Raw genomic sequence first — 55,487 nt, forward strand, 5'->3', positions numbered from 1 at the left:
GGCCCAGACCCTGCTGACCGACACCGACCTCAGCATCGCCCAGATCGGCAGGTCGGCCGGCTATGCGGACGCGTTCGGCTTCAGCGCCGCGTTCAAACGCCACAAGGGCCTGAGCCCCAGCTCGTTCCGCGCCATGACCGCCTGAGGGCCGGCGGCTGTCGGCTGACGACTGACGGCTGACGGCTGACGGCTGACGGCTGACGGCTGACGGCTTGAGAGTCTGTGGCTGAACCGCGCACATCCTGACGTGGTGCCGGGGCCGTCGCCGCCGCCCGGCACCACGCAGGACGCGGATCAGCGCAGGCCGGCGAAGAGGTCGTTCTCGGGGACGGGGGCGCCGGTGGCGTCCTGGACCCGCAGGAAGGTCTCCATGCCCATCAGCTCTCCGAACCTCTCCTTGCCCATCTTGAGGAAGAAGATGTTCTCGCCCTGACTGGCATGGGCGGCCAGCGAATCAAACTTCTGACCGCTGTACGCGGTGGTGTCCACCCAGGTGGTGATCTGGTCGTCGGGGAGTCCGAGCTCGGCCAGCGCGGCGAGCTCGTCAGGGTCCGGCTCCGGCACGGCTTCCCCCGGGACGGCGTCCCCCGGCAGGTCCTCCTGGAACTCCCGCATGATCTCCCCGAACCGCTGGATCCCCGAGTGGGGCATCGTCGTCCAGTAGACCTTCGGCGTCAGCTCGGTCATCTCCACCGCCGCCATCGTGATGCGGTGGGCCTGGATGTGGTCGGGGTGACCGTAGAAGCCGTTCTCGTCGTAGGTGACGACCACATCGGGCCGGTAGTGCCGCATGAGTTCGGCGAGCCGGGTGGCGCCCTCCTCCACGGGGGTCTTCCAGAACGACCCGGGGGCGTCGTTGCTCGGCCAGCCCATCATTCCGGAGTCGGCGTAATCGAGCGTCTCCAGATCGCTGATCTTCAGGACGTCGGCACTCGCCTCCAGCTCCTTGCGGCGCATCCCTGCGACGGCCTGCGGGTCGTGCCCGGGATCGCCGGGCTTGACGCCCCCTGGCCCGTCACCGCAACCGCCGTCGGTACACGTCACCAGAACCGTGCGGATGCCTTCCGCCGCGTACCGCGCGAGGACTCCTCCGGTGCTGGTGGCCTCGTCGTCGGGGTGGGCGTGCACTGCCATGAGCGTCAACGGCCGGTCAATCACGAAAGAGTCCTTCGGTAGAGGTACGTCCGGGCCGAGTGCGCGCCCCGCTTGAGCGGGGCCGGCCCCCAACGGATACCAACCGTGACGGTGGGACCGGTGTTCCCGGGCGCGTTCCCGGACCCTAGCTGACCTTGTACATCGGGTTCGGCAGCTTGAAGGTGCGGTCCGCGTAACCGCCGGTGAAGTCGGAATCCTGGTCACCGATGCTGGCGACCAGGTCGAAGCCCCGGGACTCGATGTACTTGCGGGTGGCGGTCTTGTACTGGGCGCCGTCGCACGTCCACGCGTCACCCGCGCCGCACGCCTCCTTGAGGTACGCGGGCGGGTTCGCCTTGTCCTTGAGGAAGAGGTGGGTGCGGTCGAGCGGGGTCCGCACGCCGACCTTGGCGAGGTTCTTCGCGAACGGGGCGCGCACGTCCTCGGCGGAGCCGGTGAGGAAGAAGACCTCGACACCCTTGCTCCTGGCGTAGTTGACGAGCTCGGGCATGCCGTGGACGGGACCGCGGTCGGCCTTGCTCACGTAGTCCGTGAAGGACTTGGTGCCGTACGTGAAGTTCGTCGCCTTCTCGTAGTCGTACGTCAGGAGCATGGTGTCGTCGACGTCGAGCACCACGGCGGGCTTCTTGCCGTGCCGCGTGCCCTTCCTGCCCGCTTCGGCGAGGTGCTTCCTGGCGGCCTTCTCGACCCGCTGCACGTCGTGCGCGTACGGGCTGTCCGCCGCTGCGGACCAGGTGCCGTCGGCGTTCTTCGTCCCGCCGTAGTAACGGTCGATCTGGGTGACGAGGTCGGCGATGTTCTGCGGCTCGTGCGCGCCGGGGCGGCTCTTCGCGGCGGCCGCGGGCTGCTGCGGCGCGTCCTCGGCACTCGCCACGCCCGTACCGTAGACGGCCCCTCCCGCCAGGGCGACGGTGGCTGCGAGGCTGGCGATACGGGTGTTCCAACGCATCATTGCGCGATCTCCGATGATCAGGGGGCGGTGCCAAAACGGCGGCGGTCGTTGCAGGTCGCGCCCTGTCTACGCGCATCACATCGGCGACCTCAAGGTTCTTTGCCCAGCCATTGCCCTACCTTTCCCTCGCCCACGCGATTCCGGCACGCAACGCGTGCAGCGGGCAAGGCCGTTCCGGTCCCACCGCCGTCGCTCGACAAGGGTTCGTACGGCGTACGGATACCGTCATCGGCATGACTGACAACTCACTGCGCACAGTTTCCCTGACGCGCTCCGGCCCCGGCACGTTCACCGCCACCAACGCCCGTGGCGGCACCCTCGACTTCGGTACCGGCCAGAACTCCGACTTCACGCCCGTCGAGCTCTTCCTCGCGGCGATCGGCGGCTGCACGGCGGTCGACGTGGAGGCCGCCACGGGCCGGCACACCGAGGCGACCGCCTTCTCCGTCACCACCTCAGGCGACAAGGTCGAGGACGAGAGCGGCAACCGGATGTCCGATCTCCGGGTCACCTTCTCCGTCACGTTCCCCGAGGGCCCCTCAGGGGATCGCGCGCGGGCGATCCTTCCCCGCGCGGTGAAGAGTTCGCACGACCGGCTCTGCACGGTCAGCCGCACCGTCGAGGCGGGTGAGCCGGTCAGCACGACCGTCTCCGATGCCGCCGAGTCCGCCGGCCCGGCCGACGCCTGACGTCTCGGGGCCCGTGCCTGAGAGCCGGTGTCTCAGGCTCCGGGGGCGAGCGGCCGGCCACCCACCGGCCGCTCGCCGGGAACGGTCCGCTCCTGATGCCGCCGGCAGTCTTGACAACTCCATTGGTCTGGACCAACCATGACGGCCACCCGTACCTCCAAATCCCCCCGCTCTGGAGGCAGTTGTGGACCGTCCCCGCCCGCCCCGCACCCCCAGAATCCGACGATTCGCCACCTCCGTCGGTCTCGCCCTCACCGCTCTCGCGCTCGCCGCGTCCAGCCTCACCACCGCCTCCCCGGCAGCCGCCGCCGACACCGAACTCGCCCGCAACGGCGGCTTCGAGGCCGGGCTCACCGGCTGGAGCTGCACCGCGGGAGCCGTGGTCACCACTCCCGTCCGCAGTGGCGCCTCCGCCCTGAAGGCCACCCCGGCCGGCAGCGACCACGCCAAGTGCACGCAGACCGTTACGGTCAGGCCCGACTCGACGTACACACTGAGCGGTTGGGTGCGAGGTTCGTACGTCTACCTCGGTGCGAGCGGCACGGGCACCACCGATGTGTCGACCTGGACCCAGTCCGCCGACGCCTTCAAGCAGCTGAGCACCACCTTCAGGACCGGTGCGAACACCACCCAGGTGTCGATCTACACCCACGGCTGGTACGGCACCCCCGCCTACTACGCCGACGACCTGAGCCTGCTGGGCCCGGGCGACACCACCCAGCCCCAGCCGCCCGCCCCGCCGGCCGGCCTCAAGGCGGGCACCGTCACCTCGACCAGCGCCGCGCTCAGCTGGTCGGCTTCCACCGGCGCCACCTCGTACGCCGTCTACCGCAACGGCAGCAGGGCCACCACGGTCACCGGCACCTCGGCCACCCTCACCGGGCTCGCCCCGGCCACGGCGTACAGCGTCCAGGTGACGGCCCTGAACGCGGACGGCGAATCGGCGAAGTCGACGGCGCTCACCGTGACCACTCCCCCGGGCGGTGGCAATCCCGACCCCGGCGGGGACCTCCCCCCGCACGCCCTGATCGGCTATCTGCACTCCAGCTTCGCGAACGGCTCCGGCTACACCAGGATGGCCGACGTCCCCGCCTCGTGGGACGTCATCAACCTCGCCTTCGGCGAACCCACCTCGGTGACCAGCGGCGACATCCGGTTCAAGCTCTGCCCGGCCGCCGAGTGCCCGAACGTCGAGTCGGAGGCCGAATTCAAGGCGGCCGTCAAGGCCAAGCAGGCCCAGGGCAAGAAGGTACTCATCTCCATCGGCGGCCAGAACGGGCAGGTCAGGCTCACCACGGCCGCCGCCCGGGACGCGTTCGTCGCCTCCGTCTCGAAGGTCATCGACGAGTACGGTCTGAACGGCCTCGACATCGACTTCGAGGGCCACTCGCTCTCGCTGGACACCCCCGACACCGACTTCAAGAACCCGACGACCCCGGTCGTCGTCAACCTGATCTCGGCGGTCAGGACGCTGAAGGCGAAGTACGGCAGCGGCTTCGTCCTGACCATGGCGCCGGAGACCTTCTTCGTGCAGCTGGGCTACCAGTTCTACGGCGTGGGCAAGTGGGGCGGCCAGGACCCGCGCGCGGGCGCCTACCTTCCGGTCATCCACGCGCTGCGGGACGACCTGACCCTGCTGCACGTCCAGGACTACAACTCCGGGCCGATCATGGGGCTCGACAACCAGTACCACTCGATGGGCGGCGCCGACTTCCACATCGCGATGACCGACATGCTGCTCACCGGCTTCCCGGTGGCGGGCGACGCGAACAACGTCTTCCCGCCGCTGCGTCCGGAGCAGGTGGCCATCGGAATGCCCGCCTCCACCCAGGCCGGCAACGGGTGGGTGTCCTCCGCCGAGGTCAACAAGGCGCTGGACTGCCTGACCAGGAAGACCAACTGCGGCAGCTACCAGACCCACGGCACCTGGCCGGCCCTGCGCGGCCTGATGACCTGGTCGATCAACTGGGACCGCTTCAACAACCAGGAGTTCAGCCGGAACTTCGACAGCTATTTCGGGAGCTGACGACGATCTTCGGGACCCGCGCACATCTGTCGCTGACCAGCGGGAAGAATGCACTCCCGTGACTACTTCAGCCATACCCGCACTTACACCGATCTACGACCTTCTCGTCCAGGAGCTGGGCGACGCCCTGACAGAGAGCCGCATCGCCGCCCAGCAGACCCAGGACGAGGCCCAGCAGGCCCTGGACTGGAGCGGTCTGCGCCCCGCCACCGCACAGCGGCAGGAGCGCGCGTTCTCCGCCTTCGGCCACGCACGGAGCAGCGAGCACGCGCAGAACGGGGGGCAGCAGAACGGGGGGCACGCACCGAGCGGGCAGAGCCCGGCCCTGCCCGCTCGGCGAACCGCACAGTAAGCGGCTCGGCACCTCTTCCGGTCGGGCCGCCCTGCGAGGGCGCCCCGACCGGAAGGGTGCCCCGACCGGAAGGGTGCCCCGACCGGAAGGGTGCCCCAACGGGAAGGCGCCCCACCCGGAAAGGCGCCCCGCCGGGGAAAGGCGTCCCGTCCGGTCTTTCGTACCCTGGCAGTATGCGTATGCGCCCCACCTTGAACTGGGTTCCCGACGGTGACCTGCCACCCGGCACCGCGGACTGGGAGCCGGTCGCCGAAGCGCTGGGCCGCGGCGGCGTCCTGGTGCTCAGCGGAGCGGGCATGTCCACGGAGTCCGGCATCCCCGACTACCGGGGAGAGGGCGGGAGCCTGAGCCGGCACACCCCGATGACCTATCAGGAGTTCACCGCCGATCCGCAGGCCCGGCGCCGGTACTGGGCGCGCAGCCATCTGGGCTGGCGCGTCTTCGGCCGGGCCCGCCCCAACGCCGGTCACCGGGCGGTGGCCGCCTTCGCACGCCACGGCCTGGCCCCCGGCCTGATCACGCAGAACGTCGACGGGCTGCACCAGGCCGCCGGCAGCGTGGATGTGGTGGAACTGCACGGCAGCCTGGACCGGGTCGTCTGTCTGTCCTGCGGGACCGTCGGCGCGCGCCGCGAACTCGCCGTCCGCCTGACGCAGGCCAACCCCGGCTTCGCTCCGGTGGCCGCCGGAATCAACCCGGACGGCGACGCCGACCTCACCGACCAGCAGGTAGGGGACTTCCGCGTGGTGCCCTGCACGGTGTGCGGCGGAGTCCTCAAACCGGACGTCGTGTTCTTCGGCGAGGCCGTGCCGCCGCAGCGGGTCGAGCAGTGCCGGGCCCTGGTCCGGGAGGCGACCTCACTCCTGGTTCTCGGCTCTTCGCTGACGGTGATGTCCGGGCTTCGGTTCGTACGCGAGGCCGCTCGCGCGCAGAAGCCCGTACTCATCGTCAACAGGGACCCCACGCGCGGCGACCGGCTGGCCCTGACCCGGGTGGCGCTGCCGCTCGGGCAGGTCCTCACCGACGTGGCCGAGCGGCTCGGCGTACGCGTCGAGGGCCCACCGGCGGCCTGAGAGTCCGTACGGGACAGGGACAGGGACAGGGACAGGCAAGGGCCGGCGGGCCGGTTGTGCGCGAGTCGTCAGGCGACCGCGCCGAGGAGGGCGCTGCCCGCGCCCTCGTTGTTCTCGTCCAGCAGGAAGTCGCTCCATCCCGCCACGTACTCCTCCCGCGTGATGTGACCGTCGGCGTTGAGGTCGAGGCCCCTCGCCGAGGCCCGGGCCACCTCGTGCTCCAGGCCCCAGGCGATCAGGAACTCCGTCATCTGGTCCACCGTCGCCACACCGTCGTCGTCGGCGTCGATCGCCGCGAACTCGGCGTGGAGACCGTCGCGCAGATTGCGCTCCAGGAGGGTCGGGTCTCCGAACGCCCCCGACATCGCGCGGTGGAACTCGTCGCGGCTGATCTGCCCGTCGCCGTTGGCGTCGGCGTGCTCCAGGAGAAGGGCCCAGCAGCGCTGCCGTTCCAGCACCAGCATCGCCCCCTTGGGCGACGTCTCGCCGACGCCGGTGGCGCGCGCGATCGACCGGGCGAGCGTGATGAAGTCCTGCTCCTCCAGCACCCCGTTGACGTCCACGTCAAGCATGTCGAACATGCGGTCGTACTTGAGTCCGATCACGTCACTGGTCATGAAAAGGCCTTCCCGAGGAATACGAACTGACCCCAGCAGCATGGGCGGCTCGCGCGGCCCGGCGGGCGTCCGGACACGAACGGGGCAGTGGATGGCACACGTTGGCGGTACACCCGCGTTGTCCCCTTGACCGGGCGGTACGGACGCTACGGCCGCCGCCACATGTCCGACAGGCGCACTCCGTGGAGCGTGCGCAGCCGTCGCAGTTCCCAGCCGGTCAGCATCAGCAGGGTCACCGGGCCGGTCAGTCCGAGCAGCAGGCGGACCGGCATCGAGACCTGGTCGTACATGGGGTCGCCGATCGACGGCAGGACGACGGCCAGGACGGTGAAGAAGGGGACGACCGCCGGCAGGGCGTCGTTGATGTCGGCGGTGCGTCCGCCGTTGAGGATGAGCAGGAGCCCCCCGAACACACTGAAGGCGAGCAGCCACCAGCCAGGGACGGTGCTCCAGGACAACGGCGGCAGCCCGTGGGAGAGGCTGAGGGGGGAGAAGACGGACGCGGTCATCGTCACGACGAAAGCGAGTAGCGGGCCGCGCCACTTGGCGGCGGCGGCCCGTTTGCCGCCCCTCGGGGTCAGCGCGATCACGCACCAGGCGATGTAGAAGTTCATCTGTACGGCGCTGAGGCCGTAACCGAAGCTGTGGATGAACTGGTCGGGGATCTCGTGCAGGGGCATCAGACCGAGCCCCAGCCAGCCGCCGACGGTCAGGGCGAGCCCGAGCACCAGCCGCCACAGACGGGCCCTCCTGATGACGGGGTCCACCACCCGTCCCTGGCGGGTCGGCGTGCATATCCGGTACGCGGCGATCACCGGCACCAGCCAGCCCAGCCACCACAGGGCCCCGCGCCGGGTGCGGGGAACAGTGCGCAGCAGGGGTGGCGGGCCCGGAGGGCGCGGTGTACCCGGCGGCGGTGGCGGGTCCGTGCGGGGGGCTCTGGTGGGTGGAAACGGCACGGCTGTCCGGCCCCCGTCCTCGTACCTCTGGCTCACTGCTCCGCCAACTGCCCCCGATCGGCGGCAAGTTGAGGCCATCATGGGCGAACGGACGGAGATCGGCAAGAGTTCCTGACGTCGCGAGTTCCTGGAGCCGAGAGCTACTGGAGCCGAGAGCTACTGGAGCCGCGGGCTGCTGAAGCCGCGAGCTCGCCCTACGGCAGGATCGAGTCCACGTATCCCCCGTCCACCCGCAGAGCTCCGCCCGTCGTCGCCGAGGCCAGCGGTGAGGCGAGGTAGAGAACCATGTGGGCGATCTCCTCCGGTTCGATGAGGCGCTGGAGGAGCGACTGCGGGCGGTGCTCACGCATGAAGGTGCGCTGGGCCTCCTCCCAGGGCAGGTCCTCGTCGACGAGTTCGTACACGAAGTCCTCCACTCCCTCGGTGTGGGTGGGGCCCGCGAGGACGGTGTTCACCGTGACGCCGGTGCCTGCCGCCTCCTTGGCGAATCCCCGGCCGACAGCGAGGAGGGCCGTCTTGGAAACCCCGTAGTGGATCATCTCGACGGGGGTCACCACGGCGGAGTCGCTGGCGATGTACTGCACCCGGCCCCAGCCACGCTCCTGCATTCCGGGCAAAAATCGCCTGGTCAGGCGGATGGCGGCCAGGACGTTGATCTCGAAGTAGCGGCGCCACTCCTCGTCGGTGATCTCCAGGGCGGGCCGGGCGCCGAAGATGCCGAGGTTGTTGATGAGGACGTCGGGTGCGGGGAGTACGCCGGCGATCCTCTCGACGCCTTCGGGGGTGGTGACGTCGGCGGGGGCGGCCACCAGCTCGGCGCCGGGCACGCGCTCGGCGATCTTCCCGATGGCCTCTTCCACGCGGGCGCCGTCGCGCCCGTTGACGGCGACGCGTGCGCCTGCCTGCGCCAGGCAGGTGGCGATCGCCAGGCCGATGCCCTGGGTGGATCCGGTCACCAGCGCCGTGCGTCCATCGAGATCGAGTTTCACTCGCGGTCTCCTGTCATCTCATTCGGGCGATGTGGGTGGGGGTGGTGGTGGTGAGCAATGCGGGCAGTCGGCTGCCGGTACCCGCGTACGGTTCGGGCCTCGCGTCCTGATGGCTCGTCAGATCATTGCCCCGAACCCCGGCCGGGGTCCAAAGTCCCGCCCATTCCACCCGAAAGGCAGGGGGGCACGGCCGTCCGGCGTCCCTACCGTGGAACCATGACGAACTCTCCCGAACCTCGCATCCTCGACCTCGACCGTGCCCAGCTCTCCGCGCTGCGCGGCCGGACCCTCACCCGGTCCGTGGCCGCCGCCGAGGGGCGGACGATGGTCGCCGAGGTCTTCGCCGAGCGGGCCGCGCTCTCCCCGCACCCCGACGGCCGGGGCGTGCACAACGCCGAGCTGGTGGCAGCCTTCGGTGCGGACATCGTCGTACTGAACCTCATCGAGCGGGCCTGGGACGGCGAGCGCCTGACCCTGCCGGGGCTCGGCAGCTTCAGCACCTTCACCGAGCTGGCCCAGGTCATCGGCCGCCCCATCGGCGTCAACCTGGAACCGGGGGACGTGCCCGAGATCCGCCGGGCCAAGCCCGAGTACGCCAAGCGCCTGGTCGACATGGGGGCGGCCATGCTGTGCATCACGGCGAACCCGGGCACCGGCGGCTCGTACGAGGCGATGGCCAGGGTCACCGAGGAGCTGCGCGCGGGCCTCGGTGACGACGCGGCCCTGTGGTCGGGGAAGATGCACCACGCCGGGCACCCCGAGCGGGTCACCACCTCACGGCTCACCGCCCTGGTGGACGCGGGCGCCGACGGCGTCGTCATGCCGCTGCCCGGCACCCTGCCCGGGGTCACCCGGGAGCTGGCGGCCGAGGCGGTGGCCGCGGTGCAGGACGCCGGGGCGATCGTGATGGGCGCCATCGGCACCAGCCAGGAGGGGAGCCACGCCAATGTCGTGCCGCAGCTCGCCCTCAACGCCAAGGAGGCCGGGTTCGACGCCCATCACTTCGGCGACTCCTACATCCCCGGGATGTGCGACCCCGAGGTCATGTACGCGTACTCCGTCGCCGTCCGCGGCCGCCGCCACACCTGGAACCGGATGGCCCTCTCGGGCCGCCACGCACGCTGACCTGCGGGGCCCGCAGAACCCCGGGAACCCACCAGCCCTACGAGCCCCACCAGACCTACGGGGTGTAGACGGCCGCGCTCCCGTACAGCTCCTTGGTGAAGCCGGACACATAGCCGCGCCGGTCGGCACCGTCCAGGTTGTAGGTCAGGTACACGCCGTACTTCTCGCTGACGGTACGCCTGGCCAGGGAGGCCGCGGTGCTCGCGGAGGTCGCCGTGATGTCGACGGCCGCGGGTGAGAGGCCCGACTTGGGCAGGCCGATGCCGGGTACCTGCCAGGTTCCGTACCAGGGGTTCCAGGCGTAGTTGAACTTCGAGGTGATGTTCACGCCGCCGTAGGAGAGCCTCGATGCGGCCGGGCCGATGTTGTACAGGGAGATCAGCTTGCCCGGCATGCTGGCGCGCAGCGCGGAGACCAGGTGCACGAAGGAGGAGGCGTTGGGCTGACCGGTGCCGTTCTTCCCGTACTCCGCGTACTCGTCGTCGAAGTCGATGCCGTCGAGCCCGTACTTGCCGACGGCGTCGGAGAGCTGTTTGGCGAAGCCGGAGGCCGCCGACTGGGACGGGAAGTTGGCGAAGCCCGCGCCCTCGTGGTTGCCGAGCACCGACAGCACGACCTTGATGCCCTTGGCCTGGAGCGGCCGGATCTGGGTCTGGGCGTTGTCCAGCACGCGCTGCACGTTCTCGTTGAAGTGCAGGTAGGCCGACTTCTTGGTGGTGTCGTAGTTGATGTTGGCCGCGAAGATCACGGCGACGTCGAAGACATTGCCGCCGCCGTTGGCGAGGGTGTACTTGCCGACGTTGAGCATGCTGTTGCTGTTCACTTCGACGTAGGCCACGGAGATCGGCCCCTGCTTGGCGGCCTTCTGCCCGGCGGCCCCCGCCGTGGGGGCCGCTGCCGCCGTCGCGGGGGTGGCCGCCGTCGCGGCAGCCAGGGGCAGCACCGCCAGCAGGGCGAGCGCGGCCGCCCGTATCCCCGTGCGGCTTCGGCTTCGGCTTCGGCTTCGGCCTGGAGTCGTCAGCATCGTTGGTCGGTTTCCCTTCGGGAGGTCCACTTCCTGAGACATGACGTGTACCTGCCCCTCCCAGCGGTGCGGGGAACCGGCCCCTCGTGCAGGCCCTGCGAAGGCTTTTCTCAGGCCCGGATGCCGCTCGCCACCAGGGCGTCCTTGACCTCCCGTACGACGCGGGCCGCGTCCTGGGGGTTGTTCACCACGTCCGTGCAGCTCATGTCGATGACGAGGACCTCGCTGGCCGAGTAGTGCGTGTGCACCCAGTCGTCGTAGCCGGCCCACAGCGTCCGGTAGTACGCGACGAGGCTCTCGTCCTGCTCGAAATCACGGCCGCGCAGTCCGATGCGGTGCAGCACCGTTTCGAAGTCCGCCTTGAGGTAGACCATGAGGTCGGGCGCCTTGCGGTACGGCAGGCCGTCGATCTCCCGCATCATCTCGTTGAGCAGCCCCTCGTACACCCGCATTTCCAGGGAGCTGATCCGGCCCAGGTCGTGATTGACCTTGGCGAAGTACCAGTCCTCGTAGATGGACCGGTCGAGGACGTTGTCGCCCCTCTTGTACGCCTCCTTGATGGAGGCGAACCGGGTCTGCAGGAAATAGAGCTGGAGGAGGAAGGGGTAGCGCTTCGCCTGGATCTCCTCGGGGCTCGCCGTGTAGAAGAGCGGCAGGATCGGGTTGTCGTCCACGCTTTCGTAGAAGACGTCGCTGCCGAGCTCCTTGGCGATCAGTTCGGCGACACTCGTCTTGCCGATTCCGATCATGCCTCCGACGCAGATCACTGACATTCCTCGCTTCTCCCCGGGCTTCTTCCCCCCAGCCGGACGGGGCCGGCGGGTGACCGCCTCAGCGACCGGCCGGACAGGCCGCTACCTCGCTGCTGCGCACGGCGGCGACCACCGCCGCGCGACCGCCCTGAAGCATAGATGACGCCCCCTGCCACCCCGGCAGGGCACCGGCACCGCCCCCCGCCCTGCTTCACGTCACGCAAGCACCTCGGGTACGCCTGCGGTGCAACCAGCTTGCGGCCAGGGTGAGTTGAGAGCGGAACTCGTGCGACCTCACCGCCCCCCAGGGCCCGGAGTATCGTTTCGCCGTTCGAGCCGGGCAATCGGGTGATTCTGTGAAGATCACTGCTTTTGGGCTGCTTAATATCTCGTTCCGTGACAGACGGGAAGGGTCGGCGGAGTCCGGCCGACCATACGACCGATGTTGTCGTCCTCGGAGCCGGCCCCGCCGGTCTGGTGCTCGCCAACATCCTGCTGGACCGGGGCATCGACTGCGTCGTCCTGGAGCGTGCCGGGCGCGCGCACGTGGAGACGCGGGCGCGGGCCGGGTTCCTGGCCGCCGGGACCGTACGGATCCTGGAGGCGCACGGCCTCGCCGACGGGCTGCACCGGAACGGCAAGCTCCACAGCACCTGTGAGTTCCGCACCGAGGACGGCCGGTTCCAGCTGGACTACAGCGCGCTCGGCCAGGGGGAACAGCACACCGTCTACCCCCAGCAGGACCTGGTGAGTGACCTGCTGAACCGATTCCTGGCGCGCGGCGGACAGGTCCGCTTCGCCACCGAGGCCGTGTCCGTGCAGGATGCCGACGGTGAGAGGCCCCGGGTGTCCGTACGGGAGACCGACGGGCGGCCGGTTCTGTGGCAGGGGCGGTACGTCGCCGGGTGCGACGGACGGCACGGGGCGGCCCGGCGTTCGCTGCCCGACGGGGTGGTCCGCCGTCACCGCGATCACGGAGTGACCTGGCTCGGGCTGCTGGCCGAGGCGCCGCCCAGCCTGGACGCCGTCGGGTACGCGGTGCACGCGCGCGGGTTCGCCGGGCACATGGCCCGCACCAGCGAGATCACCCGGTACTACCTGCAGTGCGAGCGGGGCACTCCGGCCGGCGCCTGGTCCGAGGAGCGGATCTGGGACGAGCTGGATCTGCGGATGCGGGCGAAGGAGTTCGGGCCGCTGCTCCGCGGACGTATCGTGCACCGCTCGGTCGTCGCCCTGGAGTCCGACGTGCTCGAACCGCTGCGCCACGGTGCGCTGTTCCTCGTCGGCGACTCGGCCGGCCTGATCAGCCCGTCCGCCGCCAAGGGCGCCAACCTGGCCGTGCTCGAAGCGGATCTCCTGGCCCGCGCGCTGATCGACGATCTCACCGCCGGGCATCGCGAGGGGCTCGACACCTACTCGGCGCGGTCCCTGGCGCACATCTGGCGTGCCCAGGAGTTCTCGCACTGGATGATCGGGCTGCTCCACGGCCCGTCCGGCGCGGACGGCGAGTCACTGTTCCACAACTCCCTGCGCCGCGCCCGCCTGGCCTCGCTGCGCACCTCGCGCAGCCATCAGGACTGGTTCGCCGACCACTACGTCGGCGTGTAGGGCGGCGTACACCACTCGGGCCCCCCTCCCCTCCTCGCACCCCTCCCGCTACACCTCCGAACTCCGGAATGAGGCTCCTCCCGCAATGAACACGACACTGTCGGGCGATACGTCCCGCCTGCGCGCGACGGTCGACTTCGTCAGGGAACAGGACACCGCCACCCTGCTCCCCCTGCTGCTCCCCGGGCTCGACGGCCCGGAGCTGCGGGCACTGGCCGAGCGCTGTGCCTTCTCGCATGCGGCGCTGCTCGTCTTCCCGCCCGACGGGGCGGCGCTGGGCGCTTCGCTCGCGGAGTGCGGGCTCGTCACGGACGTACCGCCGCAACCGAGTGTGGTGGTGCGCGAGCGTCTCGCCGTACGGCACCAGCGGGCGGCGGCGGAGCTGGATGTCGGCATTCTGCGCCCCGCGGTGGAGTGCCTGGACGGGGAGCGGCGCACGGTCGAGGTGTTCGCACTGACCGTGCCGACGGGGTCGGACCTGGAGGCGGTCGCCACGCACGAGCGCAAGTGGCAGCACGAAGCGCATGTGGCCTTCGAGGTGGACACACCGGATCCGCTGGTACTGCGCGGTCTGTGCGCGACCTTCGGACAGTTCGGCGCGGTCCCCGACGGGGGCGGCTACAACCCGCACGAGAACGGCACGGTCTTCTACTTCACCGCGCCCACCGAGGCCAAGACCGCCTACCGGCGGGTCGAGCTGTACGTCCCCGGGGACCACCGCGACGTACTCGACACCCATCTCGACGAACTCCGCAGGCAACAGCCGGCCGAAATTCTGCTGCGGCTGATGACCGGAGCCTGGACCACTCAGGCGCTGGCCGTGTTCGCGCGGCTGGGGGTGGCCGAGGCCATGGACACCGAACGGGCCTTCAGCACAGAGGAGTTGGCGGCGAAACTTGACGTCGTCGCACCGAATCTGGCCACCTTGCTGCGCTATGCCGCCATGCTCGGTGTGGTGAGCGAGGGCTACGACGGGTTCCGGCTCACGGAGAGGGGCGGGCTGCTGCGCGCGGAGGCCGAGGGGTCGATGCGGGCCCTGGCGCTGATGTACGGAGGGCCGTTCTACGAGTCCTTCGCCGGGCTCGATCACACCGTACGCACCGGAGAGGTCGCCTTCGAGCGGCGCTTCGGCGAGAACCACTTCGATCACTTCGCCCGCGACCCCGAACTCGCCGCGCTCTTCGACCGGTCGATGGCCGCCGGCTCACGGATGTTCGACCCGCTGCCCGCCCACCCGGTCCTCGCCACCGCGGCGAAGGGGGCCACGGTGGTCGACATCGCGGGCGGCAACGGCGAGTTGCTCGGCCGGATCCTTTCCGCGCACCCACGCCTGAACGGGATCCTGCTGGAACGCCCGCACACCGTGGAGACCGCACGCAACCTGCTCGGCGCGGCCGGCCATGCCACGCGGTGCGACTTCTCCGCGGGCGACTTCGCGGACGTACCGGCAGGCGGGGACGTCTACGTCCTGTCACGCGTGCTGCACGACTGGGATGACGAGCGCTGCCGCGAGATCCTCCGGCACTGCGCCCGCGCGATGCCGGACACCGCCGACCTGCTCGTCGTCGAACGCGTGCTGCCCGCCGACGGGTCCCCGTCCCTGGCCACCGCCTGGGACCTGCACATGATGTGCAACGTAGGCGGCCGCGAACGCACCGCCGACCACTACTCCCGCCTCTTCGCGGACGCGGGCCTCACCCTGGTCGGCGTGGCACCGCTGCCGCTCGACGGCAATGTGCTGCATGTCAGGCCGGCTCGGACATCGTGGTGAAGGGGTAGCGGAGTGGCGGAGCAACCACCCATCCGCCCATCCGCCCATCCGGCCATCCGGCCATCCGGCCATCCGGCCAATGATCCCCCCGTAAAGGGGTATTCGGGGGGACATGACCGTCTACGGGTTTCATGCCTCGCACGAACAGGTCGCTCCCGCCGTTCTGTTGGCGGCAGCCGTACAGGCCGAGCAGGTGGGGTTCACGGCCGCGATGTGCTCGGACCACTTCTCGCCGTGGAGTGCGCGGCAGGGGGAGTCGGGGTTCGCGTGGTCGTGGCTGGGGGCTGCGCTGCAGGCCACCGAGGCCATTCCGTTCGGGGTGGTGAACGCTCCGGGGCAGCGCTACCACCCGGCGATCGTGGCGCAGGCGATCGGCAGTCTGGCCTCGATGTATCCGGGGCGCTTCTGGGCGGCGCTCGGCAGCGGGGAGGCGTCCAACGAGCACATCACGGGGGCGGCTTGGCCGCGCAAGGACGTGCGGAACGCGCGGCTGCGGGAGTGCGTCGACGTCATCCGGGCCCTGCTGCGGGGTGAGGAGGTGAGCCACGACGGGCTGGTCACCGTGGACCGGGCCAGGCTGTGGACCCGGCCCGACACGGTGCCTCCACTGGTCGGCGCCGCGTGCAGCGAGGCCACCGCGCGCTGGTGCGCGGACTGGGCGGACGGGCTCATCACGGTGAACGCCCCCGTCGATCAGCTGCGCCGGATCGTCGACGCGTACCGGTCGGCGGGCGGAACGGGACCGCTCCACCTCCAGGTCCATGTGAGCTGGGCGCACGACCAGGACACCGCGCTCGCGATCGCCCACGACCAGTGGCGCTCCAACATCCATGGCCCGCCGGCGAGTTGGGACATCGACTCCGCCGAGGTCTTCGACACGGTCAGCGAGCACGTCACCCCCGAACAGGTGGCCCGCTCCGTCAACGTCTCCGACGATCTCGCCCAGCACGCGGCCTGGCTCCAGGAGTACGCCGAACTCGGCTTCGACGCGGTCATGGTGCACCACGTGGGCCGCGAACAGGGCGCCTTCCTCGACGCGTTCGGCAGCAAGGTGCTGCCGCAGCTGGAGGTCACCCGTGCCCCCTCGTACGCGGTGGGTGGTTCCCGGTGAGGCTGACCCGTACGTCCGACCTGTGGTGGAAGAACGCCGTCGTGTACTGCCTGGATGTGGAGACGTACCAGGACGGCGACGGGGACGGCACCGGCGACTTCGCCGGTCTCACCCAGCGCATCGACCACCTGGTACGCCTCGGCGTCACCTGTGTGTGGCTGATGCCCTTCTATCCGACCCGTGAGCGGGACGACGGGTACGACATCACCGACTTCTACGGCGTCGACCCACGCCTGGGCACGCTGGGCGACTTCACGGAGTTCGTCCGTACCGCACACGACCGGGGCATCCGGGTCATCGCCGACCTGGTGGTCAACCACACCTCGGAGCACCACCCCTGGTTCCAGGACGCCCGCTCGGCACGGGACTCCGCGCACCGCGACTGGTACGTGTGGGCGGACGAGCCGCCGAAGGACGGTCCCGAGGGCGTGGTCTTCCCCGACGCCGAGGACAGTCTCTGGGAGTACGACGATGCCACCGGCCAGTACTACCTGCACCGCTTCTACAAGCAGCAGCCCGACCTGAACATCGCCAACCCCCGGGTCCGCGACGAGATAGCCCGGATCATGGGATTCTGGACCCAGCTCGGCCTGTCCGGCTTCCGGGTGGACGCGGTGCCCTTCCTCCTGGAGACCGACGGCCAGCAGGACGCCGGTGAACTGCCGGACCCGCACGAGTACTTGGCCGACCTGCGGGCCTTCCTCGGCCGCCGGAGCGGGGAGGCGGTCCTGCTCGGCGAGGTCAACCTGCCGTACGACGACACGGCGCTGTTCTTCGGCGAGCCCAGCTCCGGCCGGGGTGACGAGCTGACCATGTGCTTCGACTTCATCGGCATGCAGCAGATGTACCTCTCGCTCGCCCGGGGCGAGGCCGCTCCGCTGGCCCGCAGTCTGCGCGCGCGTCCGGCGGCGCCGCGCGACGCGCACTGGGCGACCTTCGTGCGCAACCACGACGAGCTCACCCTCGACAAGCTCTCCGACGCCGAACGGGCGGAGGTCTTCGCCGCGTTCGGCCCCGAGAAGGAGATGCAGTTGTACGACCGTGGGCTGCGCCGGCGGCTGCCGCCGATGGTGGGAGGCGACCGACGCCGCCTGGAACTCGCGTACAGCCTGCTGTTCACCCTGCCCGGCACCCCCGTGCTGTTCTACGGGGAGGAGATCGCGATGGGCGAGAACCTGGCGGCGGAGGGCCGTCAGGCGGTACGTACCCCCATGCAGTGGACGGCGGACGAGCACGGCGGGTTCTCCACGGCGGACCCGGCGGCGTTTCCCAACCCGGTCGTGGACGGTGCGTACGGTCCGGGCGAGGTCAATGTGCACGACCAGTCCCGCGACCCGGACTCCTTCCTCGCCCGCATGCGGCTGCTGATCGAGCGCTACCGGGAGTCCCCGGAGCTGGCCTGGGGCGAGTTCGAGCTGCTGGAGAGCGGAGATCCGGCGGTCCTGGCCCATCTCGGTTCACTGCCCGAGGGAGCGGTACTCGCGGTGCACAACTTCTCCGGCGACAAGGCCTCGGGGACGCTGACCCCGCCCGGCCTCGGCCCGGACGCCGAACTGACCGACGTCTTCACCGGGACCGCTGTCCGGTCCGGGGCCGACGGACGGCTGCGGATCGAGCTGGAACCGTACGGATACCGCTGGCTGCGGGTGGTGACGGAGCGGGACGATCCGGACCGGGCGGCGGCGTGAGGAGCGTCATCGAGAGCGGAGGGCTGAGGGCGGCGGCTTGAGGAGTCCGCCGCCCCGCGCCGGCGCCTCAGTTGTGCCGGATCAGGGACTCCACCAGGCCTGCCCTGGTCTGCGGGAAGTCCAGCGGGACGATGCCCAGCCCCCGCCACCCCGCTGCTCCCGGGCTGTCGAGCAGGGCGTGCGCCTTCGGGTTGAGGCGGTCGGAGTTCCAGCGTGGCGGCAGGCCGGCGGCGGTGCTCACGAAGTTGATGTACTGCTTGCCGGGCTGGGCGGCGGCCTTCCTGAACTGGGCTTCGATCTTCGGGTACTTGGCGAACGGTTCCGCCTGGTAGTCGTCCTGGATGTCGAAGACCGAGGAGTCGCCCCAGCGGAGCCCGCCCGGCAGCCCGCCGTTGTCCGCGAGCAGGACGACCCGGCCGCGCGCCTGCCCCAGCGAGGGCGGCGCGCCTGCGATCAGGAACAGCAAGCGCCATCCCCTGCGGTCGAGGTAGTCCGTGAACAGCGCACCGAACTGCGCGTCGGCGACCTCCGAGTACTCCTGCTTCACCCGCATCAGCACCGTCTCCGAGGGGTGCGCGGCGAGGAAGTCGCGGCAGGCGGTGAGTACGTCGTCGAAGTTGAGACGCTGGTAGAACGCGCCGTGGTGGATGGCGAACGAGCCTTCGAAGGCCCGGCACCGGATGTCCAGGAAGCGGATTCCGGAGGTCAACTGCTGGGCGACGGTGGTGTTCTGGCACTCCACCCACAGCCCGCCGTAGCGGGCGCCCGAGTCGTGGGTGCCGGGCACGGTGAGGGTGCGCAGCGGCCGGGCGGAGTCGAGGCCGGCCATCCAGTCCTGGGTTCCGAGGGCGCGGGTGGTGCCGGTGCGCACGCCCGCGTGCGCCGGCGCGGAACCGGCGTGGGCCAGCAGTCCGGCGGTGGACAGGGCCGCCGTGCCCTTGAGGAACCCTCGTCGGTCCATGCGCAACTCGTCTCCCTGGCGTCGCTCGGTCCACAGGCGCGCATCGAAGCACATCCGGGGAGCGTCAACCAGGGGGCGGAGGGTGGAGGTTGTGGACGGAGGCCGAGCAGCGTCAGTACGCGCCGTCCCCGTCGTCCTCCTGCCTGTTGCGCCGCTGCCGCTTGCCGACCACCGCTGTCGCGGCTGCCGCGCTGGCCACGAAGGCGACGGCCACCGTCCACGGACCGTCGAAGCGGTGGCAGGTCGCGTGGTCGAGCGAGAGGCGGCCGGGTCCGGTGAGTCCGATCGCCGCCGCGGTGAAGCCGAGGAAGGCGGGGTACTCGTAGCCGCCGGCCTGGGCGAAGAACCCGCCGGGCGCGTGCACCGCGACCGCTCCGGCCATGGCCCCCGCAGCGGCGGCGCCCGCCGCCGGAGTCGCGAAGCCGAGCGCGAGCAGTGCACCGCCGCCCACCTCACCGAGTCCGGCGGCCATCGCGCTCTGCCTGCCCGGGGTGAATCCCATCGACTCCATCGCCGCACCGGTCCCCTTGATCCCGCCGCCGCCGAACCAGCCGAAGAGCTTCTGCGAGCCGTGCGCGGCGAGCACCGCTCCGGTGCCCACGCGCAGCACGAGCAGACCGAGATCGCGGCGGTTGGTCAGGCAGGGGGTCATGGTCTCTCCCGGGGTGGAGTACGGACACGGGTACCGCCAGGGGTACGGACGCGGGTGCCCGTACGCGTACGGGCAGCGTGTCCACTCTGTGCCGGGTGGCGCGTCCATGGGGTGCGGTACTACGCCGGACGGTGCACCGCATGGCGTACGGGCGGCCCCCGCGCCAGACTGGAGGGCATGTCGACGGAGCCGGGCAGGCGCAGCGCCGGACTGCTCCTCTACCGGGTCACCGGTGCCGGGGAGCAGCGGGACGTGGAGGTGCTGATCGGGCACATGGGCGGCCCGCTCTGGGCGCGCCGGGAGAAGGCCGCCTGGTCGGTGCCGAAGGGCGAGTACGGGCCCGAGGAGGAGGCCGCGGCGGCGGCCCGGCGGGAGTTTCAGGAGGAACTCGGTCTGCCGGTGCCGGACGGGGGCTGGCTTCCCCTGGGCGAGATCCGGCAGAACAACGGCAAGACGGTCGTCGCCTGGGGGCTGGAGGCGGAGCTCGACCCGGCGGCCGCGGTGCCGGGGACGTTCGTCATGGAGTGGCCGCGCGGCTCCGGCGTACAGCAGGAGTTCCCGGAGATGGACCGGTTCGCCTGGTGCACGCCGGAGCAGGCGGCCGAGCGGCTCGTGGCGGGGCAGTCGCTCTTCGTGGACCGGCTGCTCGCGCGGGTGCGCGGGGCGGCGGGCCCGTAGGAGCGGTAGGAGCCGTGGAGGGACTCTGCGCTATGCGGGGGCGCCGGCCGCGACGGTCGAGCCGCCGGGCTCCGGGCCCTGGTCCGCGTCCTCGTCCGGCCCCGCGTCCGAGTCCGGCCCCGCGTCCGGATCCGGGTCGCTGAGCTGCTCTCGTACGTAGTTCCAGATCACCGAGACCAGCGCGGCGGCCGGCACCGCGAGCAGGCTGCCGACGACTCCGGCCAGGCTGCCGCCGAGTACCACCACCATGAGCACCACGCTCGCGTGCAGGCCGAGTCCGCGGCTCTGGATCATGGGCTGGAACACATTGCCCTCCAGCTGCTGGACCACGACGATGATCGCCAGGACGATCAGCGCGTCCGTCAGGCCGTTCGACACCAGGGCGATGAGCACCGCCACGAAGCCCGCGAAGAAGGCGCCGACGATCGGCACGAACGCCGACACGAAGGTCAGCACGGCCAGCGGCAGCACCAGCGGTACGCCCAGGATCCACAGGCCGATGCCGATGAAGACGGCGTCGAGCAGTCCGACCAGCGCCTGGGAGCGGACGAATGTGCCGAGCGTGCTCCAGCAGCGCTTCGCCACCACCGGTACGTCGGTGGCGAAGCGGCCCGGCAGCTGGCGCACGAGCCACGGCAGGAAGCGCGAGCCGTCCTTGAGGAAGAAGAACATCAGGAAGAGCGCGAGCACGGCGGTGACCAGGGTGTTGAGTACCGTGCTCACTCCCGTGCCGAAGGCGGTGACCACGCTCCCCGCACTGTTCTGGATGCGCTCGATGGCCGAGTCCAGGGCGCCGGTGATCTGATCGTCCCCGATGTTGAGCGGCGGCCCCGAGGCCCACTCGCGTACCTGCTGGATGCCCGCGACCACCCCGTCGCTCAGCTGACCCGACTGGGATGCCACCGGCACCGCGATCAGCGCCGCGATGCCCGCGAGGAGCAGCAGGAAGACCACCGTCACCAGTGAGGCGGCCAGGGCGGGGCGCCAGCCGCGACGGCGCAGGAACCTCACCGGCGGCCACGTCAGCGTCGTCAGGAACAGGCCCACGACGACCGGCCAGACCACGGACCACATCTGGCCCACCAGCCAGAGGATCACCGCGGCCATCAGCAGCATCAGCAGCAGGTCGATGGAAATGCGTGCGGTGCGCCGGACGGCGGCAGCGGTTTTCACGGAACTCAACATGTCGGACATTTTCCATGACCTGTCCATGGCGGTCGAAGCAGGGTTGATCCGGGGGTCAAGTGGCCTGGAGACAAGGGACCTTGGGCCCGTTTCGGGTGTCGGATTCCTCGTCCGGCGTCCGGGGCGGCAGCTCGGCGCGGCGACGGGTCGGCGAAGATGTGGGGGTCCCGTTCTTCCGCCACGTACAAGGAGCGTCCGCGCCGATGCACACCTCCGGTTCCGGCTCCCGGTCGAAGGCCCCGACGATCGCCGATGTCGCGCGGGCCGCCGGGGTGTCCCGGACCACGGTCTCGCACGCGCTCAACGGCATCGGGAAGGTCGACCCGCGGACCAGGGAGCGCATCAAGCAGACCGCCGCGGAGCTCGGCTACCGGCCCAATCTGCGTGCCCAGCGGTTGCGTCGGGGGGAGGCGAAGGCGATCGCGCTGGCGTCCTCGATGCCGTTCGCGGTGGCGGGCGGCCCGTCGCGGCTCGGGTTCTACATGGAGGTCGCCGCCGCCGCCGCGGAGAGTGCGCTGCTGCACGACTACGCGCTGGTCCTGGTGCCTCCCGTGCAGTCGGCGTCCGCGCTGTACTCGGTCGACATCGACGGGGCCATCGTGGTGGAGCCGGACGTGAATGACGCGGCGGCCGCGCAGTTGAAGGAGCGGAACCTGCCGTACGTGGCGCTGGGCCGGCCGGTGTCGGCGGACGGCGACGTGCCGTATGTGGACCTGCGGGGCGGGCTGGTCACCGAACTGCTGCTGACGCATCTGTACGAGCAGGGGGCGCGGCGGCCCGCGCTGCTGGTGGGTTCCGGTTCGCGGCACTCGTCGGTCGACGCGCTCGCCGCGTACGAACGGGTCGCCGGGCGGTACGGATGGGCGCCCGTGGTGGCGAGCGCTCCGGAGGAGGGGGGCGAGCAGGCCGGTTACGAGAGTGGCGCCGCCCTGCTGGCCGCGCACCCCGGACTCGACGCGATCTGCGCCATGGTGGACGCCTTCGCGGTGGGCGCGGTCCGGGCCGTACGGGACAGCGGGCGATCCGTACCGGACGACGTCATGGTGGCCACCCGCTACGACGGTCTGCGCGCGCGCACCTGTGAGCCGCCGCTGACCGCCGTCGATCTGCATCTGGACCGTGCGGCATCCGATGCGGTCGCGCTGCTGCTCGGCCGGCTGCGCGGCGAGGACGCCGCCGCCACGGTGGCGACGGCGCCCGCACCGCGCGTCGTCGCGCGCAGGTCGACGATGCGGTGACCCCGTACGGGCAGACCTGAGTCAGCGGCGGCCCGGCGTGCGGACGAGCAGGATCACAGGGTCACCGGGTCACCGGGTCACCGGGTCACAGCCCGATGATCAGCACCAGTCCGGAGACCAGCGCGAAGACCAGCACGCACAGCCGCATCCGGCGTGCGTCGAGCCGGTGGTGGACCAGCCTGCTCAGCCAGGCGCCCACCGCGATCACCGGTATCAGCGCCGCTGCCAGGCCGAGGTCCCCGGGGCGCCCCTCCCCCGTCGCGAACAGCAGGATCAGGGAGGCCACTTCGCCGACCAGGAAGCAGGCGGCGACGGTCGAGCGCAGCTCGGCGGGCGGGCGGTGCTGGTAGACGAGTGCGAGCGGCGGGCCTCCGACGCCGGTCGCGGTCTCGGTGAGTCCGGTGACCGCGCCGGCCCCCACGTACGCCAGTCTGCCCGGTGTGAAGGCGGGCGCGGCGAGGCTCACGACAGCGGCGAGCACGGTGGCGATTCCCACGAACAGGCCGATGCTGCGGTCCGGGATCAGCCAGAGCAACGCCAGCCCGCCGGGGGTGGCCGCGAGCCGCGCCACGGTGACCCAGCTCGCACCGCGCAGGTCGAGCGAGTCGCGTTCGCGCCAGGCGACGTACAGGTTGAGCGGGATCATCGCGGCCAGCACGAAGACCGGGAGCAGGCCGGGGTCGAGTATCCCGGCCACCGGCGCGACGATCAGCGCGAAGCCGAGCCCGCTGCTGCCCTGGACGAACGCGGCGACCGCGACCGTGACGGCGAGGACCAGCAGTGCTTCGGTGCTCACAGGGCACGGCTCCGCTCACGGGCCACCGCCGACGTGGGGTGCACCCGGGTGAGGGGGGCCTTCTCGACGGTGGCGCGCGCCAGTTGCACTGCTTGCTGTACGAGGGCGGGGGCGTCCCAGTCGGTGGGGCTGCCGCGCCACATCCGGAGGCGTCCGGCGACGTACACGGCGGTGATCTGGTCGCGGTTGCCGCGGCGTACCAGCTCCCAGGGCACGTCCCAGGAGAGGGCGAGTTCGGGGTTGGTGAGGTCGACGAGGAGGAAGTCCGCGGCGAGTCCGGGGGCGATGGTTCCGGTACGTCCGCCCAGGCCGACCGCGTCGGCGCCGCCGGCGGTGGCGTGCTCCAGCCAGGTCCAGCCCGCGCCGCACGAGGAGTCCCCGGTGGCCAGGCCGTAGGCGATCCGCTGGGCGAACTCGGCCGCTTCGGCCAGCCGGAATCCGTCGCCCCGGGTGCCGTCGGTGCCGAGCCCGAAGCGGATCTTCCGCTCGGCCATCGCGGTGGCCGGGGCCACCGCGTTGCCCTTCCAGGCACTGGCGACGGGGTTGTAGCTGACGGCGGTTCCGGTGTCGGCGAGCAGGGTCAGCTCGTGAGGGGTGAGCAGGGTGGCGTGGGCGGCGAGCAGTTGGGGGCCGAGGGCACCGATGCGGTGGAGGTGTTCGAGTGGGCGCGCTCCGTGGCGTACCAGTGAGCGTTCGACGCCTGCCAGGTGTTCGTTGACGTGGATCTGGACGACCGCCCCGGCTTCGGCGGCGAGACGGGCGGTGCGGTGGAGGGTGGTGGAAGTGGCCGCCTCGGGGATGGAGATGGCGAGGGAGGGGTGGATCAGGGGGTCGTCGGCGTATCGGGCGAGGTGTTTCGCGGCGGATTCGAGGACGGGGGTGGCGGTGGGCGGATTGTCCTCGTCCGGGGCGTCGTTGCAGACGAGGCCGAGGACGCAGCGGATTCCGGCGTCGCGTGCCGCCGAGGCGACGACGCCGACGTCGACCGCGGCGCGGGTACCGGCGTCGGTGACGGTGGTGAATCCGCCACGCAGAGCCTCCAGTGCCGCCAACTTGGCTGCCACGTAAGCCGATTCCTCGTTGAGCGCGCCCTCCAGCGGGACCCAGATCCGGCGGAATATCTCCGAGGGTTCCCCGAAGGCGAGTGCGGCGCCGAAACTCTGCGTCAGATGGTGGTGGGCGTCGACGAAGCCGGGCATCAGGAGGTGACCGGGCAGCGGGACGGGGTCGAGCTGCGGGTGGGCGCGCGTCAGCTCCGCCACGGGGCCCACGGCGCGGAAGGTGCCCTCGGCGACCACGACCGCGTGATCTGCCACCGGCCCTTCGGGCAGCAGGACCGCGTCGGGGACCAGGAGGAGGGGGCCGGGGACGCCGAGGTCGCCGGGGGGCGATGAAGCGCCGTGCGGTGCAAAGGTGTTGGGCTGGGGCGGGGGGAGCTGGTTCATCGGTCGCTTTCCGTGCGTGCGGAGGTCAGGCGGGCGGCGACGCGCGGCCTGACGTGGTGGAAGAGGATGTTGAGTACGGCGGCGACGAACGCGCCGACGGCGACGCCGCTTTCGAGCAGGATGCGGAGGTTCGGCGGGAAGCCCCCGTACACACCGGGGACGAGGATCGGCAGCAGTCCGAGCGCGAGGGCGACGGCACAGATGAAGGTGCTGGTGTGCTTGTCGAGGTCCGAGCGGCCGAGCATCTGCACACCGAGCACGGTGATCACCGCGAAGACGACCATGGCCGTGCCGCCGACGACCGCGGACGGCACGACACTGATCGCCCTGGTCACCGGCGCGAAGAACCCGATGGCGATGAGGACCACGCCGGCCGCGGCGGTGACGTAACGGCTCCGGACGCCGGTGACCCGGACGATCCCGATGTTCTCGCCGCTGGTCACCATCAGGGGCATGCCGAAGAATCCGCCGAAGAGCGACGTCAGCGCGTCGCCGCGGACGGTCCTGGGGACAGCCTCGCGGGTGTCGATCTCCTTGCCGACGGCCTCGGCGTTGATCACCGTCTGGCCGGTGGCCTCCGCCATCGAGGCGAGGCTGTAGAGCATCAGCGGCAGCGCGGCGACCAGGCTGAACTGCGGGGAGCCGAACGGCATCAGCTGCGGCAGGTTGACCAGTCCGCCCTCGGTGGCGCGGGCGAAGTCGATGGCACCCAGGCTCGCGGCCAGCGCGGTACCGGCGAGCAGGCCGAGCATGACGGCCAACTGCCGCAGGATGCCGGTGAACAGGAGGTAGAAGAGGACGGTGAACCCGATGGTCGCCATGCCGAGCATGAGGTTCGTCGGATGCGCGAATCCGCTCTCGCCGGGGCGGCCGGTGACCAGCACCGCGCCGACCTTCACCAGGTTGACCCCGACGATGACGATCATCGTGCCGATCACCAGGGCCGGGAAGAACGCCAGCAGCCGCGAGAAGACCGGCAGGACCACGAAGCAGAAGGCGGCGGTGAGGATGACCGCGCCGGTGGCGGTCCGTATGCCGTGCTGTTCGGCGATGGCCAGGAACAGGATGAGCGGCGCACCGCCCGGCAGCATCACGAACGGCAGCCGGGGCCCGAACTTCCACGGCCCGAGCGACTGGATCAGCGACCCGGCCCCGGAAAGCACGAACGCGGCCGAGAGCAGGTTGACGGTCAGCGCGGCATCCAGCCGGAGGGTGGCGCTCATCAGGAAGATCGCCGAGATGGGGGTGGCCGCCATCACCAGGACGTGCTGGATCCCGAAGAGGATGATCCGGCCCAGCGGACGGGATTCGTCCACGGGGTGGACGGCGGGGACGCGTGGCAGGTCCCCCCTCCCCTCCTGCTTCTCCTGCTCCCGCCGGGTGGCCCGCGGGGGCCGTGGGAGTTCCGTCCCTGGAGGGTTCGGGCGATGACTGGACATGTGCGAGCTCCGTTCGGGCGTGGGACAGGTGCGGGCATCAGCGGTCGACGGTCATCGGCCCGGACGGAGGCCAAATCGATTTGGCCGCCAGTATGTGAGGCGGCCACGGAAGCCGTCAAGAGGTTCGTTGCGGCGCCTTGCGGGGGTACGCCGGGGTGCTCGGACGGCCGCCAACTCGCCGTGGGGCGTGCGGGATGCGCGCCGATAAATACGTTGCGGGCGGGGCGGCGGACATGCACCCTGGTGCGACCGAGCAGCGAGGAGCGTTGCCTGGACCTGAGGAGGGCTGAGACATGGCAGTCACTGTGTTGCGGCATGTCCGCGTCAGTCCCCTCTCACCGTTCAGGAGCGCTTCCGATGTCATCCGACGTCTTCCGTACCGAGCACGACCTCTCTGACCACTTCTCCGCACCCGCACCCGCACCCGACCCCGGCCCCCGCCCGGCCGAGCCGACCCGCACCGGGTCCCCGTCCGGTCCGGCCGACGCCTTCGCCTTCCGCTTCTCCGAGGTCGACGAGCGACTGGGCCCGGATCAGCGGTGGTCCACCTGGCTGGATGTCGAGCGCGGTTCGCGCGGTCCGGAACCACGCCCCGGCTGGGTCGTCACCGAACAGGCCGCGATCGACACCGAGTTCGGCATTCTCAAGACCGGCAAGGAAGCCGACGTCTTCCTCGTCGAGCGCGCGGTGGAGGCCATCGGGGACAGCCCGGCGAAGTCCTCGCTGCTGGCCGCCAAGCGGTACCGCACCGAGGAACACCGGTCCTTCCACCGCAGTACGTCGTACGTCGAGGGCCGGCGCACCCGCAACAGCCGCGACAGCCGCGCGATGGCGAAGAAGACCGCGCACGGCCGGAGCGTCGCCGCCGGGCAGTGGGCCTACGCGGAGTGGGAGGCGTTGTGCCGGCTGTGGGAGGCGGGCGTTCCGGTGCCGTACCCGGTGCAGGTCGACGGGACCGAGTTGCTGATGGAGTTCATCGACGACGGGGAGGGCGGGGCCGCGCCTCGGCTCGCCCAGGTCCGGCCGTCGCAGGAGCTCCTCGGCCACTACTTCGAGCAACTCCGGGGCGCGATGCGCGAGTTGGCCGCTGCGGGGCTGGCCCACGGCGACCTCTCGCCGTACAACGTCCTCGCCCAGTCCGAACGGATCGTGATGATCGACCTCCCGCAGGTGGTCGACATCGTCGGCAATCCGAAGGGCATGGACTTCCTGCTCCGCGACTGCCACAACATGGCGACCTGGTTCACCAAGCGGGGGCTGGAGGTCGACGAACAGGAACTGTTCGCCGACCTCCTCGCGATGGTGTTCTGACCGCTGTGGGGCGGCGGTCCCTCCGGATCGGGGCCGGACCGCCGGGCGCACGGGCCGCAGCGCGCACAGGGCGCAGAGCGCAGAGGCCGCCGGGTACAGGGCGCAGGATTCCCGCTATGGGATATTTTGCACTGTTCATGACCCTGCGAAGTTGAAGGTGCGATGGCGCTGAACAGTGGCAGCTACCCCGAGGACACCCCGGAGCCGGGCGACGGCTGGCTCCGGGTCCTGCTGTACGTGGCGTTTCTCCTGCTGCTGGGCGCGGTGCTCACCCGTTTCCTGCTCCGGCACACGGGCCAGCACCTCGCCCCCTGGGTCATCGGCCTGAGCGCGGCCCTCGCCGTGCTGTACCTGCTCGAACCGGCCCTGGGCGCCCGCCCGTCCCCGCGCCGCTACCTCTGGCTCGGCACCGTCGTCGCCGTCTGGATCACCTTGGTGATGCTGGCGCCCAGCTTCGGCTGGTGTGCGGTCCCGCTCTTCATCATCACCCTGCGCACCCTCCGGCCACCGGCCGCGATCGCCCTGATCATTCTGGTCACGGTCGTCGCCGTGAGCGCCCACCTGCGGCTCGCCGGGCGCCTCGACATCGATGTGATCCTCGGGCCGCCGGCCGTCGCGGCCATCGCCATCGCCGTCTTCGTACAGCTGGACCGTCAGGCCAGGCGCCAGCGCGAACTGATCAACGACCTGATCCGCACCCGGCGCGAACTCGCCGCCACCGAACACCGCGAGGGCATCCTCGCCGAGCGCCAGCGGCTCTCGATGGAGATCCACGACAGCCTCGCGCAGGGCCTGTCCAGCCAGCAGATGCTGCTCCAGGCCGCCGACCGCGTCTGGGGCAGCGACCCGGCCGCCGCCCGTGCCCATGTCCGTACCGCCACCGCGGTCGCCGAGCGCAACCTCACCGAGGCGCGCCGCTTCGTCCACGACCTGGCCCCCGCCGACCTGGCCGAGGGCGACGGTCTCGACCAGGCGCTGCGCACCCTCGCCGCCCGCGAGTCCTCCGACCGGATCTCGGTGCGCTGCCACATCGACGGGGCCCCCGCAGGACCGCTCCCCGAACGGGTCCAGTCCGCCCTGCTCCGCATCGCCCAGGGCGCCCTCGCCAACATCCGCGAGCACTCCGGCGCCACCGCGGCCGCGCTCACCCTGAGCTATCTCGGCGACCAGGTCGTCCTCGACGTCGCCGACAACGGCCAGGGCTTCGACCCCGGCTCCCCGCCCGTGGGCCCCACAACGGGAACGCGCGGACACGGGCTCCCCGCCATCCGGACCCGCACCAGGCAGCTCGGCGGCACCCTCACCATCGAGTCGTCCCCCGGCGAGGGCGCCGTCCTCTCGGTGGCGGTCCCGCTGCTCCCTCCGGAACAGCCCTGAGAGCCTGTGTCCAAGCCCCGGCTCTCAGCACCCGGGCCGCCGCCGGCTGACGAACACGCCTGGATCTTCCTCGCCGGCTGCCGCGCCCAGCCGACCAGGAGATCGAGGTGAGATCCCCGCCCCTGGCCGGGCGCGGGCGTCCGTGGCCAGGGTGTGGTCGAGAACGGCTGCGGCCAGGGGTGCGTGGACGGCGCGGGGCAGGGCGTGCCCCATACCCGGAATCTCCACCAGCCTTGCCCCGGCGATCACTTGGGCGAGATGGTCGGCGTGCGGCGGTGGGAAGACGGGCTCGGCCGGGGCGGAGACAACCAGGGTCGGCACCTCGGTGCGCGCAAGTTCCTCGGTGCGGTCCATGCCGGAGTGGTCCGCGCGCCCGTGGGTCATGGGCGCCTCGTAGCGCCCGGCGTGCTCGATGACGCGGCGCTCCGAGGCACGGAACTCCTCGGAGTCGAAGGGGATCTGGTCGCCGTTGAGCAGCCGCCAGTGCTCCACGCGGTGGTCCAGCTCGCCCTCCAGACCACGGTCCTCGTGGGGGTGGGACCACAGTTCGAGCACCCGGACGTCGATGGGCGGGAGTCGGTCTACGGGAGTTCGGGAGCCGTCCGGGTGCGACAGTGGGGTGCTGCTGAGAGCGCCGGTGCCCATCACTGTCGCGCTGAGCAGCCGTTCGGGGTGATCGGCGATCAGCAGTTGGGTGAGCATGCCGCCCAGGGAGTGACCGACGATGTGCGCCCGCTCCACTTCGTACGCGTCGAGGACGGCGATCGCGTCCGAGGCGAGGTCGACAATGCGGTACGGGTGCGTGTCGAAACTGCGGCTGGAGCGGCCGGTGTCCCGGTGGTCGTAGCGGATGACGCGGTGGCGCACGGCCAACGCGTCAACCAGCCCCTCCGGCCAGCCCAGCCCAGACGCCCCGGCCCCCATGATCAGCAACAGGGTGGAATCCCGGGGGTCGCCGCGTACCTCGGACCACAACCGCACCGCCGGGTCGACCTGGACAAACCGCTGATTCATGGCACCGCTCCCCACATCCACGACTCGATGACGAGACGAGTCGTCTCGTCATCTTGCGTCGTCATCATGGCGCACGCTTCGGGGGTAATGCAATACGACTCGTCTCGTCTCGTTGCCGACCGGACGCTCGAAGGGGTGCCAGAACTTGTCTCGAAACCTTCTCAGAGAACCGCGATGCCCAGGGGACGTACCCCCGCGGGCAGTCGGCGGGTGTCCCCGCTGTCCAGGTCGACGACGGTGATGCCGTCCCAGGACCCCTCCCGGGTGAAGCCCCCGGTGACGTACGCGGTGCGGCTGTCGTCGGACACCGCGACGTCCTCGTGCGGACCGTCGAGGGGGACGACGCGTTCCTTGCCGTCGGGCGTACGGATCGTCAGCGACGGGTCCTCCTCGGAGTCCCCGACCGGCCCTGTGCCGACGACCAGCAGGGTGCCGTCGGGGGCGAGGGCGGCACCGTGCTGATGGGTGTGGGCGGTCATCCGCTCGACGGTGACCTTTCCGTTCGCCGGGTCGAGCACGGCCAGCCGCTCGCCCTCGAAGGGCAGCAGTACCTTGCCGTCCTCGCGTACGGCGGCGTAGTGCGGCTTGAGCCAGGAGCCGAGGCCGAGTTCGCCGTACGGAGCGACCACGAGCCTGCGCGGAGCGAGCGTGTCGGCGCGCACCGCCGTCACGTCGTAGGAGTCGTGCCCGGTGGCGTACACCTCGTCGCCGTCGCGTGAGACATCGACGTCGAAGGGGCGGCGGCCCACCGCAACGGTGTCCGTGACCTCGCTCGCCCCGGTGTCGATGACCTCCAACACCCCTTTCTCATCAGGGACGTTGACGCCGACGTAGACCCGCTTCCCGTCGGGCGCGAGAGCGATTCCCATGCCACCGCCGCGGTACTCGCCCCTCTCTACGGGGCCGGTCTTCGTCCGGTACGCGATCCGGCCGAGGCTCTTGCGTGCCCCGGTGTCGACGACGGCCACACCTTCGGCCGTCGCGACCCAGGCCCTGCCGTCCTCACCGACGACCAGACCGTAGGGCGCCGTGCCCACCTTCACCGAGTCGATGGGCCCGCGTTCGGGGTCGACGAAGGTGACGGTGTCGGAGTCGAAGTCCGCCACCAGGAGGGTGCCGTCGGCGGTCCGCTCGGGCGCCGGGACGGTGGGCTTGGCCTCGGGGGTTCGGGGTGCGTCGGGCGCGGACTCGGCGGCGCCGCAGCCGGTGAGGAGGAGGGCGACGGACGCCATGGTGATCAGTCCGGTGCGGGCGCCCGCGTGCCGGTGGCCGCCCGCCATCAGGCGGCCCTCAGCAGTGCCGCGAGGTCCTCGAAACCGCGGCGCTCGGCGTGCCTCAGCGGGGTGACGCCGTCTACGTCGGCGAGGTCGCGGCGGGCGCCGGCCGCGAGCAGCAGTTCCACGATCGCCCGGTGGTCGCGGCCCCCGTCGCCGAGGATCACCGCCTCCAGCAGGGCGGTCCAGCCGAGGTCGTTGACATGGTTGACGTCGATGTCGGTCTCGCTCAGCACCGCCCGTACGTAGGCGACGTGCCCCCGCTCACTGGCCGGGATCAGCGAGACCCCGCCGAAACGGTTGCGCAGGGTCAGGTCCGGGCCCGCGGGCAGCAGGACACGCATCATCGGGACGCTGCCGGTCACTCCGGTGACCAGCCAGGCGCTGTCGTGGCGGGCGTCCTGGGCATTCGGATCCGCCCCGGCCGCGACCAGTACGCGTGCGGCCTCCAGATGGCTGTACAGCGAGGCGAGCAGGAGGGGAGAGCGCAGCTCCTCGTCACAGGTGCTCACCGAGGCACCCGCGTCCAGGGCGGCCCGCACCTCGGTGGCGTCGCCGCGGCGGGCGGCGTCGAGGAGCCGACGGTTGCGTTCGTGCATCTGATCCTCCATGACCGTGAAGAACGAAAAAGACCGGCGGCACCCGTACGGGGGGGGCGGGTGCCGCCGGGGTCTGGGCCGGCCGGGGCCGGGGCCCGCCGGGTCTTGTGACCTGCTGGGCCCCGGGCCTGCCGGGTGCGACGGACTACTTCGCGAGGGAGGCGACGCCCGCCTGGGCGAACTTCTCGTCCAGGTCGCCGCTCGGGGCGCCGGCCACGCCGATGCCCGCGACCGGGGCGTTCTTCACGGTGACGGGGGCGCCGCCGCCGAGGAACAGGGTGCCGGGGATGTCCTTGAGCGTGGGGGCCTGCTCCAGGCGCTTGGTCAGCTCCGAGGTCGGGGCGTTCCAGGAGACGGCGGTGAACGCCTTCTTCTCGGCCGCCTCGTAGGACTGCGGGCCGGCGCCGTCGCCGCGGAGGGTCAGGATGGTGTTGCCGTTGCGGTCCACGACGGCGACGGAGACACGCTGGTTCTCCTTCTTCGCGGCGTCCAGCGAGGCCTGCGCGGCCTTGGTGGCGGCCTCGATCGTCAGGTGGGTGGACTGCGTCGTGTTCTTGTCCGTGGCGTCGGCCTTGGCGACCGCGGCGGTCGGGGTGGCGGCGTTGGCGGAGACGGCGCCGAAGGTGCCTGCGGCGAGCGCGGCGGCGGCGACGGAACCGGTCAGGACACGGGTGCGCAGGGACATCTGCTTCATGATGTTCGCTCCTCAGCGATCGACCGGGGAGGCTGGGGGAGCTCCGCCCGGGGTGGCTCGGGAAGCTGTCTGCTGCGTTCCCGCTCTGGTATCCATCCTGGCGGTGCGTCCAGCGCCCCCCGGTCGGCCTGCGGGCTCTCCCCGGCGCGCCCGACAGCTGACACCCGTATCAGCCGATCGGTTGATACGGGAGCCGTTTTAGCAGCTCAGAGCCTTCTTCTGCGGGGCGGGCAAGCACGTCAGGGGATCAGGGGTTGGCGAGGAGTCCGGCGAGCCGCAACGCACGCCACGGCCTGCGCCCGCCGGCCCGCATCCGGCCGCGCGCGATGGCCTGCCACATCGGCGTACGCCGGAAGGAGACCAGCAGGAACGCGGTCGGCGACACCGTGAGCCGGCAGTCGTAGACACGCGGCGGGGCGTCGCGGGTCACCGTCACCGTCCCGTCGGCCACGACGATCGCGAGCCGCGGCCCGCCCTTGACCGCGAGGTCGAACGCCATGCTGACGCCCCGCGCCTTCTCCGGATCCAGTGCCAGCCGCATCATCGTCGGCATCGCCTGCCCCAGCACCAGACACGCCTCGTCCGGGCCGATCCGCCACGGCAGTCCGGCACCGCGCGCGATGTCCAGGCCGTGCACGAGGCTCTCGCTGAGCACCATTGCGGTCGCCGCGGCCAGCGTGACCGTCCTCTGCGGCCCGTACCAGGGCGTGGCGACCAAGGTCTCCGGGTCCAGCCCCTCGGTGGCCCGCAGGAAGGTTTCGCCCCGCTCGGCCACCACGTCGCCGATCCGTGCGCGTTCGGCACCGGTGACGAGACCGACGGAATGGGCGTTCAGCGCCGCGATCCGCTCGGTGAGCGTCCCTTCCTGGGGCGGCAGGACGTGACCCCACTCCACGGCGTCATCGGTGAAGCCCGCGCCGTACGCGAGGAAGACGGACGCAAGGTGCGCGCCGACGTCGCCCACCGTCCACGCCGGGAGGCCGGAGGCCGCATGCAGGTCCGGGGCTTCGCGCAGCAGCCGGACGAGCCGGGCTGCAGCGGCCCGCAGTGCGGCGCGGGTCTTCTCGTGTTCGACGACGGGATCGAACGTCATGACGGTGCCCATGCCACTCCCCCAGGCTGCGGTCGAGCCCGAAGGTTACCGCTTGGTAGCCGGGGTGCGACAGGGCCTGGGATCGTCCCGGTGCGCGGACCTGCGGGGCCAACCACCTGCGTTCGCGGGGCAGTTGACAAAACGATTCACCTGCATGCGGTGCACGGCCCTTCATCGAGGGGCGTGCGGGTCAGGCCGTTCCGCCCACCAGCCGGACCGGTGGGTCACGGGGACCAGCGCACCGGACACCGCTGCCGGTACGCCCGCACTCCCGGCACCCTCCGCGCCGAACGCGGCGGCGGGCCGAGGGAGTTGGCGCCCCCTTTGCTGCCATACGGCCACCAGGGCGTCGTAGATCGGAGTACCGGCCTCTCCCTGGCGCTCGGGGGGCGGTACGGGCGTCCAGACCGGGGCCGGAGGCTGCGGGCGGTCACGGGCGGCTTGTTCCTGCGTCTGTTGCATGCCCTGATCAACGACGCCGGGGTGGCCCTGAAACAAGATGCACCCCTTCGGGTGGCCGTACGCGCACCTGACCACTTGACCCACCGGTGCCGGCCTCCGGGAAGGAGCGCCTTCGGGCCGCGTTCGGCGGTGTGCCAGGATCAGCGGAAAGTCAGTGGTGCGCGGAGCGGCCACAGGAAGCGGGAGGGGGGCGGGGATGCGAGGCCCGAGCGTCTCGTACCTCCGGCGGCGTATGACGCAATGGCGTGCGTTGAGCAACACCGAAGTGGTCGAACTGGCTTCACGGTTGCGGTCGTTGGACTGCACCTGGGAGTGGGACACCTCGCCGAGCGGGCGGCGGCCGTCGTCGTTCGCCCGGCGGTCCATGATGATCCGGCCGCGATGGGACGTACTCGACACGGGGTTCGAGGAGACGGGCCGTGCGGCGACCCGCCAGGAGAAGGCGCGGCGGGAGGAGACGACGGACCGGGTCCGGCTGCGGCTGACCGACTACCGGGGGCAATGGGATCAAGCCCTCGACGCCTTCGCCAGGATGGCCACCGCGCTCTCCGACGCCCTGGGCGAGCCAGCGGTCCGGGTGCCGGGCGATCCCGCCGAGATCCACTGGGAGATGGCCACCGAGATCACCCTGGTACTGGAGAACACGGGAACCTCGGTGTATCTGGACCTGGCGACCAACAAGCGGCTGGCTTTCGACGAGGAGGTCCGACGGCTGGACGAGGACGAGGAGGGGCTGCTGTGACGGACTGGAGCGGATTTCGCGAGGGGCTGGCCGAGCAACTGACCACGCTGGCCGGCGGATCGACCCTGATCATCGGTGAGGGCGGGGCGGCGGCCCGGTTCGCGCAGTTCCGTCAGAGCAGCGGATCGTTGTCGGCCGAACTGGTCGGCGACCACTACCTCGGCCCTTCGGTACGTGCCGGGGAGGCGGGCAGCCGTCTGATCAGCGAGGCGGGCTGGCTCCGCCCCGAGGACACCGCCTACGGGCACAACTGGCACACCGAGCTGCCCTGGCCGTCGGACTCGGCCGCCTACCGCCGGCTGGCGGCGATGACCGTGACGGGGCTGCGCGACGGGCTCGGGATCGCCGGACCGGACGAGCTGGTCTACCGGGCATGGACGCGCGGGAACCGCGACTTGCGCCTCCCGTTGCTCGGTCTCATCGCACAGTCCTGAGGTTCCAGACAGTCCTTAGTTTCCAGACAGACCTGAGGTTCCAGACAGACCCGAGGGGTTCCAGCAGTCCGCCAGGACCCGTGAAGGGCAGGTTTCGACAGATGGATGCAACAGAGCCGACGGAAGCCCGCATCGAGGACGCGGGCAACGTCCTGGTGCTGCCTTCGGCGTCGCAGGGCCACGACTTGGTCAAGGACTTCTTCGGGTCCTTCATCACGCCGGAGGACCTTGCCTCCGGAGCGCACGATCTCACCCGGAAGTCGGTCTACCTGGGTGGCGACATATCCGCGATCAGCGACCGCCAACTGCGTATGGCTGAGCGGGTGTTCGTGGTCCGGGAGCTCTCCTCCGGCTACCACGGGAGAGTCGGCGGACCCTGGACTCTTGTCGGTCTGGGCCGGGTCCCCCTGCGGGTGCACGGCGCCGGTGTGTACTACCGCCGCTTCTTCGCTCCCGACGCCGATCACTTCGGCCGGATCCGCGCGGAACACACCTTCCAGTCCCTGACGGAGTCCACCAAGCCCGGAACGGCTCACCGCAGCGGGATCTACCTGACACCCGTCACACGCGACGGCGACGCACTGCGTTTCCGACTGCTCCGGTGCTCCACGAACCTCTCGGGGCCGACCGAGAACTTCGGCCCGGCCGACACACGCATCGTCGAGGCGCTGAACCGCGAGGCAGCCGCCGTATTCCGTCACCAGGCGCCGCTCAACCACGTCCTCGCGCAGATCTACCACAACACGCATGCCACGGCCGGGCGGAAGCAGTCCAAGGCCAAGATCTCGGCCCACGCCGACAAGACCAAGGACATGCCTGCCAACGGGATCATGGCCTTCTGCACCTTCTACGAAGGCCTCGGCGCTCTGCAGCCGCTGGACGACGACGCCTTCGACCACGGGGTGAAGGGTGTCAGCGCACTGACCACACTCCGTTTCCGCCTCAAGGAGCCGGCCGGAGAACGCCTCACGGAGCCGGCCGAAGAAGGTGACGGGACCGCGCTCCCCCAGCAGTTCGAGGTGACCCTTCACCCCGGCTCCGTGTTCTTCATGCCCCTGTCCACCAACCGCCTGTACACACACGAGATCCGGCCCTCCGCCCTGGCCGCCGAACTGCTCCCCACCCGGCTGGGGTACGTGGTGCGCTGTTCGAGCGCCGAAGCGGTGCACAGGGACGGCCGTACGTTCCTCAAAGTGGCAGGGAATCCGGTGGAGTTGGGGCCGCCCACCCCGGAAGGCATGGACGAGCTGCGCAGGTTGTACGCCGAGGAGAACAGGACCTCGTCCTTCATCGACTACGGCGACGAATTGCTCTTCAGCATGAACACGGGAGACTACGTTGCCCCCCGAATCTAGGATCTCGGACGAGATCGTCTCGTGCGCCCTGCCGACGGACGGCAACCTCTTCGCGGAGCTTTCCGGGTCGGCCCAGCTGGAGGACGTGGGAAAGGGACGGCGCGGCGCCGTGCTCACCAAGGTCGACGAGGCGGGTGGTGTGCCTCTCGTGCGTACCACCACTCAGTACAGCGGGCCGGCACAGCGTTTCCGGCCGGTGCACGCATGGCTGGCGCGACAGGTCCAGGAACAGGCGGGGATTTCGGCCGACTTCAACAACGCCCTCATCGAGAGCTACACAAACGCGTACACCACCATGGGCGGCCACTCCGACCAGGCGCTCGATCTGGCCGACGAGTCGTTCATCGCCGTCTTCTCCTGCTATCGATACCCGGAAGCAGGCCCGCTGAGAAAGCTGATCTTCGAATCGAAGGGGCCCGACGGAGAGAGATTAGAGATCCCCCTCGCCCACCACAGCGTCGTCGCGTTCTCGGTCGCATCGAACCGACGGCTCAGGCACAGGATCGTCGCGGAGAAACCCGGCCGGGCGACGGGCAACCACCGACCGACGGACAACCAGTGGCTGGGCGTCACGTTCCGAAAGTCAAAAACCTTCGTGCGGTACCGCGATGAAACCGCCTACCTCTCGCCGGGCACGCGCCTCACTCCGGCCGACGACGAGCAGCGTCGCGAGTTCTACCGGCTGCGGCGCCGCGAGAACCAGGAAACGGACTTCGGCTACCCCGCTCTGACGTACACCGTCAGCGAGAGCGATCTGATACAGCCATGCTGATACGACGCCGACGTATGCCCCAACTCCTTCTGCTCGCCGCCCTGTTGGCGCTCACCACCGGCTGCGGAACCGTGCAGTCCTCCGAGGGCCGGGCGTCGGACGCCGCACAGGAAGTGGCCCGGAAGGCGGGCGAACGACTCTACGGTCAACGGGTACGCACGGCGGCGGAGGCCGGATACATCACTGCGGGCCTCGACGGGGTGGAAGTTCTGCGCATGACGGGTACTTCGACGCACCACGGGGACGGCTTGGAGATGGTGGTCCGCACCTCCGGCTCGGCGTTCAATCCATGGCTCGACGCCCAGGAGGTCACCGTGCGGCGCTGCTTCACGGTGCGGGTGTCGCCCGAGACGAAGTGGCGCGAGGAACCTCATGAGGTGGACTGCCCGGACGGCCCTCCGCTGGCCTTTGCCCCGCCACCCGCACCGCCCCGACTGCCGCACCAGGAGCTCCGCGCGAAGCTCCCCAAGGTTGCGAAGGGCGGCCGGGTGAACGAGGCCGAGGTACGCCGTGCGGTCGCCGCCCTGAACCTGGTCCCGCCGATCCGCACGGAGGTGAAGGCGGACGACGGCATGGTCGGCGTCCTCCTCTCCGTGCGGGGCAACCGCTCCGACCCGCAGGACTGCCTGCTCGCCCGCGTGGAGCCCGGCGCCACCGAGGTGTGGGTGCCGCCCCGGATCCAGCGGATGCCCGGGGAGGGCGGCTGCACGGTCGGCAACGCCCTGCACCCTCTCCCGCCGCCGCACTGAACGAGGAGGCCGGCCGGCGCGTCCCAACCGCCGCCCGAGGCTCAGTTGCTCGCGCTGTTCAGGTTCTCCCGTACCTTCGCGATGGCGAATCCCCAGCCCTGCTGCACCGTCGGCTTGGCGGGGACGGCGATCTCCTCCGGGTTGGTGAGTACGTCCAGGAGCACCGGGCCGGGTGCGTCGAAGGCGCGGCGTACGCCGTCGGCGAGGTCCTGGGCCCGGGTCACGCGGATGCCGGTGATGCCGAGCGCCTCGGCGACGGCGGCGAAGTCCGGGTTGTCCAGTTCCGTACCGAACTCGGGGAGGCCTGCCTGCTCCTGTTCCAGCTTCACCATGCCCAGACGCCGGTTGTCGAAGACGACGAGCTTCACGGGCAGTTGCTGCGAGCGGATCGTCATCAGGTCGCCCAGGAGCATCGACAGGCCGCCGTCACCGCAGAACGCGACGACCTGGCGGTCCCGGTCGAGGAGTTGCGCACCGATGGCCTGGGGCATGGCGTTGGCCATCGAGCCGAGGTTGTAGGAGCCGAGCAGCCTGCGCTCGCCCCGCATTTCGACGAAGCGGGAGAGCCAGACGGTGGCCATGCCGGTGTCCGAGGTGAAGACGGCGTCGTCGGCGGCGGCGGTGTCGATGGCGGCGGCGAGGGCTTCCGGGCGTACGAGATGGGAGCGGTTGTCGAGGGCGGAGCGGACCCGGCCCAGCAGCTTGCGGTCGTGCCCGGGTTCGGCGAGGCGCTGCTGGCCCTCCCGCCACTGGGTGAACTTCTTGCGGGCGGACTCCAGATGGCTCTGGTCCTTGCGGGTGTCGAGTCGCGCCAGCAGGCCCCGCACGGTCGGACCCACGTCGGCGGCGAGCCCGATGTCCACCGGCACCCGCCGCCCGATGTGCTCGGCCACCCGGTCGACCTGGACGACCTTCTTCCCCTCCGGGTACCAGTCGCGGTACGGGAAGTCGGTCCCGAGCAGCAGCAGGGTGTCCGCGTGGTCCATCGCCCAGGCGGCGGCCGGGTTGCCGATGAGGCCGGTCTGGCCGACCTGGTAGGGGTTCTCGCCCTCGAAGCCCTCCTTGGCCTTGAGGGTGAGGACCATGGGGGCGCCGAGGCGTTCGGCGAGGGCCAGTACGTCCTCGCGGGACTCGCGGGCGCCCCGGCCGACCAGCAGGGTGACCCTGCCGCCTTCGTTGAGCAGGTGTGCGGCCTCGTCGAGGGCGGGGTCGTCGGGGCGGTTCTCGGAGCCGACGACGGACAGGCGGGCGGGACGGTCGTGGGGGATTTCCTTGTCGCCGATGTCGCCGGGCACGGTCAGGACGGCCACGCCGCGGCGACCGATCGCGGTGCGGACGGCGACCTCCAGCAGACCGGGCAGCTGTTCCGGCGAGGTGACGGTGGCGCGGAAGACCGCCACGTCCTTGAAGAGGAGGTCGTTGTCGACCTCCTGGAAGTAGTCGGTGCCGACCTCGGCGAGGGGCACCTGCCCGGCGACCGCCAGCACCGGGGTGCCGCTCTTGGCCGCGTCGTACAGACCGTTGAGCAGGTGGACGGCGCCGGGCCCCACCGTACCCATGCACACCCCGATCGTGTCGCTGAGCTGTGACTGGGCACCGGCGGCGAAGGCGGCGGCCTCCTCGTGCCGGCAGCCCACCCAGGAGACCGACTTCGAGGTGCGGATCGCGTCGGTGAGGGGGTTGAGCGCGTCGCCGACGACGCCGAAGACGTGCTGGACGCCGAGCTCTTCGAGGGTGTCCGCGAAGAGACGGCCGACGGTGCGTGTCATAGGGGTGGTTCCTTTCCGGGTACGAGGGCTCCGGGTACGAGAGCTCTGGGTACGAGGGCGGCCCGGGGACCGGCTTCGTCGCTGCGGTGGATGGATCAAGGGGGAAGGGGCCGGTCCGGTCAGGCGGTGAAGCTGTCCGGGTCCGCGGCCTTCCAGTCCGCCGCCCAACCCGGTGGCGGGGCGGCGAACAGGTGGTGGCCCGAGGTCAGCCGGCCCGGGATCAGCTGGCCCGGGGTCAGCCACTCGTACAGGTCCGCGTAGGAGCGGAAGTCGTCGGCGTCGGTGGAGCGTCGGCGCAGCAGGTGCGGGCCGAGGTCCGCGGGGTCCTTGACCCCCATCGCGGCCATGATCTGCAGGGCGCTGGCGACGGTCGCCTCCTGGAAGCGGTGCACCCGCTCGGACTTGTCGGCGACGACCAGGGCGCGGGCCCGGCGCGGGTCCTGGGTGGTGACGCCGGTGGGGCAGCGGTTGGTGTGGCAGCGCTGGGCCTGGATGCAGCCGACGGCGAACATCATGGCGCGGGCGGCGTTGGTCCAGTCGGCGCCCATGGCAAGGCGTTTGACGATGTCGGATCCGGTGGCCACCTTGCCGCTCGCGCCGATCCGCACGCGCTCCCGCAGTCCGGCCCCGACCAGGGCGTTGTGCACGGTGACCAGCCCTTCGGTCAGGGGCATACCCAAGTGGTCGGCGAACTCCAGAGGGGCGGCGCCGGTGCCGCCCTCGGCGCCGTCGACGACGATGAAGTCCGGGGTGATGTGCTCGGCGAGCATCGCCTTGCAGACGGCGAGGAACTGCACCCGCGATCCGGGGCACAGCTTGAAGCCGACCGGTTTGCCGTCCGCGAGCTCCCGCATCCGTGCCACGAACCGCACCAGTTCGCGCGGGGTGGAGAACACCCGGTGGTACGGCGGTGAGATGACCGTCTCGCCCTGTGGGACGCCACGGACCCGGGCGATCTCGGCGTTGACCTTGTCGCCGGGGAGCACGCCTCCGATGCCGGGCTTGGCCCCCTGGGACAGTTTGAGGGAAACGCACTTCACGGCCGGGTGCGCGGCCTTCTCGCGGAACTGCTCGGGGTCGAAGTCGCCGTCCTTGGTACGGCAGCCGAAGTAGCCGGTGCCGATCTCCCAGATGAGGTCGCCGCCGGGCCGGAGATGGTACTCGGAGAGCCCGCCCTCACCGGTGTCGTGGGCGAAGCCGCCGCGGGCCGCGCCCGTGTTGAGGGCGAGGACGGCGTTGGCGGACAGCGACCCGAAGCTCATCGCGGAGACGTTCAGCAGTGCCATGTCGTACGGCTGTGTGCAGTCCGGCCCGCCGACGCGGATCCGGGGCGGGCTCTTGGCCGTGTCGACCGGGTGCATGGACGGCACCAGGAACTCGTAGCCACGGCTGTACATGTCCCGCTCGCTGCCGAAGGGCTCCTCGGCATCCACGCCCTTGGCCCGCTCGTAGACGATGTCCCGGGTGTCCCGGTCGAAGGGGCGGCCGTCGAAGCTCCGCTCGACGAAGTACTGCTGGAGCTCGGGCCGGATCGCCTCCAGGAGGAAGCGCGCGTGCCCGAGCACGGGATAGTTGCGCAGTACCGAGTGACGCCGCTGCGTCAGGTCGTACAGTCCGACCAGTGCCGCGCCGGCGAGCGGGGCGGCGGCCGCCCACCACCAGGCGGACAGGACGACCGCCGCCACCACGGCTGCGGCGGCGCACAGAACCAGGAGGCCCACGGCCCCGAAACGCTTCATGGCTGATCTGTTAACCGTGAACGGCGCTCTCATGTCCGCTGTCCGGCTGAGAACGGCGGATGGGCTATCCGGCTGACACAGGCTTCCAGCCGCTCAGTCCTTGGGCGGCCGGGCCGCGTCGAAGGCGAAGACCGTCTGGCTCGCCGTCCCGTAGACGGCCCGCCCCACGACCGTCAGCCGTCCTGGCCGGTCGGACATGGTGGGGAGGATGGCGTGCCGCCGGGTCACCCACAGTTCCTTGCCGTTACGGAGGTCCAGCGCGATCACCTGTCCGCTCGCGGTGGACGCCAGCAGCAGCCCTCCGGCGACGATCGGCTCGGAAAGCCCGTCCTTGCTGACGGTGGTGGTCCACAGCTGTCGGCCGTCGCGCGTCGAGAGGGCCGCGACCTTGCCGTCCGGCCGGGCGAAGTAGATCCGGCCGGCGCCCACCGAAACGGCACTGCCGGAGAACTGATCGAGCGCGAGGGTACGTCCCCGGCCGGTCCCGGTCGTCTCCCCCGCCCCGGTGTCCACCGTGATCGCCTTCCGGTACGGGGCCTTCGTGCCGACGTCGTCCACCGAGGCGAGGAAGACCAGCAGCGCGCCGTCCGCTCCGACGAATCGCATCTCGGGGCCGCCCCCGTAGATACGCCGGGCTCCCGTGCTCCCCTTGACGCCCAGCGCGTACACGGACGAGACACCGTGGCGGTCGCAGAGGGCGTACAGCCGGGCTCCCGCCGCGAACGGCTGGCAGGCCGTGTCCCGTTCCTCGGGCGGGCGGAAGGTCCACAGGACCTTTCCCGAGTCGGCGTGCCGTGCCTGCAGTGCGGCGGGCGACGTGGGGTGGGAGGCGACGACCGTGCTTCCCGTCGCGGCGGTGAAACCCACCGTGCCGACGTCGGCGCTCCACCGCTGCTTCCGGTTGCCGACATCGAGACCGACCAGGGTGTACGAGTCCTGGGCGGGCGGCACGCGCATGACCACGAGGGTGCGGTCGCTGACCCCGACGACCGGGGTGGTCAGCTGACTCCCGTACGGCGAGTCGGCATTCCGCGGAATCTGCCAGCGTATCCGGCCGTCGGACAGCCCGATGCGGGCTGCGAGCACCTTGGAGGTGCCGCAGTACAGGGAGTCGCCGCGCGGCAGGCAGTTCGAGTGGTCGTAGAGCATGAGGGAGGAGTCGGGCAGGGCGGCGCTCCAGCCCTTGAACCCCCGGGGAAGCGTGCCGGTCACATTCGCGTACGTCCCCGGCCTCCGCCCCACGTCCTTCACCCCGGTGCCGCCGCCCCGGCCGGCCTGGTCCTGCCGCAGCAGCGCGCCCGCCTCCACCGCGATCACCAGCGTGCTGACCACCACCACCAGCGCCACGAATCCGGACACGAACCGCCGCCCCGGTCTGCGGACCCGTCCCCGCCACCCGGCCACCGGAGAGGTTCGAAGCGCGGCACCGGGCGCACTCCCCGTAACCCCATCCTCCCCATCCCCTCCGTCCTCCCCACCCACCTCCGGTAACTCCCTGAAGGATTTCAGCAGTTCGACCAGCGGGGGCCGCCGCTCCGGATCCTTGGACCATGCCGGGGCGAGGGCGTCACGCAGTTCGGGGTCGAGGCCGTCCAGCCCGCCCGGATCCTCGTGGACCACCCGGTACGCCGTGACGAACGGGCTGTCCGCCGCGAAGGGGCCGCGCCCCGTCGCGGCGTACGCCAGCACCGTCGCCAGCGAAAAGACGTCGGAGGCCGGACCGACCTCCTGGGGCGAGATCAACTGCTCGGGCGACATGAACGGCGGGGTTCCCAGTACCCGCCCGGTCCGGGTCAGCGTCTGCGCGTCGGCAGCCCGCGAGATACCGAAGTCGATCACCCGGGGCCCGTCCGCGCCCAGAACGATGTTGGCCGGTTTGAGATCCCGGTGGACGACCCCGGCCCGGTGGATGTCGCGCAGCGCCTCGACGAGTCCGATCGCCAGGCGTCTCAACTCAGCCCCGTTCAGGGGTCCTCGCTCGTCGACCCGCTCCGCGAGCGTCGGGCCCGGGATGTAGGAGGTGGCCATCCAGGGGCGCTCCGCCGCCGGGTCCGCGTCGACCACCGCGGCGGTGAAGGCACCACTGACACGGCGCGCCGCCGCGACCTCCTGCCGGAACCGGGTGCGGAACTCCTCGTCCTCGGCGAACTGTTCGTGCACCACCTTCAGCGCCACCGCCCGCCCGGACGCCGAGCGCGCCGCGTACACGACGCCCATGCCGCCACTGCCGAGCCGCCCCGTCACCACGTACTCGCCCACCACGCCCGGACTGTCCGCACCGAACGCCACGAACGCCTCCCTGGAGCCAGCCGGACCAAAACCGACCGGACCGGACCGAGCGGGACCGGCCGGCCCGGCGCCGGGCCGCAACCACTGACCACAGCACGGCACGGCACGGAAGGTCACCGTACGTTTCCGCCCGCCCTCAGGGAAGACCTTCCAGCCCGCACCCCCGGGAGCCCGCCCAAGGGCGTTCGGATCAGTGCGCCCAGGGCAGCCGGACCGCCTCGGTCCAGGAGTCGTTCAGCAGTGCGTCGATGAGCGCCGGGGGCCCGGCGACCTTGGTGGCCCACAGGTCGTAGTCGGTGCACAGGACCCATGACCGGTCCTCGGCCCAGAGGTTGGACGGGCTGAAGTCGGCTTCCGAGTGGTCGTAGAGGATCTCGGCGTCGCCGAGTCGGCCGGTATGCACGCGGAGGTTGTCGAAGTCGGTGGCCCCGAGCACCAGCGGGCTGTAGTAGGCCAGGCAGCGCGTGTCGGGCCCCTCGGCGCTGAACTCGGCCAGCAGGGAGGTCAGTTGGACCCAGGTCTCGCGGTCCAGACTCCCCTCGGTCGGCGGAATCACCGTCAGCGGCCAACTGCCCTTCTTCTTGACCGAGGGAAAACAGCGGTAGGAGGGCATCAGCCCGTCGGGGACGACCGGGTCACCGGTCCGGCGCGCGAGTTCGGCCCAGCGCAGCCGTCGCCGGCCGGGGCCGGGGTGCCGGGCGCGGCCCAGCCCTCCCCCGGTGGCGACGCTCACGGCTTCGAGATCGACGTCCCTGGCGGTACTGGGCCGGATGCTCCCGTCCGCCAGACGTGCCTGGCGGTACTCGTGGTGCGACACACCGGCCGGCCCCTGCTGGTGCTCGGGCTCGTACTCGTACATGGCGTTGAGCACCCACGCCGCGTCAGGCATCGCCGGAGGCATGAACCCGGTGAGGCCGTCCTCGCCGCACAGCTCCGCCAGCCGGTCGGTGGCCCCGGACGGCGCCTGCGGCCACAGGGCCGGCATCGGGTTCGTGTGCGTCTCGGACATGCGGTCATGATCCCAGAGGGATACGCACCTCAAAGTGCGTGATTGATCAGCGGGCCGCCGGCGCCGATGCTGGTCGAGGCACGACAAGCACTCGGGCCGCTTCGGTCCGTTCCGCTTGCGTCCGTACCGCTTGCGTCCATACCGCTTGCGTCCGTTCCGCTTGCGTCCATTCCGCTTGCGTCCATTCCCGCTTCCGATCCCGCCGATGAAGAAGGCATCGCGCGTTCCGCCAGGTGGTCCCCGCCCCAGTCGGCCAGCAATTGCAGCAGGTCGTTGAGGCGTCGGCCCTTCGGGGTCAGTGAGTACTCGACGCGGGGCGGCAGTTCGTCGTACGCCCGGCGGTGCACGATGCCGTCCGCCTCCAGTTCACGGAGCTGCTGGGTCAGCACCTTTTCGCTGATTCCGGTGACGAGCCGCCTGGTCTCCAGGAAACGGCGCGGCCCCTGTGCGAGCACCCAGATCACGAACGGCTTCCACTTCCCCCCGAACACGGCGACCGCCGCACCGACCCCGCATTCACCCGGATCCCCCACGCTCACCGGCGCGGGGCTCTCCGACGCGCCCCCAGGTCCTTCCACCACGATCCTCATGGAGTCCCCCATGTCCGTATCCCCTTCCCAGGCGCCCGTCACCGTCCTCGGGCTCGGCCCGATGGGCCAGTCCCTCGCCGGGGCCTTCCTTGCCGCAGGCCATCCCACCACGCTCTGGAACCGTACCCCTGGCAGGGCCCCCGAGCTGGTCAACCGGGGTGCGCTGGAGGCCGGTTCGGCCGCCGAGGCCATCGCGGCGAGCCCGCTGGTCGTCATCTGTGTACTCGACTACGACGCGGTGCACGCGATCCTCGAACCGCACTCCGACGCCCTCAAGGGCCGCACCCTGGTCAACCTCACCGCCGACACCCCCGAGCGCGCCCGGGCCGCCGCCGCGTGGGCCGAGAAGCAGGGCATCACCTACCTGGACGGGGCGATCATGGTGCCGACGCAGCTCATCGGCACGCCCGACACCCTCGTCCTGCACAGCGGCCCGGCGGACGCGTACGCGGCCCACGAGTCGACGCTCGCCGCGATCGGCGGCAGGGCCGTGCACCTGGGCGAGGACCCGGCCCGGGCGGCGGCGTTCGACGTCGCGCTGCTCGATGTGTTCTGGACCGGCATGACCGGCATCGTGCACGCCTTCACCCTGGCCGCCACGGAGGGCGTCGCCGCTCGCGACCTGGCCCCGTTCGCACAGGGCGTGGCAGAGCTACTGCCGTACTACGTCCGCGAGTTCGCCACCCAGATCGACACCGGCAACCACCCGCCGGAGGGCTCGAACCTTCGCTCGGCGGCCGCCATCATGGCGCACGTCCGGGAGGCCTCCGAGGCGCGCGGCATCGACGCGTCGGTGATCACGGCCGCCCACGAGGTCGCACTGCGCGGCATCGCGGCGGGCTTCGCGGAGAACTCGTACTCGCGGGTCGTCGAGATCAACCGGAATACCGACCTCGGCTGAGTGCTGGGTGAGAGCGGCCGGGGTACCGGGTACGGCCCCGCCTCACCCGGGGGGCCGGCGGAAACGCGCGACCGGTCGGCGGATTGCCGGGTATCGCCCGTGGCCGTACGCGATCTAGCTTCGGCGCATGACAGAGATCAGCTTTCGTACGGCCGACAACTGCACCCTGCACGCCACCCTGACCGGGCCCGCGGGCGAGGAGCGCACTCTCGTCCTCCTGCACGCCGGCGGGCCCGATCACCGGAGCCTGCTCCCGTTGGCGGGGCTGCTCGCGGACCGCTGGAGGGTCGTCCTGCCCGACATACGGGGTTACGGCCGCTCCGTGTGCCGGGACCCCGGGCGTCACACCTGGGGCCAGTACGTCCGCGACCTCCTCGGACTGCTGGATCAACTCGGCCTGAGCGACGCCGTGCTGGCGGGGGCGGGCCTGGGTTCCACGGTCGCGCTCCGTACGGCGGCGGAGCACCCGGACCGGGTCCGGGCGGTCGTGCTCATCGGGGTCGAGGACATCGAGGACGACGCGGCGAAGGAGGAGGAGATCCGGTTCCTGGACGCGTTCGCCGCCCGCGTCGAGGCCGACGGGATCGAGGCGGGCTGGGAGCCGATCCTGGCCGGGTTCCCGCCGGTCGTCGGGGACATGGTGCGTGACGCCATACCCCGGTCGGACCCCGCGAGCATCGTGGCCGCGGCCGCCATCGGCCACGACCGCTCGTTCCGCGACGTCGGCGAACTCGCCGCCGTCACCGCGCCGGTGCTCGTTTTCCCGGGCGCCGACGCACGCCATCCCGCGGCGCTCGCCGAGGAAGTGGTCCGCACTCTTCCGCACGGACGACTGGCCGAGGCCGCGATCAACGACGCACTCCGGACCACCGAGGACCTCGCCCGCACCGTGGCCCCACCCGTCCGCGCGTTCCTGGCGTCGCTGCGTGCGGAGCCGGAAGCGTGAGGCCGCTCCCGGTGTTTCCGCGCGCCGCGCAGCCCTCTGTTGTGTGCAGGTCCCCGGGCGTGATGGGGTTACCGGCACGGGCGCGGCGGTTGAGACACGAGAAGGGTTCTGCGATGACAGCGGCAAGGACAGTGACGTTCCCCTCCGGTGCGACCGTGCCCGCCCTGGGGCAGGGCACCTGGCACATGGGAGACCGGCACGCGCGGCGCGCCGGGGAGCTCGCCGCGCTCCGCAGGGGCCTCGACCTGGGGATGAGCCTGATCGACACGGCGGAGATGTACGGCGGCGGCGCGGCCGAGGAATTGGTCGGCGAGGCCATTCGCGGGCGTCGCGACGAGGTGTTCCTGGTCAGCAAGGTGTTGCCGTCGAACGCGGACGCCCTTGGCACCGTGGACGCCTGCCACGCGAGTCTGCGCCGGCTGGGCACCGACCGGATCGACCTGTATCTGCTGCACTGGCGGGGCGGGGTGCCGCTCGCCGAGACCGTCGAGGCCCTCGAAGGCCTGGTGAGCGACGGCAGCGTCGGTGCCTGGGGGGTGAGCAATCTGGACGTCGACGACCTGGACGAACTCCCCGCCGGCGCCCTCCCGGAGACCGACCAGATCCTCTACAACCTCACCCGCCGGGGCCCCGAGTACGACCTGCTCCCCTGGTGCCGTGCGCGTGCGGTCCCGGCCATGGCGTACTCCCCCCTCGAACAGGGCCGCCTGCTCGGCCACCCGGCCCTGGACTCGGTGGCCGAGGCGCACGGCGCCACCCCGCTCCAGGTGGCACTCGCCTGGGTGCTGCGCCACGACGACGTCATCGCCATTCCCAAGGCCGCCACCGTGGCCCACGTCGAGGACAATCACGCCGCCCTGGACCTCGTCCTCACTCCCGACGACCTCAAGGCGCTGGACGACGCGTTCCCGGCACCGGTGCGCAAGGAGCCCCTGGAGATGCTGTAGGGACGGCTGTCGCGGCCCCGGCGGAGGTCGCGGGCCGCGGCCTGTGAGGGTTACGCCCCGCTGCTCACCCGCAGGACGGGCACAGACCCCGGTAGGTGATCGCCGCTTCCGAGACGGTGAAGCCGAAGCGCTGGTCGGCGGGGAGGGCGTCCAGCGGGTCGCCCGTCGGGTGGACGTCGCGGATGACGCCGCAGCCGGAGCAGACCAGGTGCTGGTGCGGGCGGTGGGCGTTGGGGTCGTACCGCTTGGCACGGCCGTCGGTGGAGAGTTCGGTGACCTCCCCGAGGGAGACCATCTCGCCCAGGGTGTTGTAGACGGTCGCCCGGGAGATCTCGGGGAGCCTGCTCACCGCGAGTGCGTGCACCTCGTCCGCGGTGAAGTGGACGTGATCGCCGTCGAGCACCTCGGCGACGACACGCCGCTGGGAGGTCATCCGCCAGCCGCGCCCGCGCAGCCGCTGAAGCAGGTCACTCATGACGGGCCACCCAATCGGTCGGAGAAGTACCTCGGCATACCTCGGAGTACCCGGAAAAGTCTCGTGGAAGTACCGCGACTTTAAAGGCAGTTGTCAGAGTACGGATGAAATATGGAACAGGTGAGCTTCTTGACCTGGAACCTGTCCATCATAGGATCGCTTCTTGGCGACGGGCCGAGGGACAGGACACCAGGCAGTCCGGTACGGCCACCCGCCGAAGGCTCGTACCCCCGGCCCGGACGTGCGGCAGGGGCACAGGCCCGCAATCGACTCGCTGATCTGCCCAGCTTCGAGAGGACTCCCATGGCTGACAACCACGATGCGATCGTCACCGACCCGAAGGCCGAGGAAACGGGGGGTGGTTGCCCGGTCGCGCACGGGCGTGCCGCGCACCCCACGCAGGGCGGCGGGAACCGTCAGTGGTGGCCGGAGCGCCTCAACCTGAAGATCCTCGCCAAGAACCCGGCGGTGTCCAACCCGCTGGGCGAGGACTTCGACTACGCGAAGGCCTTCGAGGCGCTGGACCTCCCGGCCGTCAAGCAGGACATCGCCGAGGTGCTGACCACCTCGCAGGACTGGTGGCCCGCCGACTTCGGCAACTACGGCCCCCTGATGATCCGGATGGCCTGGCACAGCGCCGGCACCTACCGGATCAGTGACGGCCGCGGTGGCGCCGGCGCCGGTCAGCAGCGTTTCGCGCCGCTGAACAGCTGGCCGGACAACGCCAGCCTCGACAAGGCCCGCCGCCTGCTGTGGCCGGTCAAGAAGAAGTACGGCCAGTCCCTGTCCTGGGCCGACCTGATGGTGCTCACGGGCAACGTCGCCCTGGAGACCATGGGCTTCGAGACGTTCGGCTTCGCGGGTGGCCGCGAGGACGTGTGGGAGCCGGAGGAGGACGTCTACTGGGGCCCGGAGACCGAGTGGCTGGGCGACGCCCGCTACACCGGTGACCGCAACCTGGAAAGCCCGCTGGGCGCCGTCCAGATGGGTCTCATCTACGTCAACCCCGAGGGCCCCAACGGGAACCCGGACCCGCTCGCCGCGGCCCGCGACATCCGCGAGACCTTCGCCCGGATGGCGATGAACGACGAGGAGACGGTCGCCCTGATCGCGGGCGGTCACACCTTCGGCAAGACCCACGGCGCCGGTCCCGCGGACAACGTGGGCGACGACCCGGAGGCGGCGCCGCTGGAGCAGCTGGGTCTCGGCTGGAAGAGCACGTACAACACCGGTGTCGGCAAGGACGCCATCACCTCGGGTCTCGAAGTCACCTGGACCGAGACGCCCACCCAGTGGGGCCAGGGCTTCTTCAAGAACCTCTTCGAGTTCGAGTACGAACTCTCCAAGAGCCCGGCGGGCGCCCACCAGTGGGTCGCCAAGAACGCCCCGGAGATCATCCCGGACGCCTTCGACGCCGAGAAGAAGCACCGCCCGACGATGCTCACCACGGACCTCTCGCTGCGCCTCGACCCGGTCTACGAGCCGATCTCGCGCCGCTTCTACGAGAACCCGGCCGAGTTCGCGGACGCCTTCGCCCGCGCCTGGTACAAGCTGACGCACCGTGACATGGGCCCCCTCGCCCGCTACCTCGGCCCTGAGGTCCCCTCCGAGGAGCTGCTGTGGCAGGACCCGCTGCCGGCGCGCACCGGTGAGCTCCTCGACGCGGCCGACATCGCGGCGCTCAAGGAGCAGGTCCTCGGTTCCGGCCTCACGGTCGCCCAGCTGGTCTCCGCCGCCTGGGCGTCGGCCGCCTCGTTCCGCGGCAGCGACAAGCGCGGCGGCGCCAACGGTGCCCGCATCCGCCTGGAGCCGCAGCGCAACTGGGAGGTCAACACCCCGGACGAGCTGGCCCAGGTGCTGCGCGCCCTGGAGGGTGTCCAGGAATCCTTCAACGCCAAGGGCGGCCGCCAGGTCTCGCTGGCCGACCTGATCGTGCTCGCGGGTTCCGCGGCCGTCGAGAAGGCGGCCAAGGACGGCGGCGTGGACGTCGAGGTCGGCTTCACGCCGGGCCGCGTCGACGCCTCGCAGGAGCAGACGGACGTCGACTCGTTCGACGCCCTGGAGCCCGCCGCCGACGGTTTCCGCAACTACCTCGGCAAGGGCAACCGCCTGCCGGCCGAGTTCCTGCTGCTCGACCGGGCGAACCTGCTCACGCTGAGCGCCCCGGAGCTGACCGTGCTCGTCGGCGGTCTGCGCGTCCTCGGCGCCAACCAGGGCGGTTCGAAGCACGGTGTCCTCACCGAGCGTCCGGGCACGCTGACGAACGACTTCTTCGTCAACCTGCTCGACCTGGGCACCGAGTGGAAGTCGACGTCCTCGGCGCAGGACGAGTTCGAGGCCCGCGACGCGAGCGGCACGGTCAAGTGGACCGGCACCCGCGCCGACCTGGTGTTCGGCTCGAACTCCGAACTGCGTGCGGTGGCCGAGGTCTACGCGAGCGACGACGCGAACGCCAAGTTCGTGAAGGACTTCGCCGCGGCGTGGCAGAAGGTCATGGACCTGGACCGGTACGACCTGGTCTGACGGTAGGTCAAGGGGCCGGCCGGGAGCTTCGGCCGGCCCCTTCGCCGTTCCCTTCGACTTCGCCGATGCCATTCCGTCCGATCCATGGGCCGGACACCAGTACGAAGGCCATACTGGGGGCCACTCACCGGGCGGACGGAAGGCATCCGAGGCATGAGAATCGCCAAGCCGGGACCCGTGTCGGCCCGGCAGTGGACTCCGGTCACCCTCGCCAACGGGGCGCTGGCCCTCCTGCTGGAGGGCGGAATCCTGGTGTCACTCTTCCTCTGGGGTCTGCACACCGGGACGGGCACCTTCACCGGGATCCTCATCGGTCTGGGCAGCGCGGTCCTGGCGGGAGTGGTGTGGGGGGCGTTCCTGGCTGCGGGCGGGCCGAAGTACCCGCTGCCGGCCGGGCCCGAGATCGCGCTGAAGCTGGCGGTCTTCGCGGTGGCCGCACTCGCCCTGTCCGCCGTCGCGAACAGCACCGCCGCGTGGATCTTCGCCGCTCTCTCGGTGCTCAGCGTGGCGGTGGAGTACACGGCGGTGGGGCCGCCGGCTGAACCGGGACCGGCGGCTCAGCCAGGACCGACGGCAGAGCCGGGGCCGACGGTTACGGAAGCCCTCTAGGGGTCACGCGCAGGGGTCACGCGTGGCGGGAGCGCGCCAGCCTGATGCCGACGACGGCCACCGCGACCGCTCCGGCGATCGTGACCGCAGGGGGCACCCGAGGCACTCCCAGCAGCCGCCGCGCCTCCCGCGAGCCCCGTGCCTCTTCCGCCTGGGCGGCCAGTCGCTCCACGAGGCAGACGAATCCGAGATCGTGCATATGTCCTCCCAAACCGCTGCCACCTCAGCTGCCGGCGGCTGCCACACGGGCCCGCGTGGGTACGCGCACCCCTTGGGTTTCACGGATGCCCAAGCGTCGCGGGCTGAATCGCGGGAGGCCGATACCGAGGTGGTGGATCCATCGGTTGGCGGAGGGATGAGGCGCCGCCGTCAGAAGGCCCGACGGGAGTCACCGGCGCGTGAGATACGTCGCAGAAGGGTCTTCCCGTAGCAAAACAACCACGCCGGTCGCTTAGCGTCAGCCCATGCCCTGTGTTCTGACGACCGTCTGCGCCGACTTCGACCGGCGCTTCGCCGAGTTCGCGTTCGAGCCCGGCTTCGCCGCCTCGGTCGATCAGCACGTGGCGGAGATACGGTCACGGCTGGGTGCGGACGGCGCGGGCCTGGAACCGCCCGCCCCGCCCCGCGACGCCCTCGCCGACTACGCCCTCGGCTTCCTGGACGCGCTCGCGGAGACCGGGTGGCGCGAGCCGGTGGGGTACGACTACGCGGTGTGCCGCCTGACGGCGCTCAGCTGGCTCGTCAACCGGCACCGGTTCCTCGCCCCGCGCGACTGAGAGCCGGCGTACGGACGCTGCGCTCCCCCGCAGACTTTCCCACCCCTGTTTCCCGCCCCGCACGACCCGCCCCCGGGGGGGCGGGGGGGGGGGGGGGGGGGGGGGGGGGGGGGGGCCGGGGGGGGGGGGGGGGGGGGGGGGGGGCGGGGGGGGGGGGGGGGGGGGGGCGTGACCCCCCCCCCCCCCCCCCCCCCCCCCCCCCCCCCCCCCCCCCCGCCCCCCCCCCCGCGCCCGCCCCCCCCCCCCCGGTCGTGCGGGGTACGGAAGGGCGCGCCGGGTTACATGGGGTCGACCCGCTCCGGATCCACCACCGGCTGGTGGCGCAGGGCGTCCTCCCGGCCCGCCTGGTACGCACCGTCACGACGGCCGTCGCGCCCGGCGTCGGCACCGTCCCGCGTGCCGTCGGCCGACGACTGCTGGGCCCGCAGCCGGCCCGTCTCGGCCTCGGCGGTGTCCATCCAGCGTTCGATGCGACCACGCATCGGCTGGATCATCGCGCCGCCGACACCGACGATCAGGATGCCCGCGACGGCGGCCAGCGCCGCGATGAGCACGGGCTGGGTGACGGTGGTGGCGATGCCGACCTGGCCGAGGGCAGCGATCACACCGAGGGCCACGATGACCGCCCAGGTGAGGCGGGCGACCATCGGACCGTACGAGGCCGCCGACAGCACACCGCTGACGATGCCCCGTACCGCGTTGGCGATGGCCATGGCCACGACGACCAGCACCAGGGCGACCAGCGCCCGCGGCAGCCAGGCGACGATGCCGTCGATCATGCCGCTGACCGGGTTGGGACCGAACACTCCGAAGGCCAGCTGCAGCGTGACCAGCAGCAGCGCGTAGTAAACGACCTTGCAGACCAGGGAGGTCGCGTCGTACTTGGAATCGTCGAAGATCCGGGCGGATCCGGCCCGCTCGCTGAGCCGCTCGAAGCCGACCTTGCGCAGGACCTTGTCGAGGACCTTGGCGATCATCTTCGAGACGAACCAGCCGACCAGCAGAATGACCAGGAAGCCCGCGAGCTTCGGTACGAACTGGGCGACCTTGGACCAGGCATCGGAGAGGCCCTGCTGGAATTCCACCGCGAGTGCGGTGTTCGCATGGGGTGAGAGCACGATCAGACCTTTCGTCGACGCGTTCTTCTCACTCGTGCTTACCAGCGCCCCACCGGCCCCACCTGCTGGGAGCACCCCCGCAAGGGCCGTTCGAGTGAGTGCCCGTACGGGAAGGGGCCCGGCGGGTGCACGCAGCCGCGCGCTCGTGCGTCGGGCCGTCTCGCACAGCCCGGCCGGGAAGCCGGACCGGTCGTTCCCGCGTGCCTGCCGCACAACCGGGGGCCCGGGCACTTCAATGACGGACCATGACGACACAACCGCCGCACTTCACCGTCCTGTTGGTTCCCGAGCACATCGAGGGCGGCGGGGTGGCCGCGAAGGACTCGGCCGTACGCTCCGCCGTGGTCACGCCCACCGGTGAGACGGGCACCTCGGGCTACCCCCGTTACGCCGGAGACGGCATGGTGGCCGAAATCGACCCGCAGACCCGCACGGTGGAGGCGTTGCTCGTCGACGGTCGTGAAATCGACTACGGACTGACCGCCAAGATCGCCGACTGACCGGGGTTCGGACACTGGCTCTCAGGTCTCGGCGCTACGGCGCCGGTCGGGGGTGAGGAGATAGGCGATCGCCATGTCGGCGAGCTCGTCGGCGTACCTGCGTCTGGCCGCTTCGCCGGTGGCGGCATCGGGGCGTACGGAGTTGTGGAAGCAGGCACCGAGGAGGGCGCGGGCCGCGGTATCGAGTGCCTGCTGGGGCTCGGAGCGGCGGATCTGGCCGGTGTAGGGGTGTGCCGCTTCGAGCAGGAGGCGGTGCAGTTCGGTGATGGTGCGGGCGCTGCGGTCCAGGGACCTGGACCACCACCTGCGGCACTGCGCCGTCGAGTTTCGGAACTGGATCGTCGCCGCCGCGGCCGCCCGCGCCTGAGGCCCGCGCCCGGGAGCCGGTGCCGCACCCGCCCGGTCAGGCCGGGGACCGTACGCCCTTCCACTGGGCGGCGCCCCACTCCCCGGCCTCGGGGCGGGTGGGGCTCCGGCGCTCCACGTCACGGTCGGGCCGGCCGAGCTCCACGATGCCGATCATGGCGCCGTCGAGCTCGACCACGAAGAGACCGGTGCGTCGCCCGGCAAGCGCGGGCACCGCCCGGGTGGCCAGGCAACGGATACCGGTTCAGCCATGGCGGGCAACCTGGCACACGCGCCCGAGGGAAGCCGGTCAGTGCGGACCTGCGGGGCCGTCGACCGGTTGCCTGAGGATGGTGCGCAGCTTCGCGGGGGCGACCTTGCGGGGGTCGCCGAGGTAGATCTCGTGGTGCTTGCCGGTCATCCGGAGGCCGTTGCCGGGGATGAACTCGTGGTGCATCCGGGCCAGGACGTCCGCCTCGTCGTCGTACGGGCCGATGTGCAGTGTCTGTACGCAGGTCCCCTCGGACAGCGCCTCCAGGCGGAGCTCTCCCAGACACGCCAAGTCGCCCTTGGCTCCGGCCTGTTGGACGGCAGCGTCGAACATCTGCTGGTCGATCCAGTCCGGCGTCATGATCATCATCGTCCAGTCCCAGCGGGACTTGTCGCGCGCTCCGGTGAAGGAGTCCATGTCCTCGGCCCACCAGAGGCCTTCCAGGGGCATGACGACATAGTCCCGTCCGAGGTCGCGCTTGCTGGCGAACTTCAGCTTGTAGGCCACCGGGTAGAGCGC

At 71.0% G+C, this 55,487-nt stretch carries 55 protein-coding genes and 1 pseudogene (2 of these 56 running past the window's edge); 26 read left to right on the top strand and 30 right to left on the bottom strand.

The features are described from left to right. Positions 1-145: the end of an AraC family transcriptional regulator gene (locus ACIA73_RS00685; protein WP_399436032.1), read on the top strand. Its footprint begins 794 nt before the window's first position; 145 of the gene's 939 nt are visible here — the last part of the coding sequence; the start codon falls outside the window, past its left edge; its stop codon occupies positions 143-145. A gap of 149 nt (positions 146-294) precedes the next feature. On the opposite strand, the gene ACIA73_RS00690 is transcribed toward ACIA73_RS00685, so the two are convergent. Continuing rightward, positions 295-1,158 (bottom strand): PIG-L family deacetylase, encoded by an 864-nt coding sequence (locus ACIA73_RS00690; protein ID WP_399436033.1) that lies wholly within the window; start codon positions 1,156-1,158, stop codon positions 295-297. 121 nt (positions 1,159-1,279) lie between these two features. Next, complete coding sequence (locus ACIA73_RS00695) at positions 1,280-2,104, bottom strand: HAD family acid phosphatase (RefSeq protein WP_399436731.1); 825 nt, start codon at positions 2,102-2,104, stop codon at positions 1,280-1,282. 236 nt (positions 2,105-2,340) lie between these two features. On the opposite strand from ACIA73_RS00695, the gene ACIA73_RS00700 reads away from it, so the two are divergent. The 4 genes from ACIA73_RS00700 (at position 2,341) to ACIA73_RS00715 (ending at position 6,247) form a co-directional block, all read left to right on the top strand. Beyond that, entirely contained in the window at positions 2,341-2,796 is a 456-nt protein-coding gene (locus ACIA73_RS00700) for an OsmC family protein (RefSeq protein ID WP_399436034.1), read from the top strand. Positions 2,797-2,980: 184 nt separating this feature from the next. Next, positions 2,981-4,822 carry a chitinase gene (locus ACIA73_RS00705; RefSeq protein WP_399436035.1) on the top strand — a complete coding sequence of 614 codons (1,842 nt, stop codon included), beginning with the start codon at positions 2,981-2,983 and terminating at the stop codon, positions 4,820-4,822. A gap of 58 nt (positions 4,823-4,880) precedes the next feature. Beyond that, complete coding sequence (locus ACIA73_RS00710) at positions 4,881-5,174, top strand: hypothetical protein (protein WP_399436036.1); 294 nt, start codon at positions 4,881-4,883, stop codon at positions 5,172-5,174. Positions 5,175-5,347: 173 nt separating this feature from the next. Continuing rightward, entirely contained in the window at positions 5,348-6,247 is a 900-nt protein-coding gene (locus ACIA73_RS00715) for an NAD-dependent protein deacetylase (RefSeq protein ID WP_399436037.1), read from the top strand. A 68-nt stretch (positions 6,248-6,315) separates the two neighbouring features. On the opposite strand, the gene ACIA73_RS00720 is transcribed toward ACIA73_RS00715, so the two are convergent. The 3 genes from ACIA73_RS00720 to ACIA73_RS00730 all read right to left on the bottom strand — a co-directional run bounded on the left by ACIA73_RS00720 (position 6,316) and on the right by ACIA73_RS00730 (position 8,812). Further along, a complete protein-coding gene (locus ACIA73_RS00720) occupies positions 6,316-6,864 on the bottom strand; it encodes an EF-hand domain-containing protein (RefSeq protein ID WP_399436038.1) in 549 nt (182 codons plus the stop codon). A gap of 146 nt (positions 6,865-7,010) precedes the next feature. Then, positions 7,011-7,631: a hypothetical protein gene (locus ACIA73_RS00725; RefSeq protein WP_399436039.1), complete on the bottom strand. Its 621-nt coding sequence runs from the start codon at positions 7,629-7,631 to the stop codon at positions 7,011-7,013. Positions 7,632-8,017: 386 nt separating this feature from the next. Further along, on the bottom strand, positions 8,018-8,812 hold the full coding sequence (locus tag ACIA73_RS00730; RefSeq protein ID WP_399436040.1) for an SDR family NAD(P)-dependent oxidoreductase: 795 nt from the start codon (positions 8,810-8,812) through the stop codon (positions 8,018-8,020). Between the two features lie 216 nt (positions 8,813-9,028). On the opposite strand from ACIA73_RS00730, the gene ACIA73_RS00735 reads away from it, so the two are divergent. Further along, positions 9,029-9,937 carry a hypothetical protein gene (locus ACIA73_RS00735; protein WP_399436041.1) on the top strand — a complete coding sequence of 303 codons (909 nt, stop codon included), beginning with the start codon at positions 9,029-9,031 and terminating at the stop codon, positions 9,935-9,937. A gap of 55 nt (positions 9,938-9,992) precedes the next feature. Here ACIA73_RS00735 and ACIA73_RS00740 read toward each other — a convergent pair whose 3' ends face one another. After that, the gene (locus ACIA73_RS00740; RefSeq protein ID WP_399436042.1) at positions 9,993-10,961 is read right to left on the bottom strand and encodes an endo-beta-N-acetylglucosaminidase H; all 969 of its coding nucleotides are present in this window, start codon (positions 10,959-10,961) and stop codon (positions 9,993-9,995) included. A gap of 110 nt (positions 10,962-11,071) precedes the next feature. Further along, on the bottom strand, positions 11,072-11,734 hold the full coding sequence (locus tag ACIA73_RS00745; protein ID WP_399436043.1) for a deoxynucleoside kinase: 663 nt from the start codon (positions 11,732-11,734) through the stop codon (positions 11,072-11,074). 375 nt (positions 11,735-12,109) lie between these two features. Here ACIA73_RS00745 and ACIA73_RS00750 point away from each other — a divergent pair, with 375 nt between their 5' ends. From ACIA73_RS00750 to ACIA73_RS00765, 4 genes are all read left to right on the top strand, one after another. Further along, the gene (locus tag ACIA73_RS00750) at positions 12,110-13,321 is read left to right on the top strand and encodes a 4-hydroxybenzoate 3-monooxygenase (protein WP_399436044.1); all 1,212 of its coding nucleotides are present in this window, start codon (positions 12,110-12,112) and stop codon (positions 13,319-13,321) included. Positions 13,322-13,406: 85 nt separating this feature from the next. Beyond that, the gene (locus tag ACIA73_RS00755; RefSeq protein WP_399436045.1) at positions 13,407-15,092 is read left to right on the top strand and encodes a methyltransferase; all 1,686 of its coding nucleotides are present in this window, start codon (positions 13,407-13,409) and stop codon (positions 15,090-15,092) included. 112 nt (positions 15,093-15,204) lie between these two features. Further along, positions 15,205-16,203, top strand: a complete 999-nt coding sequence (locus ACIA73_RS00760) for a TIGR03885 family FMN-dependent LLM class oxidoreductase (RefSeq protein ID WP_399436046.1) — start codon at positions 15,205-15,207, stop codon at positions 16,201-16,203. Continuing rightward, positions 16,200-17,891 carry an alpha-amylase family protein gene (locus tag ACIA73_RS00765; RefSeq protein ID WP_399436047.1) on the top strand — a complete coding sequence of 564 codons (1,692 nt, stop codon included), beginning with the start codon at positions 16,200-16,202 and terminating at the stop codon, positions 17,889-17,891. The genes ACIA73_RS00760 and ACIA73_RS00765 overlap by 4 nt, the downstream gene beginning before the upstream one ends. A gap of 67 nt (positions 17,892-17,958) precedes the next feature. Here the strand turns inward: ACIA73_RS00765 and ACIA73_RS00770 are convergent, their stop codons facing one another. Next, on the bottom strand, positions 17,959-18,852 hold the full coding sequence (locus tag ACIA73_RS00770; RefSeq protein ID WP_399436048.1) for a phosphatidylinositol-specific phospholipase C: 894 nt from the start codon (positions 18,850-18,852) through the stop codon (positions 17,959-17,961). 112 nt (positions 18,853-18,964) lie between these two features. After that, positions 18,965-19,504 carry a DoxX family protein gene (locus tag ACIA73_RS00775; RefSeq protein WP_399436049.1) on the bottom strand — a complete coding sequence of 180 codons (540 nt, stop codon included), beginning with the start codon at positions 19,502-19,504 and terminating at the stop codon, positions 18,965-18,967. 177 nt (positions 19,505-19,681) lie between these two features. On the opposite strand from ACIA73_RS00775, the gene ACIA73_RS00780 reads away from it, so the two are divergent. Next, entirely contained in the window at positions 19,682-20,182 is a 501-nt protein-coding gene (locus ACIA73_RS00780; protein WP_399436050.1) for an NUDIX domain-containing protein, read from the top strand. Between the two features lie 30 nt (positions 20,183-20,212). Here ACIA73_RS00780 and ACIA73_RS00785 read toward each other — a convergent pair whose 3' ends face one another. Further along, on the bottom strand, positions 20,213-21,376 hold the full coding sequence (locus ACIA73_RS00785) for an AI-2E family transporter (protein WP_399436051.1): 1,164 nt from the start codon (positions 21,374-21,376) through the stop codon (positions 20,213-20,215). Positions 21,377-21,570: 194 nt separating this feature from the next. On the opposite strand from ACIA73_RS00785, the gene ACIA73_RS00790 reads away from it, so the two are divergent. Continuing rightward, complete coding sequence (locus ACIA73_RS00790; RefSeq protein ID WP_399436052.1) at positions 21,571-22,605, top strand: LacI family DNA-binding transcriptional regulator; 1,035 nt, start codon at positions 21,571-21,573, stop codon at positions 22,603-22,605. An 85-nt stretch (positions 22,606-22,690) separates the two neighbouring features. Here ACIA73_RS00790 and ACIA73_RS00795 read toward each other — a convergent pair whose 3' ends face one another. From ACIA73_RS00795 to ACIA73_RS00805, 3 genes are read right to left on the bottom strand one after another with little or no spacing between them, the layout of a single operon-like run. Further along, a complete protein-coding gene (locus tag ACIA73_RS00795) occupies positions 22,691-23,401 on the bottom strand; it encodes a TSUP family transporter (protein ID WP_399436053.1) in 711 nt (236 codons plus the stop codon). Continuing rightward, positions 23,398-24,846 carry an amidohydrolase family protein gene (locus ACIA73_RS00800; RefSeq protein WP_399436054.1) on the bottom strand — a complete coding sequence of 483 codons (1,449 nt, stop codon included), beginning with the start codon at positions 24,844-24,846 and terminating at the stop codon, positions 23,398-23,400. The genes ACIA73_RS00795 and ACIA73_RS00800 overlap by 4 nt, the downstream gene beginning before the upstream one ends. After that, on the bottom strand, positions 24,843-26,162 hold the full coding sequence (locus ACIA73_RS00805; protein ID WP_399436055.1) for a uracil-xanthine permease family protein: 1,320 nt from the start codon (positions 26,160-26,162) through the stop codon (positions 24,843-24,845). The genes ACIA73_RS00800 and ACIA73_RS00805 overlap by 4 nt, the downstream gene beginning before the upstream one ends. A gap of 480 nt (positions 26,163-26,642) precedes the next feature. On the opposite strand from ACIA73_RS00805, the gene ACIA73_RS00810 reads away from it, so the two are divergent. After that, entirely contained in the window at positions 26,643-27,596 is a 954-nt protein-coding gene (locus ACIA73_RS00810; protein ID WP_399436056.1) for a serine protein kinase RIO, read from the top strand. A gap of 162 nt (positions 27,597-27,758) precedes the next feature. Next, on the top strand, positions 27,759-28,973 hold the full coding sequence (locus ACIA73_RS00815; RefSeq protein WP_399436057.1) for a sensor histidine kinase: 1,215 nt from the start codon (positions 27,759-27,761) through the stop codon (positions 28,971-28,973). A 24-nt stretch (positions 28,974-28,997) separates the two neighbouring features. Here ACIA73_RS00815 and ACIA73_RS00820 read toward each other — a convergent pair whose 3' ends face one another. The 6 genes from ACIA73_RS00820 to ACIA73_RS00845 all read right to left on the bottom strand — a co-directional run bounded on the left by ACIA73_RS00820 (position 28,998) and on the right by ACIA73_RS00845 (position 34,109). Then, positions 28,998-29,987 (bottom strand): alpha/beta fold hydrolase, encoded by a 990-nt coding sequence (locus tag ACIA73_RS00820; RefSeq protein WP_399436058.1) that lies wholly within the window; start codon positions 29,985-29,987, stop codon positions 28,998-29,000. Between the two features lie 161 nt (positions 29,988-30,148). Then, positions 30,149-31,267: a YncE family protein gene (locus ACIA73_RS00825; protein ID WP_399436059.1), complete on the bottom strand. Its 1,119-nt coding sequence runs from the start codon at positions 31,265-31,267 to the stop codon at positions 30,149-30,151. Beyond that, a complete protein-coding gene (locus ACIA73_RS00830; protein WP_399436060.1) occupies positions 31,267-31,860 on the bottom strand; it encodes an ankyrin repeat domain-containing protein in 594 nt (197 codons plus the stop codon). The genes ACIA73_RS00825 and ACIA73_RS00830 overlap by 1 nt, the downstream gene beginning before the upstream one ends. A gap of 145 nt (positions 31,861-32,005) precedes the next feature. Next, complete coding sequence (locus ACIA73_RS00835) at positions 32,006-32,554, bottom strand: heme-binding protein (protein ID WP_399436061.1); 549 nt, start codon at positions 32,552-32,554, stop codon at positions 32,006-32,008. A 247-nt stretch (positions 32,555-32,801) separates the two neighbouring features. After that, the gene (locus tag ACIA73_RS00840; RefSeq protein ID WP_399436062.1) at positions 32,802-33,647 is read right to left on the bottom strand and encodes a maleylpyruvate isomerase N-terminal domain-containing protein; all 846 of its coding nucleotides are present in this window, start codon (positions 33,645-33,647) and stop codon (positions 32,802-32,804) included. Between the two features lie 171 nt (positions 33,648-33,818). After that, entirely contained in the window at positions 33,819-34,109 is a 291-nt protein-coding gene (locus tag ACIA73_RS00845) for a hypothetical protein (protein WP_399436063.1), read from the bottom strand. A 250-nt stretch (positions 34,110-34,359) separates the two neighbouring features. Here ACIA73_RS00845 and ACIA73_RS00850 point away from each other — a divergent pair, with 250 nt between their 5' ends. From ACIA73_RS00850 to ACIA73_RS00870, 5 genes are all read left to right on the top strand, one after another. Further along, the gene (locus ACIA73_RS00850) at positions 34,360-34,851 is read left to right on the top strand and encodes a DUF6301 family protein (RefSeq protein ID WP_399436064.1); all 492 of its coding nucleotides are present in this window, start codon (positions 34,360-34,362) and stop codon (positions 34,849-34,851) included. Continuing rightward, entirely contained in the window at positions 34,848-35,285 is a 438-nt protein-coding gene (locus ACIA73_RS00855) for a TY-Chap domain-containing protein (RefSeq protein WP_399436065.1), read from the top strand. The genes ACIA73_RS00850 and ACIA73_RS00855 overlap by 4 nt, the downstream gene beginning before the upstream one ends. A 101-nt stretch (positions 35,286-35,386) precedes the next feature. After that, complete coding sequence (locus ACIA73_RS00860) at positions 35,387-36,640, top strand: hypothetical protein (RefSeq protein WP_399436066.1); 1,254 nt, start codon at positions 35,387-35,389, stop codon at positions 36,638-36,640. Beyond that, positions 36,624-37,412, top strand: a complete 789-nt coding sequence (locus ACIA73_RS00865; protein ID WP_399436067.1) for a hypothetical protein — start codon at positions 36,624-36,626, stop codon at positions 37,410-37,412. Before ACIA73_RS00860 ends, ACIA73_RS00865 begins: the two co-directional genes overlap by 17 nt. After that, complete coding sequence (locus ACIA73_RS00870; protein WP_399436068.1) at positions 37,406-38,161, top strand: translation initiation factor IF-2; 756 nt, start codon at positions 37,406-37,408, stop codon at positions 38,159-38,161. The genes ACIA73_RS00865 and ACIA73_RS00870 overlap by 7 nt, the downstream gene beginning before the upstream one ends. Positions 38,162-38,202: 41 nt before the next feature. On the opposite strand, the gene ACIA73_RS00875 is transcribed toward ACIA73_RS00870, so the two are convergent. The 5 genes from ACIA73_RS00875 to ACIA73_RS00895 form a co-directional block, all read right to left on the bottom strand. Continuing rightward, the gene (locus ACIA73_RS00875; RefSeq protein WP_399436069.1) at positions 38,203-39,930 is read right to left on the bottom strand and encodes a thiamine pyrophosphate-dependent enzyme; all 1,728 of its coding nucleotides are present in this window, start codon (positions 39,928-39,930) and stop codon (positions 38,203-38,205) included. A gap of 119 nt (positions 39,931-40,049) precedes the next feature. Further along, complete coding sequence (locus ACIA73_RS00880; RefSeq protein ID WP_399436070.1) at positions 40,050-41,669, bottom strand: FMN-binding glutamate synthase family protein; 1,620 nt, start codon at positions 41,667-41,669, stop codon at positions 40,050-40,052. 93 nt (positions 41,670-41,762) lie between these two features. Next, positions 41,763-43,958 (bottom strand): PQQ-binding-like beta-propeller repeat protein, encoded by a 2,196-nt coding sequence (locus tag ACIA73_RS00885; protein WP_399436071.1) that lies wholly within the window; start codon positions 43,956-43,958, stop codon positions 41,763-41,765. Positions 43,959-44,148: 190 nt separating this feature from the next. Then, positions 44,149-44,967 (bottom strand): hypothetical protein, encoded by an 819-nt coding sequence (locus ACIA73_RS00890; protein WP_399436072.1) that lies wholly within the window; start codon positions 44,965-44,967, stop codon positions 44,149-44,151. Positions 44,968-44,996: 29 nt separating this feature from the next. Next, positions 44,997-45,569 carry a winged helix-turn-helix transcriptional regulator gene (locus ACIA73_RS00895; RefSeq protein ID WP_399436073.1) on the bottom strand — a complete coding sequence of 191 codons (573 nt, stop codon included), beginning with the start codon at positions 45,567-45,569 and terminating at the stop codon, positions 44,997-44,999. On the opposite strand from ACIA73_RS00895, the gene ACIA73_RS00900 reads away from it, so the two are divergent. From ACIA73_RS00900 to ACIA73_RS00910, 3 genes are all read left to right on the top strand, one after another. Next, complete coding sequence (locus ACIA73_RS00900) at positions 45,568-46,458, top strand: NAD(P)-dependent oxidoreductase (protein ID WP_399436074.1); 891 nt, start codon at positions 45,568-45,570, stop codon at positions 46,456-46,458. The genes ACIA73_RS00895 and ACIA73_RS00900 overlap by 2 nt on opposite strands. A 127-nt stretch (positions 46,459-46,585) precedes the next feature. Next, complete coding sequence (locus tag ACIA73_RS00905; RefSeq protein WP_399436075.1) at positions 46,586-47,404, top strand: alpha/beta fold hydrolase; 819 nt, start codon at positions 46,586-46,588, stop codon at positions 47,402-47,404. 113 nt (positions 47,405-47,517) lie between these two features. Then, positions 47,518-48,351 carry an aldo/keto reductase gene (locus tag ACIA73_RS00910; protein ID WP_399436076.1) on the top strand — a complete coding sequence of 278 codons (834 nt, stop codon included), beginning with the start codon at positions 47,518-47,520 and terminating at the stop codon, positions 48,349-48,351. 64 nt (positions 48,352-48,415) lie between these two features. Here the strand turns inward: ACIA73_RS00910 and ACIA73_RS00915 are convergent, their stop codons facing one another. After that, positions 48,416-48,826 carry a Fur family transcriptional regulator gene (locus ACIA73_RS00915; protein WP_399436077.1) on the bottom strand — a complete coding sequence of 137 codons (411 nt, stop codon included), beginning with the start codon at positions 48,824-48,826 and terminating at the stop codon, positions 48,416-48,418. 303 nt (positions 48,827-49,129) lie between these two features. Between ACIA73_RS00915 and katG the strand changes: the two genes are divergently transcribed. Both katG and ACIA73_RS00925 read left to right on the top strand, forming a co-directional pair. Then, positions 49,130-51,349 (top strand): catalase/peroxidase HPI, encoded by a 2,220-nt coding sequence (katG, locus tag ACIA73_RS00920; RefSeq protein ID WP_399436078.1) that lies wholly within the window; start codon positions 49,130-49,132, stop codon positions 51,347-51,349. Between the two features lie 153 nt (positions 51,350-51,502). Beyond that, a complete protein-coding gene (locus ACIA73_RS00925) occupies positions 51,503-51,958 on the top strand; it encodes a YrdB family protein (protein ID WP_399436079.1) in 456 nt (151 codons plus the stop codon). Positions 51,959-51,974: 16 nt separating this feature from the next. Here ACIA73_RS00925 and ACIA73_RS00930 read toward each other — a convergent pair whose 3' ends face one another. Then, positions 51,975-52,157: a hypothetical protein gene (locus tag ACIA73_RS00930; protein WP_399436080.1), complete on the bottom strand. Its 183-nt coding sequence runs from the start codon at positions 52,155-52,157 to the stop codon at positions 51,975-51,977. A gap of 265 nt (positions 52,158-52,422) precedes the next feature. Between ACIA73_RS00930 and ACIA73_RS00935 the strand changes: the two genes are divergently transcribed. Beyond that, entirely contained in the window at positions 52,423-52,734 is a 312-nt protein-coding gene (locus ACIA73_RS00935) for a DUF6401 family natural product biosynthesis protein (protein WP_399436081.1), read from the top strand. A 278-nt stretch (positions 52,735-53,012) separates the two neighbouring features. Here ACIA73_RS00935 and ACIA73_RS00940 read toward each other — a convergent pair whose 3' ends face one another. Then, on the bottom strand, positions 53,013-53,852 hold the full coding sequence (locus ACIA73_RS00940) for a hypothetical protein (RefSeq protein ID WP_399436082.1): 840 nt from the start codon (positions 53,850-53,852) through the stop codon (positions 53,013-53,015). 245 nt (positions 53,853-54,097) lie between these two features. Between ACIA73_RS00940 and ACIA73_RS00945 the strand changes: the two genes are divergently transcribed. Next, positions 54,098-54,352, top strand: a complete 255-nt coding sequence (locus ACIA73_RS00945) for a hypothetical protein (RefSeq protein WP_399436083.1) — start codon at positions 54,098-54,100, stop codon at positions 54,350-54,352. A gap of 21 nt (positions 54,353-54,373) precedes the next feature. On the opposite strand, the gene ACIA73_RS00950 is transcribed toward ACIA73_RS00945, so the two are convergent. The 3 genes and pseudogenes from ACIA73_RS00950 to ACIA73_RS00960 all read right to left on the bottom strand — a co-directional run. Then, positions 54,374-54,841, bottom strand: coding sequence for a hypothetical protein (locus tag ACIA73_RS00950; protein WP_399436084.1), 468 nt, complete (start codon positions 54,839-54,841; stop codon positions 54,374-54,376). Then, positions 54,798-54,938: pseudogene (locus ACIA73_RS00955) on the bottom strand (GNAT family N-acetyltransferase); the annotation flags it as partial. The pseudogene ACIA73_RS00955 and the gene ACIA73_RS00950, both read right to left, overlap by 44 nt. A 69-nt stretch (positions 54,939-55,007) precedes the next feature. After that, positions 55,008-55,487, bottom strand: partial view of a GyrI-like domain-containing protein gene (locus ACIA73_RS00960; RefSeq protein ID WP_399436085.1) — the 3' portion only. Its footprint extends 183 nt past the window's final position; only the last 480 of its 663 coding nucleotides appear in the window; its start codon lies beyond the right edge, outside the window — the gene reads right to left on this strand; it ends in the stop codon at positions 55,008-55,010.

The sequence above is a fragment of the Streptomyces sp. NPDC051561 genome (genome assembly GCF_044454195.1).
GTDB lineage: Bacteria > Actinomycetota > Actinomycetes > Streptomycetales > Streptomycetaceae > Streptomyces.

Excerpts from the sequence above, each read along its gene's own strand:
- ACIA73_RS00695 (WP_399436731.1), bottom strand. The coding sequence starts at position 2,104 with ATGCGTTGGAACACCCGTATCGCCAGCCTCGCAGCCACCGTCGCCCTG.
- ACIA73_RS00700 (WP_399436034.1), top strand. The coding sequence starts at position 2,341 with ATGACTGACAACTCACTGCGCACAGTTTCCCTGACGCGCTCCGGCCCC.
- ACIA73_RS00715 (WP_399436037.1), top strand. The coding sequence starts at position 5,348 with ATGCGTATGCGCCCCACCTTGAACTGGGTTCCCGACGGTGACCTGCCA.
- ACIA73_RS00720 (WP_399436038.1), bottom strand. The coding sequence starts at position 6,864 with ATGACCAGTGACGTGATCGGACTCAAGTACGACCGCATGTTCGACATG.
- ACIA73_RS00735 (WP_399436041.1), top strand. The coding sequence starts at position 9,029 with ATGACGAACTCTCCCGAACCTCGCATCCTCGACCTCGACCGTGCCCAG.
- ACIA73_RS00740 (WP_399436042.1), bottom strand. The coding sequence starts at position 10,961 with ATGCTGACGACTCCAGGCCGAAGCCGAAGCCGAAGCCGAAGCCGCACG.
- ACIA73_RS00745 (WP_399436043.1), bottom strand. The coding sequence starts at position 11,734 with ATGTCAGTGATCTGCGTCGGAGGCATGATCGGAATCGGCAAGACGAGT.
- ACIA73_RS00755 (WP_399436045.1), top strand. The coding sequence starts at position 13,407 with ATGAACACGACACTGTCGGGCGATACGTCCCGCCTGCGCGCGACGGTC.
- ACIA73_RS00760 (WP_399436046.1), top strand. The coding sequence starts at position 15,205 with ATGACCGTCTACGGGTTTCATGCCTCGCACGAACAGGTCGCTCCCGCC.
- ACIA73_RS00770 (WP_399436048.1), bottom strand. The coding sequence starts at position 18,852 with ATGGACCGACGAGGGTTCCTCAAGGGCACGGCGGCCCTGTCCACCGCC.
- ACIA73_RS00775 (WP_399436049.1), bottom strand. The coding sequence starts at position 19,504 with ATGACCCCCTGCCTGACCAACCGCCGCGATCTCGGTCTGCTCGTGCTG.
- ACIA73_RS00780 (WP_399436050.1), top strand. The coding sequence starts at position 19,682 with ATGTCGACGGAGCCGGGCAGGCGCAGCGCCGGACTGCTCCTCTACCGG.
- ACIA73_RS00785 (WP_399436051.1), bottom strand. The coding sequence starts at position 21,376 with ATGTCCGACATGTTGAGTTCCGTGAAAACCGCTGCCGCCGTCCGGCGC.
- ACIA73_RS00790 (WP_399436052.1), top strand. The coding sequence starts at position 21,571 with ATGCACACCTCCGGTTCCGGCTCCCGGTCGAAGGCCCCGACGATCGCC.
- ACIA73_RS00800 (WP_399436054.1), bottom strand. The coding sequence starts at position 24,846 with ATGAACCAGCTCCCCCCGCCCCAGCCCAACACCTTTGCACCGCACGGC.
- ACIA73_RS00810 (WP_399436056.1), top strand. The coding sequence starts at position 26,643 with ATGTCATCCGACGTCTTCCGTACCGAGCACGACCTCTCTGACCACTTC.
- ACIA73_RS00815 (WP_399436057.1), top strand. The coding sequence starts at position 27,759 with ATGGCGCTGAACAGTGGCAGCTACCCCGAGGACACCCCGGAGCCGGGC.
- ACIA73_RS00820 (WP_399436058.1), bottom strand. The coding sequence starts at position 29,987 with ATGAATCAGCGGTTTGTCCAGGTCGACCCGGCGGTGCGGTTGTGGTCC.
- ACIA73_RS00825 (WP_399436059.1), bottom strand. The coding sequence starts at position 31,267 with ATGGCGGGCGGCCACCGGCACGCGGGCGCCCGCACCGGACTGATCACC.
- ACIA73_RS00830 (WP_399436060.1), bottom strand. The coding sequence starts at position 31,860 with ATGCACGAACGCAACCGTCGGCTCCTCGACGCCGCCCGCCGCGGCGAC.
- ACIA73_RS00835 (WP_399436061.1), bottom strand. The coding sequence starts at position 32,554 with ATGAAGCAGATGTCCCTGCGCACCCGTGTCCTGACCGGTTCCGTCGCC.
- ACIA73_RS00840 (WP_399436062.1), bottom strand. The coding sequence starts at position 33,647 with ATGACGTTCGATCCCGTCGTCGAACACGAGAAGACCCGCGCCGCACTG.
- ACIA73_RS00845 (WP_399436063.1), bottom strand. The coding sequence starts at position 34,109 with ATGCAACAGACGCAGGAACAAGCCGCCCGTGACCGCCCGCAGCCTCCG.
- ACIA73_RS00860 (WP_399436066.1), top strand. The coding sequence starts at position 35,387 with ATGGATGCAACAGAGCCGACGGAAGCCCGCATCGAGGACGCGGGCAAC.
- ACIA73_RS00870 (WP_399436068.1), top strand. The coding sequence starts at position 37,406 with ATGCTGATACGACGCCGACGTATGCCCCAACTCCTTCTGCTCGCCGCC.
- ACIA73_RS00875 (WP_399436069.1), bottom strand. The coding sequence starts at position 39,930 with ATGACACGCACCGTCGGCCGTCTCTTCGCGGACACCCTCGAAGAGCTC.
- ACIA73_RS00880 (WP_399436070.1), bottom strand. The coding sequence starts at position 41,669 with ATGAAGCGTTTCGGGGCCGTGGGCCTCCTGGTTCTGTGCGCCGCCGCA.
- ACIA73_RS00890 (WP_399436072.1), bottom strand. The coding sequence starts at position 44,967 with ATGTCCGAGACGCACACGAACCCGATGCCGGCCCTGTGGCCGCAGGCG.
- ACIA73_RS00900 (WP_399436074.1), top strand. The coding sequence starts at position 45,568 with ATGTCCGTATCCCCTTCCCAGGCGCCCGTCACCGTCCTCGGGCTCGGC.
- ACIA73_RS00895 (WP_399436073.1), bottom strand. The coding sequence starts at position 45,569 with ATGGGGGACTCCATGAGGATCGTGGTGGAAGGACCTGGGGGCGCGTCG.
- ACIA73_RS00905 (WP_399436075.1), top strand. The coding sequence starts at position 46,586 with ATGACAGAGATCAGCTTTCGTACGGCCGACAACTGCACCCTGCACGCC.
- ACIA73_RS00910 (WP_399436076.1), top strand. The coding sequence starts at position 47,518 with ATGACAGCGGCAAGGACAGTGACGTTCCCCTCCGGTGCGACCGTGCCC.
- ACIA73_RS00915 (WP_399436077.1), bottom strand. The coding sequence starts at position 48,826 with ATGAGTGACCTGCTTCAGCGGCTGCGCGGGCGCGGCTGGCGGATGACC.
- katG (WP_399436078.1), top strand. The coding sequence starts at position 49,130 with ATGGCTGACAACCACGATGCGATCGTCACCGACCCGAAGGCCGAGGAA.
- ACIA73_RS00925 (WP_399436079.1), top strand. The coding sequence starts at position 51,503 with ATGAGAATCGCCAAGCCGGGACCCGTGTCGGCCCGGCAGTGGACTCCG.
- ACIA73_RS00930 (WP_399436080.1), bottom strand. The coding sequence starts at position 52,157 with ATGCACGATCTCGGATTCGTCTGCCTCGTGGAGCGACTGGCCGCCCAG.
- ACIA73_RS00935 (WP_399436081.1), top strand. The coding sequence starts at position 52,423 with ATGCCCTGTGTTCTGACGACCGTCTGCGCCGACTTCGACCGGCGCTTC.
- ACIA73_RS00945 (WP_399436083.1), top strand. The coding sequence starts at position 54,098 with ATGACGACACAACCGCCGCACTTCACCGTCCTGTTGGTTCCCGAGCAC.